The following is a 57,671-nucleotide window of genomic DNA, read 5'->3' as shown; positions in this document are numbered from 1 at the left end:
GAGACCACATCCCAGCCGTTCCATCCGGGCTTGGCGTCGAAACCGAGGACCTGGCCTCCACGCCTTCCGGTCACCAGGCGCTGGGCCTTGGGCGTGTATTCGCTGGGGACGCTGATGTGCACCTCGGAGATGGGCTCGAGCAGCACGGGATGGCAGACGGGAGCGGCCTCGGTCATGCCGATGCGGGCAGCGGTCTTGAAGGCCATGTCGGAGCTGTCCACGGTGTGGTAGCTGCCGTCCACCAGGGCCACGTGGATGTCCACGACGGGGAAGCCCAGGGGACCGCGCTTCATCCAGTCCACGACGCCGTGCTCGATGGCGCCGAAGAAGTTCTTGGGCACCACACCGCCGACGATGCGCTCCTCGAACTGGAAGCCCGTGCCGCGCGGCAGGGGCTTGACCTCGAACCACACGTCGCCGAACTGGCCGTGGCCGCCGGTCTGGTGCTTGTGGCGGCCATGGACCTTGGCGGCCTTCGTGAAGGTCTCGCGGTAGGGGACCATGGGCGGGTTGGCCTGCACGTCCAGGCCGAAGCGGCTCTTGAGGCGGTCCAGGGCGCACTTGAGGTGCACCTCGCCCTGGCCCCAGAGGATGCGCTCCTGGGTCTCGGCGTTCTGCTCCACCTGGAGGGAGGCGTCCTCCTCGCAGAGCTTCTGGAGGGCCAGCGACAGCTTCACGTCGTCGCCGCTCTTGGTGGTGTGCAGGCTGAGGGCCAGCATGGGCTGGAGGGGCTCCGGCCAATCCAGGGCCACCTTCGCGGCGGGCGTCAGGGCCTCCCGCGTGCGCACCTCGTCCATGCGGCCCAGCGACACCACCTCGCCGGCGGTAGCCTTCGTCTGCTTGAGCTGCTGGGACCCGAAGAGCCTGTTGATGCCGCTCACACGGTTGCCCGCCAGGATGGCGCCGTCGGCCACCTCGCCCCGCCACACGCGGGAGATGCTCAACTTGCCCACATGCTGGGCGTGGACGCTCTTGAACACCTGCACCAGGGTGTCCTTGCCTTCGGGGATGCCCAGGCGGGCAGCCGTGGCGTCCACCCGGGGAGCCTCGTCGCACAGGGCCTGGAAGAGGCGGCGCACACCCGCGTCCTTGTCGGCGGACCCGAAATAGACCGGCACCAGCAGGTCGTCACGGACGTCCTTGGCCAGGTCCTCGGAGACTTCCTCGAGGGAGGGCACCACATCGCCCAGCAGCTCTTCCATGAGGTGGTCGTCGAAGTCGGCGAGCTTCTCCAGCATGAGCTGGCGGGCCTCGTGCTCCTCGGGCAGCACGGATTCGGGCATCTGCTTGAGGTCGGCGTCCTTGCCCGCCTCGTACTTGTAGGCATGCTCGCTGATGAGGTCCACATAGCCGGTGACCTGATCGCCCTCCTTGATGGGGATCTCCACCAGCACCAGCGGGCGCTCGGAAATCTGCTGGAGGGCGTTGAGCACGTCCTTCAGCTTCCCGGCACTGCCCGCCGCCTCCAGCTTGTTGATGAACATCACGTGGGGGATCTTGTGATCGTCGAGGAACTTCAGGGCCGGGGCGGCCATGAGGGCGCGCGCCGGATCGGGGTCGCACACCACGACGGCGATGTCCGCCGCCATGAGGGCATGCACCGCCTCCTGGCGGAACTCGACCGAGCCTGGACAGTCGATGAGGGTCCAGGCCTCGCCCTGGTACTCACAGAAGGCCAGGCTGGCCTCGACGCTCATCTGGCGGGCCTTGGCTTCCAGGGAGGCGTCGCCGACAGTGGTCCCCTCCTTGACGGAGCCCTTGCGCAGCAGGGCGCCCGCCACGAAGAGAAGGCTCTCCATCAAGGAGGTCTTTCCGGAGAGGTAGGGGCCCACGATGGCCGCTACGCGTGGAGTTGACTGAGAATTTCCGCTCACAGTGCCTCCTGATTGTGGGTGTTGGATGTCGACCGCCCCAAGTGTTCCGATCTGCCGTACCGCTGGCAACACAAAAAACAACCGCCTCGGAAAAGGCGGCTTAGGTCACAAATCCGGCAGGCTTTATGCCAATTCGAAGGGTTTATTCACCGCAGAGAACGCGGAGAGCGCAGAGGTAGGAAGGACAGGATTGTCGTTTTTCTCTGCGTTCTCTGCGTTCTCTGCGGTTGGCCTGTCTTCAGTTCCGAAGGGGCTTGCCCGTTTTCAGGATGGCGTCCATGCGGGCCTGAGTCTTCTCGTAGCTGCAGAGGCGGGCGAAGGCCTGCCGTTCCAGCTCGAGGATCCGTTCCTCGGTGACCTCCTGGACGAGGCTCACGTCCCCGCCGCAGAGGATGTTGGCCAGCTCGCCCATGATGACGGCGTCGTGCTCGCTGGCCAGGCCCTGCAGCTGGAAGTCCTTGACCGCCAGCTTGAGGGCCTCGCTGCCGCCCAGGCCCGGCAGGCGCAGGGTGCGCTCCTTCACGGGCTGGAAGTCCGCGGCCATCTTCAGGACCTCCTGCTTGGCCTCGTTCAGCAGGAACGCCTTGTTCATCACGCGGCGGTCCGTGCGGCGCAGGTAGCCGTTGCGCTGGGCCTCGTCGAAGCTGGTGTTCACGTTCGCGGTGCCGATGGCCTGGAAGGCGGCCTTCACCTTGGGCATGGGGCCGAGCTGCCCCTTGGCGGCCAGAGCGTCCTCCATGCGGAGCAGCATCTGGAGGCAGCCGCCGCCCGCCGGGATCACGCCCACGCCCACTTCCACCAGGCCCATGTAGAGCTCGGCGTGGCCCACGGCCCGCTGGCAGGCCATGGTCATCTCGCAGCCGCCGCCCAGAGCCAGGTTGAAGGGCGCCGCCACCGTCGGGAACGGCGCGTAGGTGAGCATGCGGCCGGCGTACTGCAGGCGCCGGGCCACTTCCTCGATCTGGTCGAACTGCTTGTCCTTGGCGGCGTTCAGCACCATGACCAGGTTGGCCCCGGCGCTGAAGTGCTGGCCCTGGTTGCCCACCACCAGGCCCTTGAAGCGGCCGGGGATGTGCTTCTGGACCGTGTCCTCCATCAGCATGATGATGCCGTCGTCCAGGGCGTTCATCTTGCTGTGGAAGCTCAGGCAGGCCACATCGTCACCCAGGTCGAAGAGCTGGCAGCTCCCGTTCTCGGCGATAACCTTGCCGCGGCCCTCCTCGCGCTTGAGGATGATCACGCGCTTGTCCTCGAGGATCGCCTCGTAGGCCAGGGTCTTGGGATTCAGCTGGGCGACGGGGACGCCGTGCTCCCAGCGGTAGAAGCTGGTGAGGCCCTTGGCCAGCATCTGCTCCACAAGGGGCGGCACGGGCAGCTCCTCGAACGTCATGCGGGCCACGACCCGCTCGACGCCCAGGGTGTCCCAGGTCTCGAAGGGCCCCAGCTCGAAGGCGAAGCCGTTCTTGATGGCGCGATCCACGTTCAGCGGGCCGTCCGTCACCTCGCCCAGGCGGTTCACGGCGTAGGTCAGGTTGGGCGCGATGCAGCGCCAGGCCAGGCGGCCCGCCTCAGTGTCGCTGGTGAGCAGCGTCTTCACCTTCTCGGCGGGGTCGTCGATGCCCTTCAGCTCCTTGAGGAGGGGCCAGTCCTTCTTCACCTGCGGCACGTACTCGCGGGTGCCGGGATCGAGGGCCAGGAAGGTCTTCTTGCCCTTGGCGTCCTTGGGGCCCTTCTTGAAGAAGCCCTGCTTCGTCTTGTTGCCCAGGAGCTTGTTGTCCAGCATCCACTGGAGGAACTCGGGGAACTTGAAGACGTCGCGCACTTCGTCGTTGGGGCAGAGGTCATAGACGTTCTTGGCCGTGGCCGCGAGGATGTCCACGCCCGCGAGATCTGCGGTGCGGAAGGCGGCGCTCTTCGCCCGGGCGGCGGCGTCGCCCAGCACCGAATCCAGCACCTCGAAGGGGATCTTCTCCTTCAGGGCCAGCTGCAGGGTGGCCATGATGCTGTGGATGCCGATGCGGTTGCCGATGAAGGTGGGGCTGTCGTAGGCCGGCACCACTTCCTTGCCGAGGGCCTCCTCCAGCCACGTGCGGAAGGCCAGGGCCTCCGTCTCGTCCACCTCGGGGCCCTTCACGAACTCCAGCAGGCGCAGGTACCGCACGGGGTTGAAGAAGTGCGTGATGACGAAGTGCTTCCGGAAGGCGTCGCCGCGGCCCTCCACGAGGAGCTTGAGGGGGATGCCCGAGGTGTTCGAGCTGACCCACGCGCCGGGCTTGAGGTGGGCCTCCAGGCGGCCGTACAGCTCCCGCTTGATGGCCAGATCCTCCTTCACCACCTCCACCACCCAGTCGCAGTCCGCCAGGCGGTCCAGGTGATCCCGCAAGTTGCCGGGCCGGATCTTCTTGAGGAACGAGGCGTGCATGGCGAGGGCCGGCTTGGACTTCGCCAGGCCCGCCAGGGCGCCTTCCGCCAACTTGTCGGGAGCCGCGTCGTCGATGACGATGTCCAGCAGCTCCACCTGGCAGCCCGCGGATGCGACGTGGGCCGCGATGCCCGAGCCCATCACGCCGGACCCGAGGACTCCGATCTTCTTGATGTTCATGTCCAACCTCCTGGTGTCGATTCGCGTGGTTGGATCAGAGCTTCTCGATGATGGACGCGATGCCCTGCCCGCCGCCGATGCACATGGTGGCGATGCCGTACTTGCCACCGTCGGTCTCGAGGCGGTTCAGCAGGGTCGTGATGATGCGCGCGCCGCTGGCGCCGAGGGGATGGCCCACGGCGATGGCGCCGCCCCAGGCGTTCACCTTGGCCATGTCGTAACCGCCCTCGCGGATGACCGCCAGGCTCTGGGCCGCGAAGGCCTCGTTCAGCTCCATGGCGTCGATCTGATCGAGCTTCAGGCCGAAGCGGTCCAGTACCTTCTTCACGGCCGGGACGGGGCCGATGCCCATGCGGTCCGGCTCCACGCCGGCCACGGCGCCGCCGATGATGCGCGCGCGGGCCTTGAGACCCAGGGACTTGGCCAGGCCCTCTTCCATCACCAGCAGGAAGGCGGCTCCGTCCGTCACAGGCGAGCTGTTGCCGGCGGTGACGCACCCGTCGGCCAGGAAGGCGGCCTTCAGCTCGCCCAGCTTCTCCAGGCTGGTGTCGGCACGCACGCACTCGTCCTGCTGCAGCGTGACGGGCTTGCCGTCCAGGCCCTTGGTCTCGAAGCGGACGATCTCCCGCTCGAACTTCCCGGCCTTCCAGGCGGCGGCGGCCTTCTGGTGGCTCTGGTAGGCGAACTCGTCCTGGTCCTTCCGCGAGATCTTGTACTCCTTGGCCAGGTTCTCGGCGGTGATGCCCATGGAGCAGTAGGCCTCGGGGTAGTGCTCGGTGAGGTAGGGGTCCACGCTGGGATTGAAGCCCATCATGGGCACCTTGGACATGCTCTCCACGCCACCGGTGAGGAAGAGGTCGCCCTGGTTCGCCATGATGGCCCGGGCGGCCATGAGCATGGTCTCCTGGCTGCTACCGCAGAAGCGGTTGATGGTGGCCGCGCCGGCGGTGATGGGCAGCCCCGCGCGGAAGCTGACGAGGCGGGCCATGTTCATGCCCTGCTCGCCCTCCGGCATGGCACAGCCGACCAGCACGTCCTCCAGGCCGGACCAGTCCTTCAGCAGGGGCTTGATGGCCTCGATGACCACCGCGCCCAGCTGTTCCGGGCGGGTGGCGGCGTAGGCGCCCTTGACGCCCCGGCCGATGGGCGTGCGCTTGGCTTCGACGATGACTGCGGATCGCATGGGACCTCCGGATGATGGACTCTCTGAAGAGCTGGGTTTTGGTGAGCCTAGCAGCCATGTGCGCCAGAGAAAGCACCTACCGTAGGTCGGGAGTGGCCCTACCGTGGGTCGGATGATGAGTGGGTCGCCAATCTCATCCCTCTCCTTGACGGGGTTTGCTGGCGGACTGATCTTTTCCCGGCGCCAGCCCCCTCGCCATGGGGCTTGTTACGTGATGGCTCATGCAGGTTCACCCTCGGGGAGGATCCATGCCCCTGACGGAGTCGTACCTCAGCCCCCGCCGCATCCTGACCGTGGTCCTGGCCGGTGGCAGGGGCAGGCGCCTCCATGACCTCACGGACTGGCTCTCCAAGCCTGGCCTCGACTTCGGCGGCCGGTTCAAGATCATCGACTTCGCCCTCTCGAATTGCGTGAACTCGGGCTTCCGGAAGATCGCCATCCTCACGCAGTACAACTCCCACCGGCTGCTGGAGCACCTCCACTTCGCCTGGAGCTTCCTCCCCGGGTCCCTCCAGGAGTTCGTCCATGCCTGGCCGGCCCAACAGGACATGTCCAAGGAGTCCTGGTACAACGGCACTGCGGACGCCGTCTGCCGGAACCTGGACAACATCCGCCGCTACGACCCCCAGCACGTCCTCGTCCTGGCGGGCGACCATGTCTACCGGATGGACTACAAGTATTTCCTGGCGGACCACCTGGACCACGACGCCGACATGACCATCGCCTGCCTGGAGATGCCGCGCATCTCGGCCAAGGGCTTCGGCATCGCCCAGGTGGACGAGGATGACCGGATCCGCTCGTTCATCGAGAAGCCGGCGGAGCCGCCACCCATCCCGCACCATCCCTCTCAGTGCCTGGCGAGCATGGGGATCTACCTGTTCAAGGCCCCCTTCCTCTTCGATGAGCTGGAGCGCGATGCGAAGGAGGAGACCGGCCACGACTTCGGCCACGACCTGATTCCAAACCTCGTGAGCCGCGCGAAGGTGTTCGCCCACCGGTTCGAGCGCAGCTGCGTGCCCAATGAGGCCAGTCCGGAACCCTACTGGCGGGACGTGGGCACGGTGGATTCCTACTGGGAGGCCAACATGGACCTGGTCTCCGTCCGCCCCGCCTTGAACCTGTACGACGACGCCTGGCCCATCTTCACCCGACAAGAACAGCTTCCTCCGGCCAAGTTCGTCCTCAGCGGCGCCGCCCGGCAGGGATATGCCATCGGAAGCCTGGTATCCACCGGCTGCATCATCTCCGGCGCCCACGTCCGCAACTCCCTCATTTCCACCCAGGTCCGCCTCCACTCGAACAGCCGCGTCGATGAGTCCGTGATCCTGCCCCTGGCCGAGATTGGACATCGCGCGCACCTCCGACGGGTGGTCGTGGACCGCGGCTGCCGCATCCCCGCGGGCCTGACCGTCGGATTCGACCCCGAGGCGGATGGCCGCCGGTTCTACCGGACTCCCAACGGCGTCACCCTCATCTCCCAGGCGATGGTCGAGCGACTCGGAACCTGAGGCATGCGCATCCTCTTCGCGGGCACGGAGCTCTATCCCCACGTGGCGGTCGGCGGGCTGGCGGACGTGATGGCCGCCCTTCCCTTGGCCCTGAGGGACCTGGGCGCCGACCTGCGCCTGCTGCTCCCGGGCTTTCCTGCCCTCCTCCAGGCCGCCGCCCCTCTGTCGCCGATCCGCCAGTGGCCGGACCTCATGGGCGGCGGCGCGCGACTGCTCCTCGGCCGCACTCCCGCCGGCGTCCCCGTCTACCTGCTGGACCAGCCCACCTTCTTCGGAAGCGGACCGCCCTACGAGGACCGGGCGGATACGCCCCGGCGGTTCGCGGCGCTGTCCTGGGTGGCGGCCCTGCTCGGAAGGGAGGGCGACGACGGCTGGGGCCCGCACATCCTGCACGTCCACGACTGGCCGGTCGCCCTCGCCCCGGCCTACCTGGCCTTTGAACCCGGCCCCCGCCCCGCCGCCCTGCTCACGATCCACAACCTGGCCTACCAGGGGATCTTCCCCAAGACCCTCCTTTCGGACCTGCGGCTTCCCCCGGAACATTTCACGCCGGCCGACCTGGAGTACTACGACCAGATCTGCTTCCTGAAGGCCGGACTGGTCCACGCCGACCGCATCAGCACCGTGAGCCCCACCTACGCCCGGGAGATCCAGGATCCGTCGAAGGGCGGGCTCCACGGCCTCCTCGCCTCGCGGAGGCGGGACCTGGTGGGCATCCTGAACGGCGTGGACGCCGGCGTGTGGACGCCTTCCGGGAACCTCCACCTGGCCTTCCCCTACGACCTGGACCGCCTGGACCGCCGGGCGCTCAACAAGGCGGCCCTCCAGCGAGAACTGGGGCTTCGGGAGGATCCGGATGCGCTCCTCTTCGCCATCGTGAGCCGCTTCGCACCCCAGAAGGGCCTCGACCTCGTACTGGACATCCTGCCCCGCCTGGCGCGCCTCGGCGCCCAGCTCGCGGTCCTGGGCCAGGGGGGCGGGGCGCTGGAGTCCGCATTCCGCGCCGCGCCGCGCCGGTTTCCTGGGCGCGTGGCGGCGCGGATCGGCTACGACACCGGCCTCTCCCATCGCTGTTACGGCGGCGCCGACGTGATCCTCGTCCCCAGCCGGGAGGAACCCTGCGGCCTCACCCAGCTCTACGCCCAGGCCTACGGCGCCCTGCCCCTGGTGCGGCGCACGGGAGGCCTGACGGACACCGTCCTGGATCCGGACGACACGCGGCCCGGAGGTCCCCCCGCGACGGGCTTCGTATTCAACGAGGCCACGGTCGCGGACCTAGCTGGCGCCCTGGACCGCGCCTGCGCCCGGTACCGGAGCGATCCCGCCGCCTGGCGGACCATGCAGCGCGCGGCCATGAGCCAGGACAGGAGCTGGGACCGCCCGGCCCGGGCCTACCTCGATCTCTACCACGCGATGACGGCCCGGAGCGGCTGATCCCTCAGACCGGCGGCATCTGGCAGGAGGCGGCCACCGCGGCGGGCAGGTAGCAGTTCCGCACGTAGTCCATCACCATGCGGTCGGAGTTGAAGCGCCAGGCCAGCGTCCGGATGGAGCGCTTCACCCGCCGCACCCAGGCCCGGGGCACGCCGGCGGCATCGCGGTCGTAGTAGCAGGGGACCACCTCCTCCTCCAGCACCCGGAAGAGCGCCTCGGTGTCCCGCCGGTTCTGGATCTCCCCGTCGGCATGGGACTCCCCGCTTCCGATGGCGAAGCCGTTCTTCCCGTCGAACGCCTCCGCCCACCACCCGTCAAGCACCGAGATGTGCAGGGCGCCGTTCATGGCGGCCTTCATGCCGCTGGTGCCGCAGGCCTCCAGGGGACGCACGGGGTTGTTCAGCCAGGCATCCACGCCCTGGTAGAGGTTGCGGCCCACATGGATGTTGTAGTTCTCCACGAACACGATCCGGTTCCGGAAGCGCGGGTCTTCCAGCAGGTGGTTGACCTTCTGGATGAGGCTCTTCCCGCGCTGGTCCGCAGGGTGGGCGCGCCCGGCGAAGATGAGGTTCACCGGCCGGGTGGGGTGGTTCACCAGGGCGGCGAGGCGGTCCAAGTCCGTAAAGAGCAGGTCCGGGCGCTTGTAGGGGACGAACCGGCGCGCGAAGCCGATGGTGAGCGCATCGGGATCCAGCGGCGGCGGGTCGATGGGTGGGAGGCCCAGGCGCGCGCGCGTGGCGGCCACCCGCTCCCGGACGAACCGCAGCATCCGGGCCTTCAGCACCTGCTTGATCTCCCAGATCTCCGCCGAGTCCACGGATTCGATCCTCGTCCACAGGTCGTGGTGGACCATGCCCTCCAGCCAGTTGATGCCGATGCGCGATTCGAAGAGCTGCTCCATCTCCGTGGCCAGCCATGTGGAGACGTGCACGCCGTTCGTGATGTGCCCGATGGGGACCTGGGCCTCGGGCCGGCCGGGCCAGAGGGCGGTCCACATGGCCCGCGACACCACGCCATGGAGGGCCGACACGCCGTTGGCCCGGCTGGACTGCCGGAGGGCCAGCACCGTGGGCATGAAGGGCGACCCGTGGTCCCCGGGGTTCATGCGACCCAGGTTCGCCACCTCCTGGACCGGGAGCTTCAGCCCGTCCGCCAGGGGCCGCAGGTGCTCTTCCGCCAGCTCCACCGGGAAGCGGTCATGGCCCGCGTCCACCGAGGTGTGGGTGGTGAACACCGTGGCCGCGGCCGATTCCCTCAGCGCCGCCCAGGGTTCCAGGCCATCGGCCTGCACCCGGTGCCGGGCCCGCTCCAGGATGGCGAAGGCGGTGTGTCCTTCGTTGAGGTGGAACACGCTGGCGGTGATGCCCAGCTCACGCAGCGCCCGCGCGCCCCCCACGCCGAGCATCAGCTCCTGCTGGATGCGCATGCGCTGGTCGCCGCCATAAAGGCGGGCCGCGAGCGCCTGGTCCGCCTCGCTGTTCTGGGGGTCCCGGGTGTCCAGCAGGATGAGACGGACGCGGCCCACGCAGGCTTCCAGCACCTGGGCCCAGACGGTCCGTCCCGGCATCTCCACCCCCACTCGGGCGGGTTCGCCCCGGGCGGTGAGCGCGGGCCGCAGGGGCAGGTCCTTCAGGTCGAAGGGCTCCAGCACGTCCTGCTGCCAGAACGACGGATCCAGCACCTGGCTGGTGTAGCCCTGGTGGTACAGAAGGCCGACCCCCACCAAGGGGACGCCCAGGTCTGAGGCGCCTTTCAGGTGGTCCCCGGCCAGGATGCCGAGGCCGCCCGAGTAGATGGGGATGCATTCGTGGATGCCGAATTCCATGCAGAAGTAGGCCACCGGGCGCGTGCTCAGCGGGCCGGCATGAAAGAGGCCCCAGGTGGTCACGGGATGCAGGAACTCATCCAGCTGGCGCAGGGCGCGGTCGATCCGCGCCGGCACGTCCACCTCCATGGCCCGGTTTTCCATCTGCCGGGTGTCGATCTGGCGCAGCACGGAGATGGGGTTCCGGTGGGCGCGCTGGTACAGGTCCAGGTCCAGGTCCCGGAAGATGGACCGCACCTCGGGTCGCCAGGTCCACCAGAGGTTCTGGGTGAGTCGTTCGAGCTTCTGCCGCAGGATCTCCATGGCGCAGGCCTCGATTCTCTGGCGGGTATTCTACGCCTCATCTCCAGGCTCGGCCGCCAGGAAGACCGCGCCGAGGGGTGGGAGGGTCAAGATCAGCGAGTGGCCGTACCCGTGCCGCGGGATGGGTTCTGGACGCAGTCTCCCGGGATTCAGGAACCCCTGGCCACCGTAGACCTCGGCATCGGTGTTCAGGAGTTCCCGGCAACCCGCCTGGAAGGGGACGCCCACGCGGTAGTCCCGGTGGACCATCGCCGTGAAATTGAAAATCACGGCGGTGGCGTCGCGGGAATCGGCCCGCTTCCGCAGAAGGGAAAGAACACTGTTGGCGCGGTCGCCGCAATCGATCCAGGCGAAGCCCCAGGACTCGCAGTCGCCATCGTGGAGGGACGGCCGCGCCCGGTGCAGCCCGTTCAGGTCCCGGAGCAGGTCGTGGATGCCCTTGGGCTCCGGCTGGTCGAGCCGCTCCCACTCCAGCGCCGTCGAGTGGTTCCACTCCCGCGTCTGACCGAGCTCCGTCCCCATGAAGACCAGCTTCTTGCCCGGGTGGGCGAAGGCCCAGGCCAGCAGGAGCCGCAGGTTCGCCAGGCGCTCCCACTCGCTGCCCGGCATGCGGCCGAGCAGGCTCCGCTTGCCGTGGACCACTTCGTCGTGGGACAGCGGCAGCACATGGTTCTCCGTACCGTGGTAGAGCATGCTGAAGGTCAGCTCATCCTGGTGGTACCGACGGTGGAGCATGGTGCGGGCGAAATAGCCCAGCGTGTCGTGCATCCAGCCCATGTTCCACTTGAAGCCGAAGCCCAGGCCGCCAACGGACGTGGGCCGGGAGACCATGGGCCAGGCCGTCGATTCCTCGGCGATGGTGAAAGTGTCCGGATGCTCCGCGTAGACCGTCTCGTTGAAGCGGCGGAGGAAGGCCACCGCCTCCAGGTTCTCCCGACCTCCGTAGCGGTTGGGGATCCACTGGCCCGGCTTCCGGCTGTAGTCCAGGTAGAGCATGGAGGCCACCGCGTCCACGCGCAGGCCGTCGATGTGGAAGCGGTCCAGCCAATACAGGGCGTTGGAGATGAGGAAGGTCTGCACCTCCCGCCGCCCGTAGTTGTAGATCAGGGTGTCCCAGTCCATGTGGCGGCCCTGGCGGGGATCGGCATGCTCGTAGAGATGCGTCCCGTCGAAGAAGGCCAGACCATGCGCGTCCCCCGGGAAATGCGCGGGCACCCAGTCCAGCACCACCCCGAGGCCCGCCTGGTGGAATGCGTCCACGAAGGCCTTGAAGTCCTCCGGCGTGCCGTAGCGTCCGGTGGGCGCGAAGAGGCCCAGCGGCTGGTAGCCCCAGGAGCCGAAGAAGGGGTGCTCGCCGACCGGCAGCAGCTCCACGTGGGTGAAGCCCAGGTAGCGCACGTAGGGGATGAGCTGTTCCGCGATCTCGCGGTAGCTCAGGTAGCCGCCGTCCGGACGGCGGCGCCAGGAGCCCAGGTGCACCTCGTAGGCGCTGAACGGCGCCCGGTGGATGGGGACGCGGCCCCGGACCGCCATCCACTCGGCATCGCCCCAGGCGTAGTCGCCCAGGCCGTGCACCACGGAGGCGGTGCCGGGCGGAACCTCGCAACGGAACGCGTACGGGTCCGCCTTCAGGGGGAGCAGCTCACCCCGCGGGCCGTGCAGCTCGAACTTGTAGAGCTCGCCCGGCCCCACATCCGGAACGAAGCCCTCCCACACGCCGGCGTCGCTGGGCCGCAAGGGATGCCGGCGCCCGTCCCAGGCGTTGAAGGGCCCCACCACGCTCACCCGGCGGGCGTTGGGCGCCCACACCGCGAAGGCCGTCCCAGCCACGCCGTTCAGGATCACCGGATGGGCGCCCAGCTTCTCGTAGGCCCGGCGGTGCGTGCCCTCGGCGAGCAGGTGGTGGTCCAGCGGCCCCAGCCGCGACGGGAACGGGGTCCGGGGCATCAGCGTCCTCCGCTCCAGAGGCCTTCGGACAACTGGAGCCACACCCGAAGCGCCTCCGTGGCGCTCCAGGCCTGGGCGTCGCAGCCCCGCTGGGCATGGGGAGCGTCGCCGTCCAGCAGTTCCGGCAGGTGGCCCACGCAGCCCTCCGCGAGCGGCGTCTCCAGGCTTCCCAGGATGGCCCGGGCCGCGGCCACCGCCTCGGGCGCCTGGTCCCAGGCGGCGGCGAGGGCCTCGCAGAAGGTGGGCACCAGCCACACCCAGGCCGTGCCGTTGTGGTAGGCGGGCTTGCGCCGAGTGTCCTCGTCGCCTTCGTAGTGGCCCCAGTACGGGCGCAGCGGGTCGTTCAGCAGGTGGCCCGCGGCATCGCGGATCTCCAGCGCCGCGGCCACGGGAAGGGGGGCCAGGCTTCGCAGGGCGCCGGGCACCAGCAGGTGGCGCTGGGCCGCTTCCACGACCCGGCGGGCGCGGGCCCCCCGCAGGAGCCCCAGGCTCACGAGGAAGAGCTGGTTCGGGCGCAGATGGTCCTGGGGGACACCTTGGGCCGCGGGCACCCCCGCCGGCGCGGCCAGCAGGTCCGCGAACCAGCCGGAGGCGGGCAGCCAGAAGCGGTCCAGCGAGGCCTCGGCCTGGAGGGCCAGGGTGTCCCAGCGCCCGGAGGCCTCGCCGTCGAGCCGCGCCAGCTGGCGCAGCAGGCGGATCCAGAGGGCCTGCAGCTCCACCGGGTACCCTTCGCGCGGCGTGCCGGCAGGATGGGCCGTGTCCATCCAGGTGAAGTGGGCGGGACTCCAGACCAGGGCGGAGCCTGGATCCACTCGGATGCCATTAGGCGTACCCGCCAGGTAGCCCGCCGCCAGGTTGCGCAGCACCGCCCCCAGGGGCCGCCCCCCGGCGTCGGCCGCATAGACCTCGGGACCCAGGACGGCGGCGGCCTCCTCGAGGGCGAGGGCGAACCAGAGCGGCGCATCGGAGGTGTCGCGGTCTCCGTCCTCCGAGGCCGCCAGGCGGTTGGGCAGGGTGCCATCCCGCTCCAGGGCGCCGAAGGTCCGGAGGATCTCCAGGGTCTCGCGGGTCCAGCCCCCGGCCAGGAGGCCGCGCACGGCGATGAGGGTGTCTCGGCCCCAGTCGAGGAACCAGGGATAGCCCGCGATGACCGTGGTCCCGGTCCCACGGCGCGCCAGGAAGGCCGCGCAGGCAGTCTCCAGCTGCCGGCCGAAGCTGTCCGACTCGGGCCTTCCGGAGGGGTGCGGTTCCAGGGAGGTTCTCGCGAACCGCGCTTGCGGATCCGCGTCCACGGTGATCGACAGGCTGCCGCCCGGAGGAAGGGGCAGCTCGAACCAGCCGGGACTCCAGGCATCCCCCTGCGCCCGCATCCCCCGGCCGGCCTCCACGGGATGCGGGATGCCCCGGCACCACTCGGGCTCGGGGTGGTAGCTCCCCCCTTCGCTCCCGGCCCGCAGCCCGCGGTCCGCCGCCAGGCGGACCTGGAAGCCCGGACGGCCGCTCAGCGGGGAAGTGGCCGCGGCGAAGCGGCGGTCCAGGTCCGGGCTCCAGGTGGTCTCCTCGTGGAAGCTGCGGTCCTCCAGGTCCAGTCGCACCGTGAGGCCCACGCGGATTTCTCCGGAGACCTCCTTCCCCGCTCCGCGGCTGAACCTCAGCACCACCGCGTTCCGGCCCTCCGGCATCTCCGCGTCGAGGTGGACGGGCACCGTCCGGCCATCCCCGGCGTGGGCCCGGAAGCGCCAGCGGGCCGGCGGGCCGGGCTCGAAGCCCTCGAGGTTGTCCGCCCCGAGGGCCGAGAGGAACCCGTCGGCGATGACCCAGGCCCGAAGCCGCTTCACCAGCACATGGCGATCGCAGGGCAGGTCCGGATGCAGGTTGGCGCCCAGCAGGCAGTCGTACTTCGAGGCGATGGCCCCCAGGTCCGCGTGCACCCGGGCCATGCCGCCGCGGCCGTTGGTGAGCAGGGCCAGCCCCGATTCGCCGTGGCTGGAGAAGCACGGGAGCGCAGGGCAGAACCGGAGCTGTCCCCGGATCGGGGGCCCTTCCTCGCCGAAGCGGTCCAGGTGGAGGTCCGCCAGGCCGGCCGCATCGCCCGGCCGCGGGGGCAGCGCGGCGAAGTGCCGGCCCCCGGCCGGGATCGAGCGCAGGTTCAGGTCCAAGGCCCCGACCGCACGGAGCGTCGCGGAAAACGGCAGGGCATCCTCGATGAGAACCCGGTGCCCCGGCGGCACGGGCAAGACACGGGCGGCATCTTCGGGTCCCCAGAGGGCCACGGCGGGGTAGCGGTCCCCGCTCGCCGCCGCATCCAGAGCGCCGAGCAGGTCCGCGGAGGCCCGCGCGGGGTCCAGTCGCGGCAGGGCCGCCAGGAAGGCCGCGGGATCCCGGTCCACCCGCGTCGCCAGCAGGCGCCAGTCGCAGGGCCCGATGGCCTCCGCGGGGATGGCCTCGGCCAGCCGCTGGAAGCCCCAGGCGGCCTGGGCCCGGCGGGCGCGGTAGGCCTCGCCGGAGAGTCCCGCAGGGGCGGGCCGGTCCGCCAGGCAGTGGGCCGCGCCGGGGTGGAGGAGGAACCCCACGCGGCCCTCGGAACGCCGGATCTCCGGCGGCGCGCCCAGCAGGTCCAGGGCAGGCGCCCCCAGGCTGGTCCAGGCCGTCTCCGCCAGAACCAGCTCCCGGGGCTCGCGCACGTCCAGGTTCACAAGCACGAGGCAGCGGTCCAGCCCCTCGGCGGAGCGGCGGGCCAGCGCGAGCACCGGCGAATCCTCCGGGCTCAGGCGCGCCACCGCCGCGCCGTCGAAGAAGCAGGGATGCTCCGCCAGCAGGCGGTGGAGGGCCGCCAGCTCCGGCACGAGGTTCGGCTCGGCGCCCCAAGCCAGGCCCCGGGCCTCGTGAACGTCCAGCTTTTCCGCCGCCAGCCACTCCACCCCGGTGGTGAAGCCGTAGGCTCCACAGTGGCTCGCCAGGCCGCAGAGCCGGGTGCGCATCAGGGACCAGGTGGCTCCCCGCACGGCCAGGCGGTCGTTGTCGTGGGTCTCGCTGAAGTGCACCAGGGGGCCCAGCCGCGGCGCATGGCGGAGGCAATGGTCCAGGTAGGCGGCCACGGGGCGGGGCTCGTGGTTCTGGAACAACTCCGAGTAGGCCCACTGCAGGCCGCCTTCGCCCAGGAGGCGCTCGGTGGCCTCCCAGCTTCCGCCCAGGCCTTCGAGAAGGAACGCGCAGTCGGGGAATTCCCGCCGCACCCGGGCGCCGAGGTACTGCCAGACGGGCATGGGCACCAGGTACCCGGCATCGCAACGGAAGCCGTCCACTCCGCGGCGGCACCAGGTGAGCAGGGACTCGGCGACGGTCTCCCAGAAGGCGGGTGGGCCGCCCTCCAGCTCCGCCAGGTCGCCCCAGGTGACACCCCAGGCGCCAGGGCTGTGGAAGCTCCCGTCCGGTTCCCGGCGGAACCACTCCGGGTGGGTTTCCATCAGCCGGGAGCTCCAGCCCGTGTGGTTCACCACGATGTCCAGGAAGAGGCTTCCGCCCCGGAGATGCACGCCGTCCGCCAGTTCCCGGAACTGGTCCACGGCCGTGGTGCGCCGGTCGAAGACCACCAGGGCGGGGTCGATGGCCGTGAGGTCCAGCTGGGCGTAGGGGCTCCCGAAGCGCCCCATGCGGGCGAAGGTGGTGGGCACCGGCCCCACCGGCAGCAGGTGCAGGATGCGGCAGCCCAGCGTGTCGAAGATGTGGGGCAGGCAGGCCGTGAGGTCCCGCAGGGTGCCCGAGGGCGGAATCACCGTCACCCCCTGCCCGTCGAGCTCCGCCCAGGCGGCCTCCCGGGCGGGATCCCGCGTCTCCCGGAAGGCGCGGGCGGGCCCGAACATGCGGGGGAAGGCGCAGTAGACGAGGTTGGCCGAGCGCAGCCGGTCCGGCAGGACGCTCACGCCCAGGTCGTCCCCCGCCGGCCAGTGCTGGTAGCCGGCGGGATCCACCGCGTAGGCCTTGGCGCGGAAGGGGCCAGGCTCCGTGAGGACCAGATCCAGGGACCAGCCGCCCTCTTCAGTCTGGAGGGGCAGATCCCGCCAGGCGGCCCCGGCGAAGGTGAGGGCCTCGCCGGGGAGGGTGCCGGCCCGGGCCAGGATCTCCTCCCGGGCTCGATCGCCCCGGGTGAGGTTCGTGCGGAGGAAGGCCCGCCAGCCGGCGTGCCCCGGCGCGGGATGGGCCAGGTCCACGCGCAGACGATCGCCCACGTAGCGCACGACGTGGTCCCCAGGCGCGGGTGTCATGGCGGGTCGGAGCATCGCTCCCCCGGGCGGACGTCCCCCATGGTACGCCCGACTAGGCCCCTCTGCCGGATCCTCCGATTGCGGGTTCCCAGGCCTGGAGCGGGGCGGTCAGAATGGTCGCATCATGTCCAACGCCTCCGCCGCCCTCGAACCACTCCTCGCCGAATGCCGCAAGGTGATCGTGGGCCAGCCCCAGCTGCTGAACCGGCTGGTGGTGGCCCTGCTCTGCCGCGGCCACGTGCTGCTGGAGGGCCTGCCGGGCCTGGCGAAGACCCGCACCATCAAGACCCTCGCCTCGGCCAGCCACACCACCTTCCACCGCATCCAGTTCACGCCGGATCTGCTGCCCAGCGACGTGGTGGGCACCCTGGTGTTCGATCCCAAGCAGCTCACCTTCACGCCCAAGCGCGGCCCCATTTTCGCCAACCTGGTGCTGGCCGACGAGATCAACCGGGCCCCCTCCAAGGTGCAGGCCGCCCTGCTGGAGGCCATGGAGGAACGGCAGGTCACGTTGGGCGAGGAGAGCTTCCGCCTGCCGGATCCCTTCCTGGTGCTGGCCACCCAGAACCCCCTGGAGCAGGAGGGCACCTTCCCCCTGCCCGAGGCCCAGATGGACCGGTTCCTCTTCAAGCTCCGGGTGGACTACCCCAAGGCCGAGGAGGAAGTGGAGGTCCTGCGCCGCGCCCACCTGAACGGCGACGAGGTGAACCCCGTGGTGGACGCCGCCAGCCTTCTGGCCGCGGGCCGCGAGGCCCAGAAGGTGCGGCTGGACGACGCCATCCGCACCTACATCGTGAAGCTGGTGCAGGCCACTCGCCCCGGCCACGGCAAGGTGTGGAAGGGCAAGGAGCTGCTGCGCTGCGGCGCCAGCCCCCGGGCCTCGCTCTCGCTCCAGGCCTCCACCCGCGCCCTGGCCTACCTCCAGGGCCGCGACCACGTGCTGCCCCAGGACGTGGTGGACCTGGCCCCGGACGTGCTGCGCCACCGCCTGCTGCTCACCTTCGAGAGCGAGGCCGACGGCGCCACCACGGACCAGGTCATCGCCCAGCTGCTCCAAGCCGTGCCCCGCCCCTGAGCCGGACCGAGCCCACCCTCCGGCTCATCCCACAGGAGGTTCCATGCCCACCGCACCCCGGCCCAGAATCACCGGCATCACCCTGGACGTGCTCATGCCCGACGGCACGGCGCGGACCCTCGCCATCGATCCCAACTCATCCGATGCGCTCGTGTGGAGCGACCGGGCCGTGCAGGTGTTCCGCAAGTTCTACGATATAGGCGGCCCCGCGGAAGGCAAGCGCATGACCCGGGAGGATTTCCTCCAGCACTTTCCCCAGGCCGCGAGCCTCATCGGCGACCAGCCCGACATCCTGATAAGCCCCGGCGTGGTGGACCAGCTCTGGACCCTGCCCAAGCCCGATGGCACCACCCCGGCGTTCCTCTGCAAGAGCACCATGAACCCCATCAACGGGTGATGGGCCTGCTCCCGGCCTCCAGGGCCCTGCCTCGCGCTCGTGCCTGGGCTGCGGCGGCAGAGTCGCCTGTAGCTTCCCGGAATTGAGCCAGGGCCATCCAAAAGCCGGGATCCACGGGCTTGAGACGCATCAGGGCGCTGGCAATGGCATTCCCTGTCTCCCGTAGGGCCGGCGGCTGGGGTTGATGGCCTGAGCGCAGCATGAGGGCGATGTAGCGCAGCCGGATCGCGCCTGGCTCCACCGGGTCTTCGGATCTGCTGTCCTGTTGGACGGGCAGCCGCCCAGCCTCATCCAGATAGGCGCCGGCCTCCTGGCCCTGCGCCAAGGCCCGGGTCGCAGCCGAAGTGAGGACGTCGAGAAAAAAGGGCGTCAAGGTCTCAAGGGGCACTTCGACGCTCTGTGCTCGCTGGAACGCCGCTCGCGCCTGCTCGGCGACGCCTGAGAGGTCCCCCCCCTTCCTTGCCATGGCCCGGGCCTGGACCGCCCATGCGATAAGAATGCCCCGATGAAGGCCTGTGTGACGTGGCTGGAGCTTCAGACCAGCTTCATAGGCTCGAACGGCCTCCTCCACGTCGGCGGTAGGGTCCTGGCCGGATGCCAACTCGGCCTTCGCCATGGCTTGAGCCACCCCGCCCAGGTTCGCCTGGTAATACGCGTCTTCAGGATGGGCCCCCGCCTCAACCCGGGCCATCTGGAGGTATGGCAGCACAGCCGCGCGCTGGTACGTTCCACTCAGGCGGGCATGGTCGATCCAGGCCAGCAGGGCGGAATTGCGGATGTTCATGAGGACGATGTGCGCCGGATCCAGGCGGAGGCCCTGATCGGCGGCGGCCATGGCCTCCTCCAGCCGGGACGAGGGATCCGCCCCCCGGCTCATCAGGCGGTAGCCCTCGGTGCGGAGCACGGAGGCCTGGGCCGCGAAGGCCTCGACTTCGCCAGGATCCCGCCGCAGGGACTCTTCCGCATCCGTCCTGGCCCGGCTCAGCCAGGCTCCGGGATCCTTTTCCTGGAAGGTCAGGAACCGCGCCATCTCCCCACGGGCCCGAGCCCGCCAAGCCAAAGGTCCGGCGGCGGTGGGCTCGAGCCGGGCCCAGCGGTCGGCCACGGCCACCTGGGCCAGGACCGGGACCTCCGGATCCGCCCCGGTCTGCCAGCCCTGCGCCACTGCCTCCTGCCAGCGCCGCAGATCCAGCTCGAGAAGGCCCACGTCGCAGGGGGCCCGGAGTTCCGCCTCCGCGAGGGCCCTGCCTGCGGCCTCCAGGGCCGGCCTGGCCACCGAGGCTTCCTGGGCGAAGCGGGCCTGGACCAGCCAAGCCTCCGCCTCCAGGCGCAGGGCCTCGTAGAACCACGGGGCCTGCGCCTGGGCCTCCCGCGCCAGCCGGATGGCTTCCTGGGGCTGGCCCTCCATCAGCATGAGCAGCCCCGTCCGGAAGGCCTGGGGCTCGAGGCTGGCGCTGGCGCCGCGTCTCAGCCAGTCCGCCGCGGGATTCCGCAGGGAATCCTTCAGCTCATCGAGTCGGCGTCGCCGCAGCTCCGGATCCGGCAAGGCGGCGGCCTTGCCCAGCTCGATCTGGTAGATCGCGGCCAGGGCCCGGCCCTCGGCATGGGCGGCCTCCGGCGTCCGGAACCCCAGGGTCCAGGCCCGTTCCAACTGGGTCCGGGCCCCGGCGGGATCGCCCAGGGCCAGGCGGGCCCGCCCCAAGGCGTAGGCGCCCGGCGACGCGGCCAGCGATCCCGCAGCCTGGACCTCCTGGGACAGCGCCTCGACCCGGGCCCGGAGGTCCGCCTGGTCGCGGGTCAGATCCCTCGCCGGCTGGATGCGGAGGTAGCGGGCCAAGGCCTCGATCCGTTCCGCGGCCTGGGCGAAGCGCTGGGCGTAGGCGGCCTGGGCCTGGGCGCGCAGCCGCTCCCTCAGCGCGAATCCCCCGAAGACAGCGGCGGTGAGGAGGATCGCCGCCGAAGCCGCCACCAGGGCCTTGTGCTTCCTGATCCAGCGCCCGAGCTGCTCCATGGGCGTCGCCGCGCGGGCCTGGATGGGCTCGCCGTCCAGGATGCGCTGGAGGTCGTCCCCCAGGGCTCTGGCCGTGGGGTACCGGCGGCGCGGATCCTTCTGGAGGCAGGTGAGCACCACGGTGTCGAGGTCGGCCGGGATGGTGGGCACCAGCCGCCGAACCGGCACGGGATCGTCCCTCACGATGCGCGACATCCGCTCGAGCCCTTCTCCTTCGAAGGGCGGATTCCCGGTCAGCAGCTCGTAGAGGGTGGCGCCCAGAGAGTAGACGTCCGTCCGGCGGTCCAGCAGGGCCGTATGCCCGCGAGCCTGCTCGGGCGACATGTAGCTGACGGTGCCCATGACCCGCCCGGTCTCCGTGAGCCGCCCGTCCCCGAGGCCCCGGGCCAGCCCGAAGTCGAGCACGCTGGCCCGGGTGGATCCGTCCTCCAGCCGCTCCACCATCAGGTTGGCCGGGTTCAGGTCCCGGTGGATGAGCCCCATGCGATGGGCCGCGTGGACCCCTTCGCAGACCTCCTTCATCAGGCGGAGCAGCTCTTCCAGCGACAGGGTGTGGGCGGCCTGGAGGAAGGTTTCGCCGGAGATGAACTGCATGACGATGTAGGGCTGGCCGCGCCATTCGCCGATCTCATGCACCCGGCAGACGTTGGGATGATCGACCCGGGCCTGGAGCTGGGCCTCGTGGATGAACCGCCGGATGAGCTCCGGATCGTCCCGCCGCAGGAGCTTCAGGGCCACCACCCGGCGGAGACGCGAGTCCGTGGCGCGGAACACGCGGCCCATGCCCCCTTCGCCGAGCAGCTCAAGGGATTCGAACCGGCCCCAGCGCTCGAGGGTCCGGGCCCGGAAGATGCCGCTCTGCCGATGGGCCGCCAGAGGGAGGACGGATTCAAGGGCGGGATCCGACGGATCCGCCAGGAGGGCCACCTCCGGCGGCACCCCGTCCGGCGTCCCCGGCGCTTGGGCCGTGACCTCCAGGGACCAGTGGGTCGAGTCCGCCGCCTGCAGATCGGCCAGGTCCTGCTCCAGCATCCGCCGGTCCCCTTCGGCGAGGCGCCCGGCGGCGACCAGCTCGTCGAGCCCACGAGAGGCAGCGTCGGCGGGCTCGAGCAGGCCACGGGCCACGGCCAAGGCCAGCACCCGCTCCTCAGCGGTCGCCACGAATGCCTTCCCGCACGATTCCGCTCCCGTTGGACCGTTCATGGTGCCCCCTTTGAGGCTGCAGGTGAAGCACTTCCCGGGTTGACCCCCCCCATGCGGGGCGGTCAGACTGGCCCTGGCCCCGGCGCCGGAAAGGAGGTTCGATGGGACGACAATCCGACCTTTCCGAACCTCCGTCGTGGTGCGCCGCCCGCTGAGGCGGCCACCCCCGGCTCCCCCGAATCCGCACCCTGAATGGGATGGCGGCGCGCTCGTCCGCGCCCCTTCCGAGTCTCCGGACCGGCCATGATCCACCGATTGCTTGACAGCGTCTGGGGCCAGGCGATGAACCTTCTGACGGCGCCCATCCGGCGCCGGCGCTGGATCGACCTGCTCGTGTTGGCGGCCCTCGCGGGCACCTTGGCGGCGCTCTGGCTGGTGGGGAAGGAGTGGGCTTCCGTCCAGCGCCCCACAGTGGTGATCGACCTCAGCGCCTGGGCCCTGCCCAAGTATCTCCTGCTCTCCCTGATCCGCGCCGTGGCCGCGTACCTCGTGTCCCTCGCCTTCACGCTGGTGGTGGCCTACTGGGCGGCCAAGGATCCCCTGGCTGAGCGCATCCTCGTCCCCATCCTCGACATCCTGCAGAGCGTGCCCCTCCTGGCCTTCCTCCCGCCGGTGCTGCTGCTCATGCTCACGCTCTTCCCCCGCAGCAACATCGGGCTGGAGCTGTCGGCCGTGCTGCTCATCGTCACCTGCCAGGCCTGGAACATGGCCTTCAGCTTCTATCAGTCGCTGAAGACCATTCCGAAGGAGCTGGAGGAGACCTCGGGCCTGTACGGCTTCACCTGGCTCCAGAAGCTCCGCTGGGTGGAGATCCCCTTCGCCACGCCGGGCCTGGTGTGGAACTCCATGGTGAGCGTCGCCAACAGCTGGTTCTTCCTCATGTCCGCCGAGGCCTTCAGGGCCGGCGACAAGAACTTCCAGCTGCCGGGCGTGGGCTCGTACATGAACACCGCGGTGGAGCAGGGCAACGGCCGGGCCCAGATCTGGGCCATCCTGACCATGCTGGTGTTGGTGGTGCTGCTGGATCAGCTGGTCTGGCGCCCCGTGGTGGCCTGGTCCCAGCGCTTCCAGGTGGACGAAGGCGCCGAGGTGGACCCGGGCGACAACTGGCTGCTGCGGCTCTTCCGCCGCTCGCGCCTGCTCAAGTGGCTGGAGATGCGCCGCAACCAGCGCCTGCAGCAGCGAACCCCGCGGCCCGCCCTCATCCGCAAGGCCCAGCAGGAGATCGAGCGCCCGGGCCGCCTGCTCTCCTGGGTGGGCGCCTCCGCCATGCTGGGGGTGCTGGCCCTGATCGCCCTCGGCGGGGTCTCCGTGGTGCGCCTGCTGGCGGAGGTCGACGCCGAGAAATGGGTGCAGCTGCTGAAAGCCGGCGGCGCCTCTCTGTCCCGGGTGCTGCTTTCCACGTTCCTGGCCACCATCTGGACGCTGCCCGTGGGCCTGTGGATCGGCATGTCCCCGGTCTGGTCGCGGCGCCTCCAATCCGTGGTCCAGGTGGCGGCCTCCTTCCCCTCCTCCCTGATCTTCGCGTCCCTCATCATGGTGTTCAGCTCCCTGGGCATCGGCCTCGGCGTGAGCTGCGTGCTGCTGATGGTGCTGTCCACCCAGTGGTACCTGCTCTTCAACATCATCGCGGGGGCCCAGGCCATCCCCGCGGACCTGAGGGAGGCCTCCAAGGCCTACCGGATGTCCCTGTGGAAGCGCTGCTGGACCCTCTATTTCCCGGCGGTCTTCCCCTTCCTGGTCACGGGCTGGGTGACGGCGACCGGCGGTGCCTGGAACGCGAGCATCATCACCGAGATCGTCACCGCCAAGCAGCACACGCTCCGCACCTTCGGCCTGGGGGCGGAGGTGGTGCTGGCCACCGAGCGCGGCTCCATGCCCCACCTCGCCGCCAGCGCCCTGCTCATGGCGGCCATCGTCGTCCTCTTCAACCGCCTCGTCTGGGTGCCGCTCTACCGCCTGGCCGAGACCCGCTACGCGCTCAACCGCTGAGGTGGACATGCAGCTGCCCTACACCTCCCCCATCTGTGAACTCCGCGGCGTGCAGATGCGCTTCAAGGGCCACCGCGGCAAGGTCCAACGCGTCCTGGAGGACATCCGCCTCGATGTGCGCCCAGACGAGATCCTCTGCCTCATCGGCCCCAACGGCTCGGGCAAGTCCACCCTCCTGCGCCTCCTTGCGGGACTGATGCCGCCCACGCAGGGCGAAGTCCGGCATCACGGGGAAAAGCTCGACGGCCTGAACCCCGGCGTGGCCATGGTGTTCCAGAGCTTCGCCCTCTATCCGTGGATGACCGTGGAAGAGAACGTCCGGGTGGTGCTCCGCGCCCGCGACCTGCCCGAGGGCGAGGTGCGCGAGCGGGCCCACCAGGCCATCCGCAAGGTCGGCCTCGAAGGCTTCGAGGAGGCCTTCCCCCGCGAGCTCTCCCGCGGCACCAAGCAGCGCGTGGGCGTGGCCCGGGCGCTGGCCGTGGACCCCGAGATCCTGGTCATGGACGAGCCCTTCAGCCAGGTGGACGCCCTCACGGCCGAGGCGCTGCGCGCCGAGATCATGGACATCTGGGCGGACAAGGAGCGCAACCCCTCCGCCATCGTGATGGTCAGCCAGTCCATCCGCGAGGCCCTGCTGATGGCCGACCGCGTGGCCATCCTCTCCGGCAGCCCCGGCACCCTCCGCACCATCGTGGATGTGCCCATGGCCCGGCCGCGGGACAGCCGCTCGCCGGAGTTCATGAAGCTGGTGGACCACCTCCACGACATCTTCACCAGCGCGGAGCTGCCCGACGTCCAGGTCACCGCTCCCATCCCCAGCGCCGCGGTCCAGGAGGACCAGGTGGAACCCCTCCCCCAGGCCCAGAGCGGCGACATCCTGGGCCTGCTGGAGTTCCTGGAGACGCAGGGCGGCACCAGCGATCTTTTTCAGGTGGCCTCGCACACCCACGTCGCCTTCGAGAAGGTGCTCACCACGGTGAAGGCCGCCGAGATGCTGGATCTCGTGGACACGCCCAAGCGCGCCGTCCTCCTCACGCCGCTGGGCAAGCGGTTCGTGAACGCCAACATGGACGACCGCAAGGACCTCTGGCGGGCCCAGCTCCTCGAGCTGCGGCTCTTCCGCGTGGTGCAGGAGATGATGCACCTCGAGGATGGCGAGCTGTCCGAGGAGGTCCTCCTCCAGGAGCTGGCCACGCGCCTGCCCATGGAGGATCCGGAGAAGACCTTCGAGACGCTCGTCGCGTGGGGCCGCTTCGGCGAGCTCTTCGCCTACCGCGAGGAGCGCGGCGTCCTCACACCGGAATAGCATCCGGCCTGGCCCCACCTGACGACCGCCCCGATCGCACGCGACATCTAGTCGCGTGCTCCCGCTCCCGCTGCGCCTCCGCCTGACGGACAGCGCCAGGCGCTGTCCTCCCGCTCGGTTCCCTCGCGGAGTCGGAGCCTCTGGCTTGCGATCGCGGAGGGGGCCCCGTGGGGCCGCTTCGGCGAGCTCTTCGCCTACCGCGAGGAACGTGGCGTCCTCACGCCCGAGTAGGCTTCTTCTCCGGCAGGGGCGGCGCCAGGGCGCAGGCCGCGATGCCCGCCAGAACCAGGAGCGTGCCCACGCCTTGCAACGGCCGGACGGACTCCCCGAGCAACAGCCACCCCAGGATGACCGTGGCCACGGGCTGGGTCATGAGGCCCATGGCGCCCAGGTTCGTGGACACGTGGCCGATGCCCCAGGTGATGAGCCACCAGGCCACCACCTGCACGACCAGGCCCAGGCCGGCCAGGGCCCACCAGGCCCGGGTGGGATAGCCCGCGAAGGCCTCTCCCTGCGCGAGGCCCAGGACCCCGAACCCCGCCATGCAGCAGAGCACCACCCAGAACAGGGCCTCCGGGGCGCTGAGCTCCTGGCGCGCACGCCCCAGGGCCAGCGTGAAGGCGCCGTAGGCCAGGGAGGCGAGGGCCCCCAGCAGCTCGCCCAGGCCCGTGCCCCAGCGGGCGCCCTTGGCGAGGCCCAGGATGAGGGCTCCGCCCAGGGCCAGCGCCACGCCCAGCCAGAAGCGGCGCCGCAGCCTGGCCCCGAGCCAGACCACGGAGACCACCGCCACCCAGATGGGCGCCAGGGTCACCAGCAAGGTGGCGTTGGCGGCGCTCGTGTGATGGAGCGACGAGTGCCACATCCAGAGGTCGCCCACGAAGCAGAGGCCTGCCACGCCGGCCCAGAGACGGGACTTCCCGGCGTCGCGCCTCGCCGAGTTCCGGGCCCGCCAGGCGAGCCAGGCCACGGGCGGCAGGGCGATGGCCATGCGGTAGAAGCCCACCGCCAGCGGTCCCGCGGGCGCGGCCCAGCGCACGAGCATGGCCGCGAACCCCAGGAGCGAAGCTCCGAGGATCAGGGCCGCCAGGCCTCTCGGATCCGGCGTCCCCGCCTGTGTCCCATCCATCCTTCCAGCATCACCCGCGGACCGGTCTGTCGGCAAGGATCCCAGGCTCTCAGTTCGCCCAGCGGGAGACCTGCTCCCAGACGTCCTCGTCCCGGGTGGGTCCATTCAGCAGGATCGCGAACACGCGCACCTTCCCGTCGAAGGTCTGCAGGTACCCGCAGAGGCTGGTGACGCGGTCCAGGTGGCCCGTCTTCACCCGGATCCGCCGCGTGAGGTTGGGGTCCTTGATCTTCAGCTTCCAGGGCTCGCCGCCGATGATCTTCAGCGACGAGACGAACTCCGGCCCCACCTCGAAGTCGTGGTAGGCCCCGCGCAGGATGATGGCGAGGGTGCGGGCCGAGAGGCGGTTCTCCTTGCTGAGGCCCGAGCCATCCGTGATCCGGATCGCCTCCGGCCCCAGGTTGAAGGCGGACTGGTAGAAGGCCTGGATGCGTTGGACGCCCCGGGGCCAGGAGCCCGCGCCGAACCGGCGGGTCAGCATCTCGATCATGAAGTTGTTGGACCACTTGTTGATGTCCTGCACGAGGGCGCGCAGAGGCGGCGAGGTCCAGGTGGCCAGCTTGCGCGGCACGTCCGGCCCGGCGGCGCCGCCCTCCACCATGATGCCGGTCTCCCGCAGGATCCTGAGGATGATCTCCCGGGCCTGGCGGTCAGGATCCTCGAGGATGCGGCCCCGGTCGTCCCGGTTGAAATCCACGGCCAGGGCCCGCACCACGGGCAGGGTATCGACCGAGGTGTTCTCCCAGCCCTGGGGCTCGCGCTGGGCGTCGAAGGCGCTCTGGTCCAGGCGCACAGTCCCGAGAACCCGCCGGAGGCCCTCTTTCTTCAGAGACTGGGCCAGCATCCAGATCCGCTCGCTGGTGAAGAGCGGGTCGCCATCGCCCTTGAACACAAGGTCTCCCTGCACCACGCCATCCCTCAGGTCGCCCCAGACCTCGGTCTCGATGGTGGTGTCAGGCTTCAGCGTTTTCAGCAGGGCGTAGGTGGTGACCACCTTGGTGGTGCTGGCGGGTACGAGAGCCACGTTGTCATCATGGCGCTCCAGCGCCCGGCCCGTGTCCACATCCCAGATCCCCGCGGACACCGCGACCCCGCGGGCCTCCAGGCCCCTCACCCAGGCCCGGAGACCCTGGGCGCGGGACGGGACAGCGCACAGCAGCAGAAGGAGGAGAAGCCGAACCGCCACGCCGGGGACCTCAGGGCTTCGAGACGGTCGGCGTGGTTCCCCGCGGGTTGCGCCGGGTCCGCTCGTTTTCGGTGACGTTGCCTCCGAGCAGGTTCTCGTCGGCCCTGAACATCCAGTCCCGCACCAGGGTCTTGCCCTGGTAGGCGTGGATGCTGTCCTTCTCGCAGCGGCTGCGCACGCCCACGATGGGCAGCCCCTGCGTGTCGCCGGAGGCCCCAGGCTGCACCTGCGTGAGGTACTCCCACTCGCCGCTGCTGGTCATGGGGTCGCGGTATTTCTGGCGGAGGATGCGGGGGCGGACCTTCATCACCTCGTCCAGGTCCGTAGGGTAGCGGTTGTTCTTCGCGAAATAGACCCGCAGGGCCGCGGCGATGGCCTCGCCCCGGAAGATCAGCTCGGCCTCGTTCTCCCGCTGGACCTCCGCGCTGATCAGGGGACCGGCTTTCATGAGCATCACGCCCATCACGACGGCCATGGCCAGGGCGAGGGCCATGGTGAACCCGCGCTGGGTACGGAATGAGGAGGCGGTCCGCATGAATGCTCCAGGCCTAAAATATCAGGCCCGTTCCCCCTTACGTGCCATGAGCTCGGTAAAAGCTTCCACGACTGCGGGATCGAACTGGGAACCCGCTTCGTTCCGCAGCTCCGCCAGCGCCTGGCGGAAGCCCTGCGGTCGGCGGTAACCCTTCCCGCTGGTCATGACCTCGTAGGCCTCGATGAGGCCGATGATCCGGCTGCCCATGGGAATGGCGGTCTCCCGCAGGCCGTCCGGATAGCCCCGGCCATCCCAGTGCTCGTGGTGATGGCGGATCATGCGGACCACGTCGAAGGGGAACCGCAGGTCCTTGAGGAAGACCGCCGCCAGCTCCGGATGGCTGCGGACCTTCTTCATCTCCTCGTCGCTCAGCTTCGGCTTGGCGAGCATCTGGGGATCCAGCAGCAGCAGGCCGACATCATGGAGCATGGCGGCGATGCTCACGGCTTCCACTTCCTCCGTGGGCAGGTCGAGCAGGAGCGCCAGGTCCCGTGCCAGGCGCGCAGTGGCCAGGCTGTGGGGCCGGAGGTTGGGCACTCGGATCTCGCTGGACTGCAGGATGCGATGGCTCACGGACAGGAAGGCCTGGTGGTAGCGCTCGTGGAGCCGCGCCTCCTGCAGGTGGAGGGCCAGCACCCGGCTCAGCTGACGGATGGCCTCGATCTCGGCAAGGGAGAAGGACTGGTCCTCCAGGCGGAACACCATCACAAGGTCGTGTCCCTGGGGCGTCTCGTTGAGCAGGAGGGGCATGTAGGTGGCGAAGGCCCCCGTCAGCGGCGGCACTTCCGGCATCTCGGTCCGGGTGATGAGGCGCAGGTCCGGCTCCCTCACCTTGGGGAGGTGGAAGGTGGCGTGGGCCAGGATCTGCTGCTGCAGATCCGGCGACAGGGGCAGCGTGCTGAAGGCCAGGATGGGCCGGATCTCCTCGGGGTCCTCGATCCAGAGGGCCACGGCGGTGGCCGGCAGGATCTGGCTGATGAGGCCGGCGATCTCCCAGAAGAAGGCCCGCTGCTCGGGGCGCACCATGCCCTTCTGTCGATCCGGATTGGCGGGGGCGGGGGCCACCCAGCCGCTGAGGGAGCGGTCCGGCTCCCAGGGAAGCGAGCCGTAGCCTTCCCTGCCACCGGGGAATCCGTAGAGGCGCTCCCTGCTCGAGGGGCCGGCGGAGTGGACTCCCGGCCCCGGGGCGCGCGGGTGCTCGGTGGGTCGGGCCGGCGCCAGGAGCGGTTCCGGCGCGGGCGCGAGTTCCTCGAGGAGATCGGCCGCGGTGGGCAGGCCTTCCGGCACCACGCCCGGGCCGATGGAGGGCGCGGGGCTGACCGTGCGGGCCCCGCCGAAGAAGTGGAATTCCTTCAGGGCCCCCACCAGGTCCCCACAGATGGCCAGGGTGGGCGGCTCGTCCCGCTCCACCTCGAAGGTCCCTCCCTTGATGCGGTCCCGCTGGATCAGGAGGCCCACCCAGTCGCCCTGGAGGTACACCGGCGTGATGAGGTAGCGGGGCCACTCCCCGCCCTGGCCGAAGGCGGACAGCTCCGGCGATTCCGACGTGTCGTTCACCACGTAGGTCCGGCGCGCCCGCTGGGTCCTCACCAGGAGCGGGTGGCCCTCCGGGATGGATACGGGCGGGCGGGTGCCCCGGGGCCATCCGTAGAAGCTCACCACCTCGAAGGCGCCCTGCCCGGGCACGCGGAGGTAGAGGGCGCCCTTGGTGCTGCCCACCTCCTCCATGCAGCGATAGAGCACCTGGGAGCAGCGATTCGCCAGTGCTTCACCAAGGATGAGAGGGGACACCGGCATGGGACGCATCCAGACCCAAAGATGGCCCATCATGGCAGACCCCCGCCCTGAACATCTAGATGCACGGCTAATTGTTGAAACGTTTTTTTACGGCTCCGGAGCCATCTGGAGCGAAGCCACCGCCAGGTCCCGGGCGGCCCAGCGGGTCAGCCCCGCCAGCTGCCGGCCATGGCCGCACTCGGCGAGGGGCGCGCCCAGCGCCTGCAGCCGGGCCACCACCGCCAGCCAGTCCACGGGCAGGCCCACGGAGGCGATGCCCTCGTCCCAGGCCGCCGCGCCCCTGCCCAGGATCCGCCCATCGAAGTGGGAGATCAGGGGGAACGCGGGCTCCGCCGGCACCACCGTCGCGAGCCTCCGGGTGATGGCAGGCAGCAGGGCCGCCATGTGGGGACCGTGCAGGGGATGGCGCACGGGCAGCAGCCCCGCCTTCAGGGCGGAGGGGCCCAGCGCCGCCACCAGCGCCTCCAGCGCGGGCACGGGCCCCGAGACCGTGAACTGGGCCTGGCCGTTGCGGTTCGATAGCACCAGCTCCGGCTGGTCCGTCAGGGCGCGCCGCACCTCCAGCTCCGTCACGCCGATGAGGAAGGCCATGCCCATGGCCCCCGGGCCGAAGGCGGCCTCGCTGAGATCCTCCACCGCGGAGATGAGGTCGAGGGCCGCTTCGAGCGGCACCACGCCCGCCGCCACGAGGGCGGAGTAGAACCCCATGCTGTGGCCCGTGGCGGCGACGGGAAGGGGCATGCCCGCCGCGCGCCAGGCCCGGTAGACGCCCACGGAATGGGCCAGCACGGCGCAAGGCGCCAACCGCTGGGACCGCAGCAGGTCCAGGGGCCCCTCCGCCATGGCCTGCCGCAGAGGCCTGCCCGTGCGGGACTCGGCGGCCGCCAGGGTCCCCATCCAGGCCTGGTGGACCTCCCATCCCTGGGACATGCCCACGGCCTCGGTGCCCTGGCCGGGAAACAGGAGGATGGAGGCGGGCGCGGGCATGGCTTCGAGGATAGGGTGTCGGATCCCCCGTCATCCAGTAGGCTTGGGGCCATGTCCCCCCTTCCCTCCCCGGCCCCGCTGCCCTGGCAGCAGGTCCCCTGGCACGAGCGCCGCTCCTATTGGGAGCTGGACGAAGGCCGGAGGAAGGAGCTGCGCGAAGCCCTGGAGGCCGAGGCTGCGGACCTGGCCCGCCACGCCGGCCCGGCCCTCGACGACTACGCAGCCCGGCCCGGCACCTTGAAGGGCCAGCTGGTGAATGGCGACCTGCTCGCCACCCTGCTGCCCACCCTCCGCCAGAACCCCACCCAGGGCTACGAGGCCCTGGAAGATCCCGCCGGCCGGGCCGCTGTGCACCTGAACGCGCTCGGCAAGCGCCTCCGGGACCGGGCCCTGGCCCAGGCTCAGGGCGGGCCGGTGATCATCTTCATGGGCGGCCAGGCCACAGGGAAGACCACCAACGCCCTGGCGCTCGGCTCCGCCTTCGGCGCCGTGTTCGACGCGCCGCACACGGATCCCGATGGCGTGGCCTTCCTCCTGGACCGCATCCGGAGCGCGGGCAGCCACGAGGTCCACCTCGCCTACACCGACCGCGACCCCGGCGGCGCCCTCAAAGCCATGCTGGCCCGCTCCGAGCGCGAAGGGCGCTATGTGCCCCTGGACCGCATGGCCCGTGCCCACGCCTGGGCCCCCTTCACCTTCCTGGGGTTCGCGCCCCGGGCGGGCCGCTCCCTGCGCCTCTACCACGTGCGCGTGGAAGATGAAGGTCCGGACCACATGACCACGGGGCACGAAGCCATCGCCGCCGTGCGGGCCCGCCCCAAGCCCGTCGATTCCGTGGTTGCCTACCAGCTCCAGACCGCTTACCTTTCCCTACTGAGGATCCAAACCCATGACCCCCGAACCTGGTACCCGCGGGACGTACTCGCAGGACTCAACCGAACCCTCGACCCCTGGCGCCGAAGCGAAGCCGACCATCTCCTTCGCCGATTTATCGAAGCTGTGGCGGAGCGAGGTGCCCAAGCTGATCCAGGCCCACGAGGAGGACCGGCTGGAAGTGAGGCGGAGCCTGGGGCTGGCGTAGGCTGAATTCGCTGCACGAATCCAGTCGGGAAGGAATATTTCTTGAATTCGCAAAGCGAATTCCCTGCCGAATGTGCGCAGCAGATTCAGCGCTCGTGGTACCCCATCACCACCAACAGACACGGCCCGCCTGCGATGACGCTCATGCCCAGGGATTCTGCCGCGCGGACGGCCGCGTCGCTCTCGGCGCCGGGCTGCATCCAGATGTGCGTCACGCCCGCCGCGGCGGCCTCGCGCACCACCTGTTCCGTGGCCGCGGGCGGCGTGATGACGGAGATGGCCGGCACCTTCACCGGCAGCGCCGCCAGTGAGGGGTAGGCCTTCAGCCCCTCCACCTCAGGGGCCTTGGGGTTGATGGGGTAGACCTCATGCCCGTGCTGCTGGTAGCAGCGCAGCACCTTGTTGCCGTACTTCGAGCGGTCCGTGCTGGCGCCCACCACCGCGAAGGGCCCGGAAGCGAGGAACGACTGGATGCGATCTTGGACGGCCATGGGCACCTCCTGGAAAAAAAGACTCTAACCCCGAATGACGCGAATGGACGCGAAGATGGCAAGGCGAGCCAATCCTTATTCGCGCTCATTCGCGCCATTCGCGGTTCCGCTCTTTATGCCAGCGTCTGGATGGCGCGCACCTTCATCTCGCCGCGCAGGGTCTCGACGGCTTCGCAGGCGGCCAGCGCCGCGCTGAGGTTGGTGAGGCAGGGGATCTTCAGGCGCAGGGCCTCGCGGCGGATGGCGCTCTCGTCGAAGAAGGCGTCGCGGCCCAGGGGCGTGTTGATCACCCACTGCACCTCGCCGTTCTTCAGCAGGTCCACGGCGTTGGGCCGGCCCTCGTTCACCTTGAAGATCTTCCGCACCTTGAGGCCCACGGATTCGAGCGTGCGGGCCGTGCCCTCCGTGGCGCAGAGGCCGAAGCCCAGGGCCACCAGCTTGTGGGCCAGTTCCGGCAGGCGCGCCTTGTCCCGGTCGTTGACCGTGAGGAACACCGTGCCCGACAGGGGCAGCGGGATGCCCGCCGCCAGCAGGGCCTTGGCATAGGCCTCGCCGAATCCCTCGCCGATGCCCATGACCTCGCCGGTGCTCTTCATCTCGGGGCCGAGGACCGGATCCACGCCCGGGAACTTGGCGAAGGGGAAGACCACGCCCTTGACCGACACGGCGCGGGGCACGCCATCGGTGATGCCCTGCTGCTTCAGGCTCTGGCCCAGGCCGATGCGGGCGGCGACGCCGGCCCAGTCGACGCCCGTGGCCTTGCTCACGAAGGGCACGGTGCGGCTGGCGCGGGGGTTGGCCTCCAGGCAGTAGGCGACGCCGTCCTTCACGGCGAACTGCAGGTTCATGAGGCCCTTCACGCCCAGGTCCAGGGCGAGCTTGCGCGCGTAGCCCTTCACGGTCTCCAGGATGTCCTCGGGCACACCCAGGGCGGGGATCACGGCATAGCTGTCGCCGCTGTGGATGCCGGCCTCCTCGATGTGGGCCAGCAGGCCCGCGATGGCCACGTCCTCGCCGTCGCAGACCACGTCGATGTCCAGCTCCTGCGCGCCGTCCAGGAAGCGGTCCAGCAGCACGGGCTGGTCGTTGCTCACCGCCACGGCCTCCCGCATGTACTTCTCCAGGCCCTTGTCGTCGAAGACCACGGCCATGGCCCGGCCGCCCAGCACGAAGCTGGGGCGCACCATCACCGGATAGTTGAGCCGCTGGGCGATGTCCTTGGCCTGCTCGAAGCTGGTGGCCATGCCCCAGGCGGGCGCGGGGATGTCCAGGCGCTTGAGGGCGCGCCCGAAGCGCTCGCGGTCCTCGGCGTCGAGGATGGTGTCGAGGGGCGTGCCCAGGAGCTTCACGCCGGCGGCGTCCAGGGGCGAGGCCAGCTTCAGGGGCGTCTGCCCGCCGAACTGGGCGAAGACGCCCAGGAGCTTGCCGCCCGCAGCCTCGCGATCCACCACAGCCTTCACGTGCTCGAAGGTGAGGGGCTCGAAGTAGAGCCGGTCGCTGGTGTCGAAGTCGGTGCTGACGGTCTCGGGGTTGCAGTTGACGAGGATGGCCTCGACGCCGCTGGCGCGGATGGCCTCCACGGCCTGGACGCAGCAGCAGTCGAACTCCACGCCCTGGCCGATGCGGTTGGGGCCGCTGCCCAGCACGATGGCCTTGGGACGATCCGTCGGTTCCGCCTCGCTGTGGTCTTCCCAGGTGCCGTAGAGGTAGGGCGTCTCGGCCTTGAACTCGCCCGAGCAGGTGTCCACCCGCTTGTAGGCGGGGCGCAGGCCCAGGGTCTCCCGCCGCACGGCGACTTCGGCTTCCGTTCCCGAGCAGAACACGGCGATCTGGTCATCGGCGAACCCGGCGCGCTTGGCCTTCTCCAGCAGTTCCACGGGCAGCCGGTCGACGGGGAAGCTGCGCAGGCGGCCCTCCAGCACCACGATCTCCTCGATCTCGCGCAGGAACCAGGGCGTGATCTTCGTGAGGCGGTGCAGCTCCTCGACGCTGTGGCCGGCCTTCAGCGCGTGGTAGACCCAGAAGATGCGCTGGGGCCCGGGGATGAGCAGGTGCTCCTTGAGGCGGCCCAGGTCCAGCTTGCCCTCCAGGGCTCCGGAAATGCCCTTGTGGCCCTCCTCCAGGGAGCGGATGGCCTTCTGCAGGGCCTCCTGGAAGCTGCGGCCCAGGCTCATGACCTCGCCCACGCTCTTCATCTGCGTGCCCAGAACCTTCTCGGCCTGGGGGAACTTCTCGAAGGTGAAGCGGGGGATCTTCACCACCACGTAGTCCAGCACCGGCTCGAAGGCGGCCTTGGTCATGCGGGTGATGGCGTTGGGCAGTTCCCAAAGTCGATATCCGAGCGCCAGCTTGGTGGCCACCCAGGCGATGGGGAAGCCCGTGGCCTTGGAGGCCAGCGCGGAGCTGCGGCTCACGCGCGGGTTCATCTCGATGACGATGATGCGGCTGGTCTCGGGATCCAGCGCGAACTGGATGTTCGATCCTCCCGTCTCCACGCCCACGGCGCGGATGACGGCGAGGGCCGCGTCGCGCATGCGCTGGTACTCGGGATCCGTGAGCGTGAGGGCCGGGGCCACCGTGATGCTGTCGCCCGTGTGGACGCCCATGGGATCGAGATTCTCGATGGAGCAGATGACCTCGACGTTGTCGTCCAGGTCGCGCACCACCTCCAGCTCGAACTCCTTCCAGCCCAGGATGCTCTCCTCGATGAGCACCTGCTTGGTGGGGCTCAGGTCCAGGCCCCGGGCCACGATGGTCTCGAACTCGTCCACGTTGTAGGCGATGCCGCCGCCGCTGCCGCCCAGGGTGAAGCTGGGGCGGATGATGGCGGGGAAGCCCGTGAGCTTGAGCAGGTCGCGGGCCTCGGCCATGTTGTGCGCGAAGCCGCCCCGGCAGGTCTCCAGGCCCAGGTCGTCCATGAGGGCCTTGAAGAGTTGGCGGTCCTCGCCGCGGTTGATGGCCTCGGGCTGGGCACCGATGAGCATGACGCCCGTGCGCTCCAGCAGGCCGCTCTCGAAGGCCTCCATGGCAAGATTGAGGGCCGTCTGGCCACCCACCGTGGGCAGGATGGCATCGGGCTTCTCGGCCTCGATCACCTTCTCCAGCACGCTCAGGGTGAGCGGCTCGATGTAGGTGGCGTCCGCCCGGCCAGGGTCCGTCATGATCGAGGCCGGATTGGAGTTGAGCAGGATGGTGCGGATGCCCTCCTCCCGCAGCGCCTTCAGCGCCTGGGTCCCCGAGTAGTCGAACTCGCAGGCCTGGCCGATCTGGATGGGCCCCGAGCCCAGCACCAGCACACTTTTCAGATCCGTTCGCTTCGGCATCGCCAATCCTCTTTGTTTAACCGCAGAGAACGCAGAGATCGCAGAGGAAAAGCAAAGAGATTTTGTCTTTCTCTGCGCCCTTTGCGGCCTCTGCGGTGAATCATCTTTGATTGCTTTCCAACAGGTGGACAAAACGCTGGAAGGCCGGGTGCGCATCGTGGGGGCCCGGTGAGGCCTCGGGATGGTGCTGGAGGCTGAAGATCGGGAGTTTCGTGTGCCGCAGGCCCTCGACGGTGCCGTCGCTCAGGTGCTTGTGCGTGACTTCGATTTCCCTGGGGAGACTCGCCTCGTCCACGGCGAAGCCGTGGTTCTGGGCCGTGATCTCGATGCGGCCCGTGGTCAGGTCGTGCACGGGCTGGTTGGCGCCGCGGTGGCCGAACTTGAGCTTGAAGGTGCGGCCGCCGAAGGCCTGGCCCAGCAGCTGGTGGCCCAGGCAGATGCCGAAGATGGGCAGCTTCCCGATGCAGGCCTCCACTTCCTTCTGCATGCCGGGCAGCGCGGCGGGGTCGCCGGGGCCGTTGCTGAGGAAGAGGCCGTGGAAGCGCTTGTCCGCCAGCTCCGTGGCCGGGGCGTCCCAGGGGAACACTTCGAGGTGGAGTCCCACGGCCACCAGCTGGTTCAGGATGCTCAGCTTGATGCCGCCGTCCAGCACCGCCACTCGGAAGCCGCCGCCGGGGTTCAGGTCGTAGCGCTCCTGGCAGCTCACCTCCGCGCAGAGCGCCTGGCCGGTCATGTCCGGCAGGGCCTTGGCCTTGGCCACGCCCGCCTCGAGGCTGCCGTCCAGCTCGGTCCAGATGAGGGAGGGCTGGGAGCCCTGGTCCCGCAGATGCTGGGTGAGGGCACGGGTGTCGAGGTCGGTCATCACGGGGATGTGGTGGCGCTTCAGCCAGCCCGCCAGGTCGCCCTCGGAGCGCGTGTGATCCGGCGAGAAGGTCAGGCGCCGGCAGAGCAGACCCGTGGCCCAGGGCCGCGTGCCCTCGTTCAGATCGGCGTGGATGCCGTAGATGCCCTGCTCGGGGAAGGTCATGCAGACCATCTGCCCGGCGAAGCTGGGATCCGTGAGGATCTCCTGGTAGCCCGCCATGGCCGTGGTGAACACGGCCTCACCGCCCCCGCCGAAGCCCAACGGCGCCCGCCCCCGGAAGATGGTCCCGTCCTTCAGGATCAGGTGCGCTCGCATGTGCGTCCCCCGCTCGGCGGCTCTGCAAAAACCCCGCGGGGGCCGGGCCGCCGCGGGGTCGTGAGAATGACATCGGTCCGAAGGACCAAAGTGAGTGTAACGACCTGGGATACCGAGGATCAGCCTTTTTGTTCAAGGGGTTTTCGGCCATACTGCTCCTTTGTTCCCGATGTACAGCGCGCTGTTCGGCCACACTGAAGGCATGTGGTCAGGTGACGACATCTACTTCATGAAGCTCGCCCTCGAGGAGGCCGAAAAGGCCGACCGCCTGGACGAGGTGCCCGTGGGAGCCGTGGTGGTGTCCGAGGGCGCCCTGCTGGGCCGGGGGCACAACCACCCCGTGAAGCTGAACGATCCCACGGCCCACGCTGAGATCCTGGCCCTCCGCAGCGCCGGGGCCTGGGCGAAGAACTACCGGCTCACGGGCGCCACGCTCTACGTGACGCTGGAGCCCTGCCTCATGTGCTTCGGCGCCCTCGTCCACGCCCGCGTGGGCCGCGTGGTGTTCGGCGCCTCGGATCCCAAGGTGGGCGTCAGCCGCTGGCTGGGCGCCCTGGAAGACGCGAACCTGAACCACCGCATCGCCTTCGAGGGCGGCCTCCTGGAGCCCGAGTGCCGGGAGCAGCTCCAGGCCTTCTTCCGTCGGCGGCGGGGTTAGCGCGGGATCGCTGCCACTTGGAAGGGGCCGGGCCTCGCCTCCAGCGGATCCTCCTCGCCCGGAGGGAGGAAGGCGGCGGTCAGCGCCCGGAGGAGGCTGGGTCGCGCCACGCCCTCCCCTTCGGACCAGAGGAAGGCCACCAGGGGTGAGGACGGAGGTAAAGGCGGGGACTGCACTGAGGCCGGTTCCGCGGCGGCGACCCGCTTCGACCGAGGCAGCACTTCCAGACGGGCGGGTCCCCGGCTCCGTCCCGTCTTGCTGAAGGCCTGGACCTCGCGGAACCCGGGTCTGGCGGTGGGTGAGACGAAGACCCGGGCGATGGCCCAGCCGGGCTCCGGGAAGCGGAGGGGCGCCACCAGGGCGACGTCCTTCCCGAAGGAGAGGGCCATGCCCGGAGCCAGGCGGCGGCCCCGGATGCGGAGCTCGGTCTCCTCGCCGGGGCGCGCGGCGGAGGGGATCACGTCGTCGACCTGGGGGGCCTCCTCGCCGCCCAGCCTCACGAAGTACCGAATCTGCGGCGACTCGAAGGGCATGACCGGCGAGAGGATCCGCAGGGTGACGCGGTGTTCGCCGTAGTCCGTGGTGGGAAGCGGGATGGCGCTGCGGGAATCGAGGGTGACCGCGCCCGCGAAGGCCAGGGGGGCCATGAAGGTGCTCAGGGGAATCCCGTCCACCACCCACTGGGCCTGGAGCTGCCCCGTGCCCTCGAACTTCAGGTCCGCATAGGCGGTCAGGGGGCTGAAGCCCTGCTCCACCGTGGTGTCCACGCGGCCATCCTCCCAGCGGAGGCGCAGCATGGAGATGCTGAAGGGCGCGGCGGGACCGAGCCGGTCTGCGACGCGGAGGGGCAGCTGGGCGGTCTGGATGACCTGGCCCACCACCACCGGGAAGACCGCCTGCACGAGGAAGGTTCCGGACCGGGCGTACACATGGGACACCGTGGTCCCGCCGCTGAGGGTGCTGCCATCCCCGAAGTCCCAGGCCACCGGTCCCACCGGCTGGGCCGACAGGAGGAAGGTGGTGGGGATCCCCGTGAGGGGAAGGCCCGGGGTGGCCGAGATGGTCCCCTGGGCCCGGAGGGCCAGGGAGCCGAGGAGCGCGAGCGTGATGAGGAGGGTTCGCATGGGCAGCTCCTCAGTACGAGACGTTCAGGAGGATCGACACCTGGGTGTCGTTGGCCATGGGGGCCGTGGTGGTGCCGGTGGCCGGAACGCCGGTGGCCGCGGTGCTCCGGGCCAGGGCCGCCAGGTCCGGCGCGTGGGTGTAGCGGCCCTTGAGGCCCAGGCTGGCCCGGCCGCGGCCCTTGAGGAAGGTATCCAGGAAGAGGCGCAGGGTGCCCTCCGCCACGGAGTTCTCCACCACATCGCCGGTGACCAGGATGGTGCGGGAGACGCCTCCGTTCAGGAGGAAGCCCAGGAGCCCGGGGATGAGGGCGACATCGGCGTTGAGGAAGGCGTTCTCCATGGTGGTCTTCTGGTCGCCGGGATCGCTGAGGGTGCGGGACCAGCTCAGGTTCGGGGAGACCCGCACTCGCGCGCCCAGGCCCAGGCTTCCGCCCAGGGAGAACGTGGTGCTGGTGCCCCGGGTATCGCTGGCGCCCTCGGAGCGCAGTCGGTCGAACTGGGCGTTGAAGGCCAGGCTCGACGCGGGTGGCAGCATCAGGTCGAAGCCCGTGGTGAAGCCGGAGCGGTTGCTGTTGCTGAAGGGGATGAGGGGATTGGAGACCAGTTCCGCCTCCTGGCGGGCGTGTCGTACGCCCACGCGCCAGAACAGGGCCTGCGTCAGGCCCACCCGCGCGTCCAGGCTCTGGGACTGGTTCCAGGCCTGGTCCAGGCCCGGCTGTCCGGTGGGATTGGTGCGCTCGTCCACGGCGGTGGCGCTCAGGCTCCAGGTCGAGCGGTTGAAGCCCACGCTGCCGTTCAGCGTGCGGCGATCCCCCACGAAGAAGGCCACGCCCACGGTGCCGAAGTCCCGCCCCACGTCTCGGTAGCCCAGCTGGGCGCTGAAGGGACCGTCCATCCACATGCCCCCCAGGCGCCAGGCCTGGTCGGTGAGGTGGGTTCCCTGGTTCACCAGGTCCTTCGTGAAGAGGCTGCGGGCGTACTCTCCCGACAGGGCCAATCGGCTGTCAAAGAACCGGCCGTCGAGGAGGAAGGAACCTGTGGACCCATCCCGCACCATGGGCGCGTACAGCGACAGCATGTTCACGGCCGTCGCCGGGTCATCCTTTCCCGACAGGAAGACGACCTTGGCCCGAAGGTTCCCGGCGAGCCAGCCGTAGCCGAGGGATCCGCCATAGACCTCGCTGCCCTTCTCGGGCCAGGCCAGGCCGTCCGTGCCGGAATGAGCCTGGGTGTTCAGAGCGAAGAGATGGGCTCCCAGCAGCTGCCCCGTGTAGGCGTAGTCGAGCCCCCGGCGCCCCGCTCCGGCCAGCGTGAACTCGGATTCCTGGACCACCATGTCACCCAGCTGGAGCTTGTGGTTCCCCGTGGCGTAGGCCGCCTGGAGGTCGCCGAGGCTCCAGCGCGTCTGGGTGCCGAGGGGCTGATTCGTGTAGACGACCCGGGCGTTCAGCAGCACCTGGTGGCCGTCCTCCTCCTTTTGGTAGGCGAACCGGATCTGGCCCGAGGCGAGGTTCCGCTGCTCGCCGGGCACCGGCTCCTGGTGGTGGGCCACGCGCTCGAAGGCGCCGTCGAAGTAGATGGGGCCGTGGGCCGGAGGCTGCCCCCCGAGAGCTCCGCCGGGAGGCGGAACGGCGGCGGCTCCAGTCTGAGTCAGGGCCGGTGTCTGACCCTGGGCCGGGGCCCTCCCGCCGGCCGGGGCGGAGGGCGTGCCGGGCATCTGCAGGCTGGCGAAGGAGGCCGGAGCCTCCTGGGGCAGGTACTTGATGCCGGAAGGCGTGCGCAGGGCCGCGTAGTACTCCAGCTTCGCCCCGGCGGGGATGGCCGCCTCCAGCTGGCCCGCGTACGAGGTCCCGTCCGGGCCAGCGTCCAGGTTGAAGCTGGAGAACTCCTCTTCGCCCGCCACGCGGTAGAAGACCACTACCCATTCGGTCCCCACAGGCGCCGTGGCGGTGCCCTGGACGGGCCCGCCCGGCGTCGCGGGCAGCTTCAGCTCGAAGGCCTCTCCGGCCGCCAGCGCCACAGAGGCGGCGGCGGCCAGGACGAGGGTCCGCAGAGACCGTTCGATCACACATGCCTCCCTGGCAAGAGGGGAACTCGAGGGTCTACTGCTCCCGCACCGCGGGGCCGTGGGGTCCGCCCTGGTGGCCGCGGATGACCGGATCGTTGTCGAGCATGGCCTCGACCTTCCGCAGCAGCGCGGGATCCTTGGCGAAGCGGGTGCGGGCCTCGTTCAGCATGGCCTGCTTCTCGGCCTCCGCCGCCGGTCCGGACTTGCCGGCGAAGCGGCGGGAGATCTCGGCATCCACCCGTGGTTTCGCCGCGGGATCCACCTTGGGCGCCGTGGCCTGGATGCGCTTGAACTCCTGCCAGGGACCCTTGAGCTTGGCGCCCATCTGGGTGCCGGCGGTGCGGGCGGTGAGCCGAGAAGCCGCGGTCCGGTTGAAGGGTGCCAGGGCCATGGTCCGGTGCTGGCTCAGGTTCAGCGCCTGGATCCCGGGGGCGGGCGCAGCCCCGGCCACATGGGTGACGAAGGCGCGGACATCCAGCCGCTGGCGGGGGACCAGGCTGTTGAGGGCGTCGCAGGAGGCCTTGGTCCTCGAGTGCTGGACCTTCTGCATGGCGTCGGCGATCTTCTTCGCCACCGAGGCCCGGTCGAGGGCGTCCTGGATGGGCCGCTGGGCCTGATCGAGGGTGCCCTTGGCCTGCTGCATCACGGCGTCATGCACCTGGGTCATGGTGGTGATGGCCTGGCTCGTGATCTGGGTGATGGCGTCATCCACGATCTTGCTGGGATCGAAGAGGTGCTCCGGATGGTTGACCAGGTCCGTGAGCATGTTGCCAAGCGTTTGGAGCGGGGCCAGCAGGGCGGTCTGGGCGATGTTTGCGGCCGAGGAGGCCGCGGAGGCCGCCTGCTGCTCGGCTTGGGTGGCGAACTGGCGGACCTGGTTGATGGGCTGCGTCACGTCGGGGCGGAGGGCGTCGATGGCGTCCTTGGCCCTCCGAAGGGCGTCCGTCACTTCCTGGGGGTCGGCCGGAATCTGATCCATCCGGACTCCCGTGCCCGCGCCGACCGCGCCCACCGCCGCCGGTTTCGCGAGGGCGGCGGTCGCACCCGCGCGGACACCCGGGGGTTGCACGCCGGCCGTGGCCATCCGCGTTCCGGCGGTACCGGCGGCCGCGGTGACCCCGGGCGCCACGTGGGGAACCATCACTTGCGGACGGCTGGCCTCGTTCAGGACGGACTGGGCCAGCTGGGCGGCGGCGTTAAAGTCCCCTTCTGCCTGACCCGCCAGGTTGCGCAGGTCGTTGGCAGCGCCGTTCAGTTCCGACTTGGCCAGGTTCACCACGTCGGCCGCCTGCTGCCCCAGGGTCGACGCCAGGCGCCCGACGTTCTGGATGAGGGTGTTGATGCTGTTGATCAGGCTTTCCACCGCGCAGGTGAGCCCACCGGAGGCCACGGCGCCCACGCAGCTCCAGAAGTCGTCGCAGCAGGCCTGGAGCGGGGTGGCGAGTGGGAACACGCTCACCAGCGCCACGGTGGCGATGGAATAGGTTCGCAATCTCACGAAATCCTCCCTCGGCAGGGTCCGGAAGGGGTTCGAATGAATCGGCGAAGCCGATCCAGAACCCTCCGGACGGGTGATAAACCTTGCACGTTGATGTCAGGCAATGCCTGCCGATGGTCGTGCGATGGCGTCCACGAGTCAAGGGTCTGGATGGTATTTTTCGGCCAGGCAAATCATAGATAACCAAAGAGTTACCTTTTATCACCCCTCGTTATCTGTTGATACCCGTGCCCCTGGCTTCGAGCATGCGCACGGCGAAGGTGGCCAGCCAGTGTTCCCCCTCGTAGCTGCCAGAGGCCAGGTGCGGCAGCGAGGCCCGGGCGTGACGGTTGGCGGTCCGGATCAGGGCGGTCCTCCTGGGGTCCCTGGGCCCGAAGGTCCGGGCCAGGTCGTACAGAGCCCGCGCCCGGCTCAGGTTCAGGCCGTCCAGGTGGACGATCTTGGGATCCGTCCGGTCTGAGACCACCGCAGGCGCCAGCAATCCGGGCAGACCCGGCAGGAACGCGTCCAGCCAGGGGCCGAAGCGATTCCGGGGCAGCACGCGCGCCATCAGCGCCGCTTCCTCCAGGCAGGGCGACAGGAAATCCTCCCCGCCCGGCTCCCAGGCCAGGGGGCCGCGGCGGTCCCTGCCGAACCAGGCCTGCGCCCGCTCGAGGATGGCCGCCTCCAGCCGCGGGTCCGGCGCGGCCTTCGCATAATCCAGCGCCAGGTCCAGGCCGAAGGCGGAGTTGGGGTGGACACCGGTGCGGATGGGGTAGGTCTGCTTGGGCAGGAAGTCCCGGTAGGCGACGGCGATCCGATCCGCCAGGGGCTGCAGGGCCGCGGACCAGCGGCGGGCATCGGGGGTGTGCCAGGTCTTCAGCTCCGCCGCCAGCTTGAGCAGCCACGCCCAACCGTAGGTGCGCTCGAAACTCCGCCGGTTGGGCTGGTCCAGGTAGGCCACCTCGACCGCGATGCGCTCCGGCGCCAGGTTCTCGTCCAGCACTGCGCGGATCTCCGCCGCCTTCGCCATGTCCGGGTGGGTGCGCAGCAGGCGGACCAGCATCCAGTGCCCGTGAACCGACGAGTGCCAGTCGAAGCACCCGTAGAAGGCCGGATGCAGGGCCTTCGGCGACTGCACCTCCCCCGCCCCGTTCATCACGTGATCCAGCTTGTTCGGGTACTCTTGCCGCGCGCACTTGAGCGCCAATGCCGCGAAGCGATCCGCCGCCGCGTCCGTCAGCGAAAGGTCCGCCTCCTGCGCGGACAGCGAGGCCGCCACAGCCAGTCCCAGCATCCACGCCCCAGCCCCCATGCCAGCCTCCCGGATGCTGGATTCTATCGGATGGCGGCGGACCGAGGGCGCTCGCGATCCTCAGCGCCGGGGCGCCTTCGCCACGCAGAAGCGGCAGACAGCGCCCCCCTTGGCGATGCAGGTCTCCAGGTGGACGCGCATCCCGGAGGCCTGCTCAATGAGGCTCACGTCGAATTGGCAGAGCTCCGGATGCACCTTGGCCACGGAGTGGTAGACGCAGTTGACCGCCTCGATGGCAGCCTCTCCTGCGCGCTCCCCCGGTTTCAGGACGGCCCGGTAGCCCAGCTCGTTCATGAGCGCCGTGACCTTCCTCAGCCGCTGGGCCGGGGGATCGGCGGGGTTCACCTGGCTCTCCAGCGAGGCCGCCACGGCCGCGGCGAGGTTCTTCATGAATGCCCGGGACCCGCCCGGGCCCAGGTCCTGGGCGAGCTGGGCCAGGATGGCGTTCGCCAGCCAGGAGTACTTCTTGGGGAAGACATCGATCCCCTCGTCCGAGATCAGGTACCGCCGCCGGGGCCGGCCCACGGCCCCCCTGGCGTCCTCATAGGTGAGGCAGCCGAGATCCAGCAGCCTGAGGACATGCTGCTGCACTGCCGTCCGCGTGAGGCCGAGGTGCGCCCCCAGCTCGTCCAGCGAGGCCCCCTCGTGGTGGCCCAGCAGGAACTCCAGGATCTTCCGCTGGTTGTCGTGCAGGTGCTTCATGGCTGACTCCGCGGGCGCGTCTGCTGGCGAGAGTTTAAACAATTTAAACATTCTTGTTTGTTTTTATCTGATCCCTAGATTCAGGTGGTGAACCACTGGAGCCCCGTCCGGGCAAGGAGTCCGCCATGAAACTGCCCCTGAGATACGCCCTGGCCCTCCCGGTCGCGGCCCTGCTCGCCGCCGCTGGCTGCTATGCCAGCCATCGCGCAGGGGCCGTCCCGGGTGAGCCGCCCCTGGACCCGGCCCTGGTCGCCCAGGGCAAGGACATCTTCCGGAACGACACCTTCGGGGATGAGGCCCTCTGGACGGACACCCTGGGCATGCACCAGGTCATCGCCTCCGCCGTGGACCCGGCCACCGCCCTGTCCGTGGGCCTGAAGGTGGACGCCGAGGCGCTGCCCCCGGCGGTGGTGCAGGGGATCCAGAGCGGGGCCATCAGCCTGACGGACCCGGCCACCACCGTGGCCCTGCTGAAGCTCAACGCCGTCGTGGGGGTGAAGGGCACCGTGGAGAGCGTCAACGGGAAGGACACCCTCACACGGGTCGGCATCACCTGCGCGCTGTGCCACTCCACCGTGGACGATTCCTTCTCGCCGGGCATCGGCAGGCGCCTGGACGGCTGGGCCAACCGCGACTTGAACCCGGGCGCCATCATCGCCCTCTCCCCCGCGGTGCCCGCAGGCGCCAAGGCCGTCTACGCCTCCTGGGGCAAGGGGAGGTACGACCCCCGCTTCAACCTGGACGGCCAGAACGGGCCCCAGGTGATCCCGCCGGCCTACGGGCTGCTGGGCGTGCACAGCGTCACCGCCACCGGGGACGGCAGCGATCTCGCCTACTGGAACCGCTACGTGGCCGTGACCCAGATGGGTGGCCAGGGCAGCTTCACCGAACCCCGCACCGGCGTGAACGTCACGAACGGGACGACGGACCTGGTGTCCGCCAAGCTGCCGGCCCTCCAGGCCTACCAGCTGAGCCTCGCCGCGCCGCGGCCACCCGCTGGAAGCTTTGATGCGGCGGCCGCCGTCCGGGGAAGGGCCGTCTTCGAGGGCCCGGGGAAGTGCGCCGCCTGCCACGCGGGCCCGACGCTGACCGACGCCAACCTCCGGCTTCACCCGCCCAGCGAGGTGGTCAGCGAGCCCGAGCCGGCGGGCATTCCCAGCTACGCCTCGCGAAGCGCCACCAAGATGTACCGGACCGCGCCGCTGGCCGGGCTGTGGCAGCACGCGCCCTATTTCCACAACGGCACCGCCCCCACGCTCGACGCCGTCGTCGAGACCTACGACACGCGGAAGGGCCTCGGATTGACGAGTGCCCAGAAGGCAGACCTCGTCGAATACCTGAAGAGCCTGTGAGTCTCCCCTCTTGAAGAAAGGAACCAGACCATGAACGACAAGCTGAACACAAGCTGGTGGGCCCTGCGCATCGGCCTCGGCGCCGCGCCCTTCCTGGCCGGACTGGACAAGTACTTCAACCTCCTCGCCAAGTGGGAGCTGTACCTGAATCCCCTGGCGCTGCGCGTGATCCCCGTCTCCCCGGCCGCCTTCATGCGCGCCATTGGGCTGGTGGAGATGGCCGTCGGCCTCGCCATCCTCACCCGCTGGACCCGCCTGGGCGCCTACGTCGCCGGCATCTGGCTCGTGGGCATCGCCCTGAACCTGCTCACCATGGGCGCCTACCTCGACGTGGCCGTCCGCGACCTCCTGCTCGCCCTCGCGGCCTACACGCTGGCCCAGCTCACGGAGGTGCGTGAAGCGACCGCGGGCCACAGGATCCCTGGGTACAACCCCGATCTCGCCTGACCCTTCCGCATCGGGATCACAAACCCCGACGCCACGCACGTGCAGCCGCTCCAGGCATCCCCAGACTGGAATCTCAGCCCCAGTTTGCTAAACTGGGCGATCCGGAGAGATGGCCGAGCGGTTGAAGGCGCCTGACTCGAAATCAGGTTTGGGGGTGACCTCAACGGGGGTTCGAATCCCTCTCTCTCCGCCAGAAACATACCCAAACCCCTGAGAAATCAGGGGTTTATTTATTGACCTAAATTCACCCCATACATGGCCCCATACATTTAGGTGCCGTTGGTGGAGTGGATTAGCCCGACCCTTCACCCCCTCCTGGAGGGGGGTCCCTGGGTGGTACGCTGGGGTCCCCTTCCATGCCCGCCGCAGCGGAGGTGGGGGCATGTTCACGCGCAGGCAGAGGAAGCCGCCAAAGGGCGGGCATCGATCTGAACTGGTCCGACTGATGGACGAGGCCAAGGCCGGCCTCGAGGCTCACGGGACCGTCCGGATGGAGGCGAGACGCTGGGTGGAAGCGGCGAACCTTTACCTCACCTTGCAGCGATGCTGCCGTGCGGTAGGGCCGGAGGAGACGCCGCCGTGGCTGGTGGAACACCTCGTCGCCGAATTCGGCTGGGTTCCCCGCTGGGAGGACGAGGCCCTGGTGCTGGAACTTCCAGGGTGGAAGGCGCCGGCCCCGTGGATCGTGGCAGTTCAGCCGAGCCTCTTCGACTAGGAGACAGGCAGGATTAGTTCGGGGCCAGCCATGCCTGGATGATGCGGTAACTCATTCCCTCGCCGCTCTTCTGGTCGAAGAAGTCGGAGAGGGTTTGCCACTTGATCAAATCTGGGGGGGAGGATGGTGGCTGGAATCCGCCCAGAGGTTAGCGTTCTTTGAAGGGTCCTCGACCCCGCCAAGGAACATATTTAGCTCGGCTACTTAGGCTGTGGCGGCGTGTTCAACAATCGGTAGTAGTACTCGCCGGTTGATTCCAACTTCTCTACAAGGAACCCGGCGTGTTTCCCATTCTCGTCGTAGCTAGCAACCCGGTAAGCGTTAATCACTCCAGTTGAGGTATCCAATACCCAGAGGAAGTTTGTGTATGCGCTGTTGGATGTTCCAGCTGGAGGTTGAATCGCTACATACCGTCCGATTGGAGGTGGGGGTATTGGTGCCGGGAAGGCGGGCAATGGCTGTGGGGTTGGTTGCTTCTTTGCTTGGGGCCATGCGGGTGAAGCGGCAAACGCCATGGCTAGAATTGCAGGGATGATTCTCATTCCACCTCCTCAAGCGCCCGTATGGGTCGGACCCGCTGGTTACAATGTGCCTGTTTAGAACAGATGGAAGACCTGGCCAATTTAGACCTGACGTTCGGCCGCTGGCATGTGCATCATCCTCAAGGATAAACTGGTCCTAACTTCCCTTTTATCGCTAAAAACCCATCATGCTTGTTGTGCCACTGTCTATATTCCGGATTTATCCATTCAATATATTTCAATATTTTATCGTGAATATCAGTAACTGCAGCGGCACGAAATACGGGTTCGTGATGGAAAACGCGATTCCTAAAATTCCTGACTGCCTCGAGATCTTGAAGGACCTCACGCCTCTGTATTGGGGTCACGGCAAATGGAAAGACCACGTTGAGCAGACCCTTATGCCAAAGGGCGTGTTCCAAGTGCCCCGAAAACATTGATGTCCAGAAGGAAAAGGTTAATTCTGCAATTAAACGATTGGGTTCAATCGATTTCGACTGTCTTAATAGGTCATCCTTTGCAGATGAGACCTTGCCTAGTTGCCAAGAGGTCAGCCCAATTTTGGGGTGGTCAAACCAATTCTCTCCCCAAACAGGAGCTATCGAACTGTGGAGGGCATTCCTTAGCGCTACCTCGAGATTCTGAATTGGGACAAACATACGCTCAGATATAATCTGATTCTTACGGTATAGCTTAAAAGCTAGATCTGCGTCATTTGAGCATGCGGCATAGTATCTCTCGAAGCGAGGGAATGAGAGGGTGGTGATTAATTGTCTCTTGCCTTTCATTCCCACCGTCCTATGCTTGATTTGCACGCTTGGAAGGTCCTAGGCCGCAAGGTATGTCCTCCAAGTTATCCGAGTAGTCCTTCGAGAGGCCACCGAAAGGTGGCCTCTCCTGCTTACTGCAGTCATTGAGTCGGCACTCAAACGCGCTGCAGTATCAATTCCGGCCCATCGTTCTGGACATTACCCACCGCCGGACTCACAGGATAGGCGGCCATCAGTTCCGTGGGATATGGCACCAGAAGGGGTTTGACCTCCCGTGTTTGCGCGGCGGGGTCCAACCACAGGGACCAAGCCTCGCGGGGAAGGATGACGGGCATCCGGGGTTTCTTATTGTGGATCTCAGCCAACAACTCGTTCGGCTCCGTGGTGATGATGCAGGCACTGATCATCACTTCACCGTTAGGGCCCGTCCAGTCCTCCATCAGTCCAGCGAATGCGAAGAATCCGCCCTCTTTGGGGTAGATGTAGAAGGGCTGCTTACCCGCTTCTTCCTCCTTCCACTCATAGAAGCCGGAAGCGGGGATGATCACCCGCTTTCTCTTGAAGGCATTGCGGAAGGTTGGAAGCTCTGTCAGGGTCTCGGCCCGAGCGTTGAAGGGTTTTCTAGATTCCTTCGGATCTTCCACCCATGCCGGGATTAGGCCCCAATACGCCACGTCAGCCACCCGTTGGTCCCGTTCTGGCCGGACGATGACAATGTATTGGCCGGGGGCGATGTTGTAACCCCGCTTGATGGTGAACCCTGGGGGCACCATGCCGAAGGCTTCAGCTAGGCTCTTGGCGCTGAAGGTGAAGGTGTAGCGGCCGCACATACCGCAAGGGTAAGCCAACTTGGGTCAGCGTCTAGCAACGTAGACATCTACTTTCACTTCAGGGTGCTCCCCCCTAGCAACAGACTCCAGCCAACCACGGGTCACCGCGATGATCTCAGCGTAGAAGGACTCCCCCACCCAAATGTGCCTTGTGGCGTTCAGGGCCCCCTTCTCGTCAAGGAAGGGGGTTGGGCCACTCTCGAATTGCTGGATCCCGAACCCCTCAAGCCGGACCAATCCAGCCTTGACCCTCAACACCCAGAATTTCTTGTTGGGTGATGGGGTTCCCAGTCGCTTGCCAGGCCTACCTGAGCTCATGCTGTCCCCGCCTCCTCTTAATGCCGGAACAATTTTGCAATTTCTTGGTTCCTTCTCTCCCTAGCCATTTCCTCTCGGAATTCCTGCAATTCGGTCGAGGTTTGGTGGACGGTCAATTCGATGTCCTGAAGATCAGAGGTGGTAACTAGATTGGACTCGATTCGGTGAAGCTTGACCATCGCCCAGATGCACCAAATCGAGAGCAGGACTGATCCCCAATTCGCCTTGAGGAAGATGAGGGCCTTCTTCATCATGCGGCCTCCTTGTGTTTAGGGCTTTGGCGGTGTCCAACGAATTCCAGCGTAAATCCCTGGATCAAGCGGCTAGCAACCGTTAGAGATGTTCGGCCGACATGCGGGCAAGGCGGGAACCGTCGCCGGGTTGGAGGTAGCCTATTCCAGGTTGGCCGGATGGATCGGGCGTTGCCGATCCAGTTCCGCCTGCGCTTCCATCTCCGCCCCGATCTGTTCCCAAGTCTTGTTCTTGAGCAAGGCGGGAACCCGAGAAGTCTTCGAACTCTCGTTTGGGGGCGGTTCAGCGGATACCAGCCGCGATTCTCTCTCGGCCCGTACTCGCTCATCAATTGCTACACCTTCAAGACGGGCGTCCTCATCCAAAGAGATGGTCGGCCAATACATAGGTTCCTGATCCATATAACCCCTTCCAGGCTAGATAGTGGGGCCACCCGTGGCACCCACCCGCGCCACCTCGATGTCAATCACTTCCCTGAAGATTGACTCTTCCACTCTCTCCATCGCCCTCATGAATTCCCAGTGATCCTGGGCTGCAGCAGCCTCTATGAGTTGTCGATGTCGGATATCACCGTCTCTAGCCGAAAGGAGCCGCCATGGGTGCGACACGGCCCAATCAGGATGAGCCTGGAGAAATCGGGCTTCAGTCGGTCCCGGATCGGGTATCGGCTCAAAGGGGCCCCATATCCAATCCGGGATCGTCCGCACATTCGCAGAGCTTCCGGTGTCCCCGCTATTGGTTCCGGCGATCCGCCTCATCTGCTCCCGGATCTTGGCAAGGCGCTCCACCAGGGTGAGGCCCAGCGGGTTTGAGTTGTCTTGCGACTTGCCTTCCGGGTCAGGCATACGCGCTCCAGGCTCATTGTAGGGGGGTCGATTGGACACGCCATGACAAAACAGAATTGGAGGGGGCCAGTTCAAGGGCTCCCCCCAACCTTCAGCCGAGACATTTAGGGCTTTTGATTCCCTTGCTCATCGACCAGGCCCTTTGCCCTCGCTTCAATCCAGAGCTTACTTAGTTCTAGTGGGGATGGCGCTGGGCGACCGAGGGCCTTCATCTTTGCGTTCATAATGTCTATGAAAGCTAGGGGAACTGGTTTAGACCTCACGGCCTCGAAGAGTGGCGCTCGATCATTCCAATCTCCAGGCACGAAGTTCTTTTGGAAGGCATTCTCTGGCTTCGTCACAACACTAACCAACAGCTTCCGAAGGATCTCCTCCTTACGTTCAGGGCCGAGAACCTTACCCGTCGCCTGCTGCTCGTACCTGATAGCGTCCAGAGCCTGGTCCCGCAAGGAACCCAGCTTCGCCAGGTCTTCTTGCGCCAATGCCCCCTTGGTCTTCAGTCCGTACTCACCTGCAATGTCACGGAATGGAATGTCGTTCAGGGTGTTTGCTTTAAGGGTTTCAAGATCCCCCGCAGCCTTACGCTTCATCTCCATGAGTTTCATGGTGTAGTCCGCGCCGAGCGTTCCCGTCATCGAGGCGATCTGAAAATCCGAGAGACTGATCAAGGACGCTGGATTATCCAAAATATCCATGAAGGTTGCGAACTTAGCAACCCGGGTAGCCGGATCGCTCTCATTCCGCTTGGAGTAGCTTTCCCACTGAACCCGAAGCTCATTCCGCTCGGTCCCATTCAGGGCTGACCACTCGGGCGTTCGCATGATGTCGGGCATGGACCGGGACCGCTGATTCGGGAGTGTCGGGAACCGCATGTCCCACAGCTTCCCAGTCACCTCCTGGATGGCCGCAGTCTGGGCCGTCCTCTTCACAGAGAAGCGGTGCTCCAGTTCCGACTGAAGGGCCTTCTGGCCATCCACATTGCCTTTGAACGCTTCGCGGGCCATGGCGTCCTGCTGATCAAGGGTGAGGCCCCGGGCCTCGATCTCGTCTGCCTTGGTCTGAACGTCATTCGCCAGGGCGGCCTGCTGGATCTTCCCTTCCATGACGATGACAACTCTTCGGTCCAGGCTGTCCCTATGGGCATCGAAAAAGACCTGGGCGCCTTGAGTGTTGTTCCGCTGGAGGAGCCCCTCCAAGACGATGGAGTAGGCCGAACTCTTGGCCTCGAGTTGCCGAGCCTGGCGCATATCTGGGCCTTCTCCGAGCCAGTCTGAGAGCTGCTGGGCTGCATGGACCTTCCGAGCCACGCTCTGATTAATGGTGTCGAACTGGATCCGGCCATCTTGGGAGAGCCCATTTTGGGTGATGTTCTGATCCTCGACCGCCGAAACCCCGGTATAGGTGTCCTTGGCAACAACAGCCGATTCCCGGGTCTCGTGCTGTTGCACATGACCACCAAACTCCAGTCGGAATCGGGCGGCCCCAGTTCTATAGACTTCCAGGGCGTGTCCTGAAAGCCCCATGCCGGTCTCCGTCACAGCAGCGTCGAACCGTCCAAGAGCCGTTTCGTGCAGGGACTTTCCAGGAGCACCCCCATAGGCTTCAGGATCGAAGGCCTTTTCTCCGTTCAGGGTTTGCACCCATTGGGTGTATTCCTGCTGCTTCTCACGGAGCTTGGTGAGGGCCCCCTCACCCTTGATGGTTCCCGCCTCCTGGATGATCTGCCCAAACCCTTCCGCCGCGTGCTGAAGCCCTTGCCCCACAACGCCAGGATTTGGAGCCATACCGGGGTTGAGCCGCGCAGCTTCAAGCGGGGCGTTTCCTACCTGTGGGGAATCGTATCGCTGGATCGCCATCACTCGACCCCACGTTCAAGTTTTGACGAGAGGACGATCATGTCTCGCAAGGTGTCTAGTTCCGCCATGACAGCAGAAAAGGGGACGACGCGAGATCCATCCCCTGGCAGACCGTAGCTCTCGGCGGCAAGGTCCAGTTGTGCCTCACTGATTGGGCCGCCCGGGTAGAAAGCCAGGTTGACTAGAAGATCAAAAATCGCACGCGTGACCGTGATTGTTTTGATTCGGATAGGGAAGGTGTTCGTATCACCCATGAGGGCTCCGGTGGCTGGATATCCCAGCAATATGAGGAATAGATGGCCCTGGAAGCGGATACTCCCGGGGCCAGACGGTTCAAAGACGGACGGTAAACGACTGGGTTTCAGATGGCTGATTCAACAGCCGCCTAGCTTCGCGAAGATTTGCGCGGTAATAGGCTTGAAGGTGGTGAGGAAGCTTTGGGTCAGCTAAGGCAGCTTCGGCGCGAGCCTCCAAAGCCAGTGCGAATTCATGGGTAAGAGATTCGCCATCCATGGTTCGCCCTACTTCTTCGAGCCGTAATGGTGGCGAAGGTGAAGCCCCACAAGTTCATTTACCGCACTCTGGGTGAGGCCCAGCTTTCGGAACTCTGCCGAGAACGCGTCCTGGGCACTCAGATCGTGGACTAGGCCGAGGTGCTCAAACTCCGGCGGAATCTCATACCTGTATTCACCCGGGGCCCCCTCCATGGAGGGATACATCGCCTTGGCGGTATCGCTAGGTTCAGTGGGAGGTTCGGCGGGGGTTGGGTTCGGATCGGACTGCGGGGCAGCGGGAGCTGGTGTGGCGCTCATGGATGGATAGAAATCGTTCATGGTTTCTCCGTATGGGCCGGGATACCGGCAAGGGAGGGTTATTTGGCGGAGGTGGCCCGGATTTGGTCGGCCTTTTCAAGCACGACCGCTTCAAGGTCTTGTTCACTCATGGCCCTTAATCGTGCCTTCCGGAGGATTTCAGCCAGTGACCCATCTGAGGGAGGGGGCTGGCGCTTGGCTCCTGCTACAAGTTCTTCGAGCGTCACTCTCTGCTCTGGGGCAATCGTGGTGGCCCGGCCTTGGTTCATCAGAGAAACCCCAAGGGCTGTGCCTTTGTTTGCTACCTCGATGTAGGCCCCGGGAAGCCGTAGATCCTCAAGTGTCGGGGTTTCGCCTAACCGTTCAGCCGCCTTCACAGCCTTTCCAGCCATGATCTCGGCAGTCCGACCGTTTAGGGTGGCAGTCGTCACTAGGCTCTGGCCCAGGTCCTTGAGTTGATCGGCCAAAGTCCTTACGGAAATCATTTCGGAAATGGGCAGCGCCTCAACTTCGCGCTCAACGTCAGCTAGCCTGGTTGCTACTTCTCGAACCATTGTGGCTTTTTCCGAAAATAGCTCAGAGAAGCGAGATCGGCTAACCCGGAACTCCCCGCACAAGCTGGCTGGGGTTTCCCCCAGTGCCAGCCTGCGGAGAATCTCGGCCCGGTCCCTGTCAGACAGCTTGGAGGGCCGCCCCCGGCCCCGTTTGGGGGCTTCGGGTCTGCTCACTTGCCCCCCTTGGCACGAGTCCGTGTCTTGCCCAGCACAGCCTGCCGGCGGGATTCACGCCAAGCATTAAAGCATTGGAGGCATTCGGGGCAGCTGTGATCTAAGCCATCTTTATCGTATGCCACCCAACCCTCAGGGAGCATGGTCCCAACCTTTTCCCGGCGGCAGATGCTGCAGGTGTATGTGAACTGCGAGGCCCGGATACTCACAGTTCCACCCCATACTTCGCGAGCAGGTCGGTCCTGTATTCGGCGTGGCGTTCTTTCTGTTGCGGGATATTGCGAGCCAACCATTCCTCCCAACTGGGGGAGCTAGCACCAGCCGGAGTGCCGATAGACACGGAGGCGAAGCACCGATTCAATAGTTCGATCATCTCCATCGGGATGGATTCACGTTCGACCTCAACAATTCGCAGACAGAATTCGCGCAAAGCGCTATCGACGTCGCGGTCACTGGGGTCTTTGGGTGCAACTAGGTTCCGGCGGACCTGGACCATCGCCTTTGCATCTTCGAAGGCAGCACGAGCCTCCCTTAGTTCCCGGAGAACGGGCGCTTCATCCCCACCAGCGGTAACGGTGTCTTGAAGCCTTATCATGGCGTCCTTCACGGCATGATCGGCGTGTACAAGAGCCTGCTCGGCGGCCGCCCCAAGCGCATTGAAGGAATTGAACTTTTCAAGGTTCGTTTCGAACTCGGCCTTGGCCTCGTGGTATTTGGCCCGCAGCTTATCCAGCGAAGGAGGAGGGGGAGGTGGCGGGGGAACCACTTCCGGCCTTGCGCCCCGCCTCATGTGCTCAATGAAGGTAGTGGCCCCGTCTCCAGGGACAATTACTGAGGCTGGCTCGGCTTTCAGGCGGTCAAGAAAGGTTTCAGGTTTTGACATCTGCTCTCCATGGGGCCGGGTCTAACCGGCAAAGGAGGTTGTGGGGAGGTGGTCAGGCAGTGCCGCCACCGGGGATGGGATGGCCGAAATCAATCCGGTCATACCCGAGAAGAAGTTCAGGAGGGATGCCAGCCGCTTCCATGGCCTCGGCTTCTACCGCCATGAGGTCTAGGTCCATCGGGCCGTTTAGATGGGTTGTCGGCGCAGGAATGGCCAACGGAACCACGTTAGGGGCGAAGATCTCGCGCATGGCTCCCCAGGCTCCGGTTGGATCGGGCTTCCGGAACTGGAGAGGTAATGAAGCCCCGCGCTTGAGTCCTGCGGAAGGCAGTTTCTTGGGGGTCATGAAGCCCTCTGCGAGAGATGAAACGGTTTTAGGCCTTCGATCCAGGTAAAGGGGTTTGGCTCGATCAAGCGGCGCACCATGGCCGCCCCATAAAGCCCAACCAGGTCCGCCTGGCGAACGTTCGAGGTCCAGATGATCGGGAGTTCGGCCCGATACCGACTGTTGACGATGAAATCGAGGTGGGACGCGCCATAGTCCTGCGAATAGTCGCCCTTGATCCGCTCTCGTCCGAGGTCATCCAGGACCAGAAGATCCGCCCCGGCGAGGTATTCAACACGATCCTCGGCACCGCGGAGCGCATGGGATCGGAGCCAATGAACCTCATCGGGCCAACTTGACCAGCGCACCCTAGGAAAGGGTTTTCCATCCTCCGCTTGCCGCCGGATGGACGGCACAATTACCCGCTCCGAGTACTGAACCAGGGCATGGACGATGGCGGCAGCAATAGCTTGGGTTTTGCCGACACCAGTATTTCCACCTACCCCGAACCCAACATTCAAATGTCCATCAAGAAGCTGATTGGGAATGGCCTCCAAAATGGGGCGGGGGATCTTGGTGAGGTCGGCAGTGGCTTCCCTCCGCTGCATCCCGTTTCCATCGGCCCGAAGCCGTTCGAGAATCCAGTCTTCTCGGATCTTCCGGAATTCAGCCACCGCCTCAGCACGCCGGATCACCTCTCCACACTTCCAGCACGCGCCCTGGTGAATGGCGTCCTGATGCTCGGGGATCTGGCAGACCTCAGGCATGGATCACCCGCTCTGGGAAATCCCACCCGCTGTCTACCTCGGCCCTGTGTGCAGGTCCTTGCCCAGCCTTTCCTGCTATCGGTTTCTCGGCGAATTCCTGTGCCTTGCCTGGTCGCAAGAGGTAGTCAATTGAGATGTAGCCACCTTTCCCCTTCCAGTAGGGATCGCTTGCAATCTGGGCCACGGCCTTCTGGAACGTCTCCACGAAATCAGGATCAGCCTTTAGGCGTTTCTGGATCTCCCTTGATCTGTCTGTGGAATCTGCCAGCTTCAGGCATTCACCAAAGCCAAGGGGGGCCAATGCCTTGTTCCAGGCGGCCTGGCACTGGTCACAGGCATCTCGGAGAATCGGATCCTTGGAAGGTTTGGGCGCTGGAGAGGGTACTGGTTCCAACCTAAGTACAGGCTTTTCCTGGTCAGGGAATCCTTGAACCTTAAACCTTAAACCAGGACCCTCTGTGGACCCTGGAGCCTCACCCGAGGCACCCTCAAGCTCCCCTCCAGGCACCCTAGAGGGGTCCTCCTGGGTGCCTTTCCCTTTTCCCCTCTTGGCACCATTGATGGCGGCCTGGGCCAGGGATGCTTCCGCTTCCTCGCGCATCTTCAGACCGAAGGCATGGCCGGTAAGCATTGGCGAAGGCTGACCCTCCTTGAGTGGGACTCCGTTGGTTCCCCGGTAGAAGCCAGTCACGAATTGGGCCTTCTCCTCATCGGTGTCCAGCCCTGCGTAGGCGTGGTTAAAACCATCTGAGTTGAACCTCATCGACCACACCCGGGGCATCAGTCCTCCCCCATGGTTGGGAGACCCTCTTGAAGTCTCCCGGCAGCTTTGCGCCTATCGGCCATTTCAGGAGGCCTGGCGAAGGGGAAGCCCCTGAAGCCATCGCTCCGCCTCGTCCCGGGGCACCAGCGTAGCCCTGCCGCACTTGCGGGGGAAAAGCCGCAATGCCTTGATCTCAGCAAAGGCCCTGGTCCTGCTGATACCGGCCCACGCGGCGAACTCGGGAACAGTAAATGCACCCTTGAGGGTGTCGGGTTTGGTGGCTTCCATCTTGGATCTCCTTGGGCTGTTGGGATGGTCAATCCAATCCCATGTCATCCAAGGTGGTCCCAGAGAAGCCGTTTTCTAACCCCGGTTACCTAAGCAAATTTGCCAAGGTAAGGGGATAATGCCTTTCAAAATATAGGGATTTGGCGCTCGGTAGTTGGAGCAAGTTCCGCATAATCGTCGGCCAATCCAGGAGACCTGTCCCCGCTTGCTGCCCAATGAATCAACTCAAAACACTCTGAAAGCGGACCACGCTTTGATGAGCTGATAGGCAGGGATAGAACCTGGAGTATTGAGCGGAGTTCCACAATCAGACTGCGTTTTGCTTCCGTACCATCAACATCGCAGGGGCCGGACCTCTTCCCCCCACGATCCTTCGGTGTCCCGGAGACCACCTCGCTAGCGGAACCTTCGATTAACTCGAGCGCCCGAATGGAGGCGGGGTGAAGGAATAGAGTGGCGACCTTACTCACATTGGTTTGGGACGAAACCATGAACCCTTTCAATTCAGGCGGGTCGGGTGCACGTCGGAATAATTCAGCGCTTAGTTTCGCCCGAACGGGAACAGATAGTTTTTCTAGTGCTGTCTTGAATTGTTCTACGGCTTTCCCAAGCTCCCCTAGTTCCTTGCGGATTTCGGCGTTCCGGGGGCCATTGCCCCACTCCCGGAGGTTGTGTCGGTGCCTAGAAGATAGCGCTTCTGCGAACAACCTAGAGTCTTCTTTATCGAATCCGTATTTCTGAAACCAAGCAGCCAGTTCTACCAGTGCAGTTTGGTTCAACCCGTTCATTTGATTCATGTAAATTCCGGACCACGCCCACATCTGCTCCCATACGTAACCAGATGGAATGTCTCTGCGCTTTACTTTTGGTTTTACCACTCAGCACCCCACCGATGCCCCACAAAGGAGGCGCGGCAACTGGTGTGGGACCAGCGTTCGGGAGCTACCCTAGCCGCGCCTGTTTGAATCTTAAGAGGCCGTTGCCAGCTTGCCCAGTTCCGCCACCAAGCGTGGGATCTCTTCCTGTGCCTTGGCTTGAATCTCTGGGTCATCACTAGCCAGGTTTTTCTTGATGACAGATACAGATGTGTCAGCCAGGAGAGTCATAGTCCCGACTATTTTCTCGGGGGTGGGATGTTCAAAGGCATTCTTAACCCTGGCCTCCTCTGCCCGCTTGGCCCTAATTTCTTTTTTCCGTTTGGTCACTTCCTTGGGAGCCAGGGGCT

The 57,671-nt window shown here is 67.2% G+C and carries 45 protein-coding genes, 1 tRNA gene and 1 pseudogene (2 of these 47 cut by a window edge); 12 read left to right on the top strand and 35 right to left on the bottom strand.

The annotated features are described in order from the left end of the window. The 3 genes from ML539_RS02975 to ML539_RS02965 all read right to left on the bottom strand — a co-directional run. Positions 1–1,874, bottom strand: partial view of an elongation factor G gene (locus tag ML539_RS02975; RefSeq protein ID WP_347710729.1) — the 5' portion only. It extends 166 nt beyond the left edge of the window; 1,874 of the gene's 2,040 nt are visible here — the first part of the coding sequence; it begins with the start codon at positions 1,872–1,874; its stop codon lies off the left edge, out of view. Between the two features lie 238 nt (positions 1,875–2,112). Further along, positions 2,113–4,476, bottom strand: a complete 2,364-nt coding sequence (locus tag ML539_RS02970; protein WP_243320495.1) for a 3-hydroxyacyl-CoA dehydrogenase/enoyl-CoA hydratase family protein — start codon at positions 4,474–4,476, stop codon at positions 2,113–2,115. 34 nt (positions 4,477–4,510) lie between these two features. Continuing rightward, positions 4,511–5,659: a thiolase family protein gene (locus tag ML539_RS02965; RefSeq protein WP_243320493.1), complete on the bottom strand. Its 1,149-nt coding sequence runs from the start codon at positions 5,657–5,659 to the stop codon at positions 4,511–4,513. A gap of 248 nt (positions 5,660–5,907) precedes the next feature. On the opposite strand from ML539_RS02965, the gene glgC reads away from it, so the two are divergent. Both glgC and glgA read left to right on the top strand, forming a co-directional pair. Then, positions 5,908–7,167 carry a glucose-1-phosphate adenylyltransferase gene (gene glgC, locus ML539_RS02960; RefSeq protein WP_243320491.1) on the top strand — a complete coding sequence of 420 codons (1,260 nt, stop codon included), beginning with the start codon at positions 5,908–5,910 and terminating at the stop codon, positions 7,165–7,167. Between the two features lie 3 nt (positions 7,168–7,170). Continuing rightward, positions 7,171–8,601: a glycogen synthase GlgA gene (gene glgA, locus ML539_RS02955; protein ID WP_243320489.1), complete on the top strand. Its 1,431-nt coding sequence runs from the start codon at positions 7,171–7,173 to the stop codon at positions 8,599–8,601. 4 nt (positions 8,602–8,605) lie between these two features. Here the strand turns inward: glgA and glgP are convergent, their stop codons facing one another. The 3 genes and pseudogenes from glgP to ML539_RS02940 form a co-directional block, all read right to left on the bottom strand. Then, positions 8,606–10,729, bottom strand: a complete 2,124-nt coding sequence (gene glgP, locus ML539_RS02950; RefSeq protein WP_243320487.1) for an alpha-glucan family phosphorylase — start codon at positions 10,727–10,729, stop codon at positions 8,606–8,608. A gap of 30 nt (positions 10,730–10,759) precedes the next feature. Then, positions 10,760–12,649: pseudogene (gene glgB / locus ML539_RS02945) on the bottom strand (1,4-alpha-glucan branching protein GlgB); the annotation flags it as partial. A 26-nt stretch (positions 12,650–12,675) separates the two neighbouring features. Next, entirely contained in the window at positions 12,676–16,956 is a 4,281-nt protein-coding gene (locus ML539_RS02940) for an amylo-alpha-1,6-glucosidase (RefSeq protein ID WP_243320483.1), read from the bottom strand. Positions 16,957–17,065: 109 nt separating this feature from the next. Between ML539_RS02940 and ML539_RS02935 the strand changes: the two genes are divergently transcribed. Together ML539_RS02935 and ML539_RS02930 are read left to right on the top strand one after the other, a co-directional pair. Further along, positions 17,066–18,016 carry a MoxR family ATPase gene (locus ML539_RS02935; RefSeq protein ID WP_243294066.1) on the top strand — a complete coding sequence of 317 codons (951 nt, stop codon included), beginning with the start codon at positions 17,066–17,068 and terminating at the stop codon, positions 18,014–18,016. A gap of 43 nt (positions 18,017–18,059) precedes the next feature. Further along, positions 18,060–18,413 (top strand): hypothetical protein, encoded by a 354-nt coding sequence (locus ML539_RS02930; protein ID WP_243320482.1) that lies wholly within the window; start codon positions 18,060–18,062, stop codon positions 18,411–18,413. Here the strand turns inward: ML539_RS02930 and ML539_RS02925 are convergent. Beyond that, the gene (locus tag ML539_RS02925; protein ID WP_243320479.1) at positions 18,403–21,585 is read right to left on the bottom strand and encodes a serine/threonine-protein kinase; all 3,183 of its coding nucleotides are present in this window, start codon (positions 21,583–21,585) and stop codon (positions 18,403–18,405) included. The two genes, ML539_RS02930 and ML539_RS02925, sit on opposite strands and share 11 nt — an antisense overlap. A gap of 285 nt (positions 21,586–21,870) precedes the next feature. Between ML539_RS02925 and ML539_RS02920 the strand changes: the two genes are divergently transcribed. Further along, positions 21,871–23,619, top strand: a complete 1,749-nt coding sequence (locus ML539_RS02920; protein WP_243320477.1) for an ABC transporter permease subunit — start codon at positions 21,871–21,873, stop codon at positions 23,617–23,619. Positions 23,620–23,626: 7 nt separating this feature from the next. After that, a complete protein-coding gene (locus tag ML539_RS02915) occupies positions 23,627–24,925 on the top strand; it encodes a nitrate/sulfonate/bicarbonate ABC transporter ATP-binding protein (RefSeq protein WP_243294070.1) in 1,299 nt (432 codons plus the stop codon). A 217-nt stretch (positions 24,926–25,142) separates the two neighbouring features. Here the strand turns inward: ML539_RS02915 and ML539_RS02910 are convergent, their stop codons facing one another. The 5 genes from ML539_RS02910 to ML539_RS02890 all read right to left on the bottom strand — a co-directional run bounded on the left by ML539_RS02910 (position 25,143) and on the right by ML539_RS02890 (position 30,556). Next, entirely contained in the window at positions 25,143–26,051 is a 909-nt protein-coding gene (locus tag ML539_RS02910) for a DMT family transporter (RefSeq protein ID WP_243320475.1), read from the bottom strand. Between the two features lie 49 nt (positions 26,052–26,100). Next, complete coding sequence (locus tag ML539_RS02905) at positions 26,101–27,237, bottom strand: D-alanyl-D-alanine carboxypeptidase (protein ID WP_243320474.1); 1,137 nt, start codon at positions 27,235–27,237, stop codon at positions 26,101–26,103. 10 nt (positions 27,238–27,247) lie between these two features. Then, the gene (locus ML539_RS02900; protein WP_243320472.1) at positions 27,248–27,772 is read right to left on the bottom strand and encodes a type II secretion system protein; all 525 of its coding nucleotides are present in this window, start codon (positions 27,770–27,772) and stop codon (positions 27,248–27,250) included. Between the two features lie 21 nt (positions 27,773–27,793). Beyond that, the gene (locus ML539_RS02895; protein ID WP_243320469.1) at positions 27,794–29,569 is read right to left on the bottom strand and encodes an HD domain-containing phosphohydrolase; all 1,776 of its coding nucleotides are present in this window, start codon (positions 29,567–29,569) and stop codon (positions 27,794–27,796) included. Positions 29,570–29,656: 87 nt separating this feature from the next. Then, on the bottom strand, positions 29,657–30,556 hold the full coding sequence (locus ML539_RS02890) for an ACP S-malonyltransferase (protein ID WP_243320467.1): 900 nt from the start codon (positions 30,554–30,556) through the stop codon (positions 29,657–29,659). A 51-nt stretch (positions 30,557–30,607) separates the two neighbouring features. Between ML539_RS02890 and ML539_RS02885 the strand changes: the two genes are divergently transcribed. Further along, on the top strand, positions 30,608–31,642 hold the full coding sequence (locus tag ML539_RS02885; protein ID WP_243320464.1) for a hypothetical protein: 1,035 nt from the start codon (positions 30,608–30,610) through the stop codon (positions 31,640–31,642). A gap of 80 nt (positions 31,643–31,722) precedes the next feature. Here the strand turns inward: ML539_RS02885 and ML539_RS02880 are convergent, their stop codons facing one another. The 3 genes from ML539_RS02880 to carA form a co-directional block, all read right to left on the bottom strand. Further along, positions 31,723–32,127 carry a CoA-binding protein gene (locus ML539_RS02880; RefSeq protein ID WP_243320461.1) on the bottom strand — a complete coding sequence of 135 codons (405 nt, stop codon included), beginning with the start codon at positions 32,125–32,127 and terminating at the stop codon, positions 31,723–31,725. A gap of 113 nt (positions 32,128–32,240) precedes the next feature. Further along, positions 32,241–35,450 carry a carbamoyl-phosphate synthase large subunit gene (gene carB, locus ML539_RS02875; protein ID WP_243320459.1) on the bottom strand — a complete coding sequence of 1,070 codons (3,210 nt, stop codon included), beginning with the start codon at positions 35,448–35,450 and terminating at the stop codon, positions 32,241–32,243. Between the two features lie 100 nt (positions 35,451–35,550). Further along, complete coding sequence (gene carA, locus ML539_RS02870) at positions 35,551–36,630, bottom strand: glutamine-hydrolyzing carbamoyl-phosphate synthase small subunit (protein WP_243320456.1); 1,080 nt, start codon at positions 36,628–36,630, stop codon at positions 35,551–35,553. Between the two features lie 202 nt (positions 36,631–36,832). On the opposite strand from carA, the gene tadA reads away from it, so the two are divergent. Next, complete coding sequence (gene tadA / locus ML539_RS02865; protein ID WP_243320454.1) at positions 36,833–37,288, top strand: tRNA adenosine(34) deaminase TadA; 456 nt, start codon at positions 36,833–36,835, stop codon at positions 37,286–37,288. Here tadA and ML539_RS02860 read toward each other — a convergent pair. The 5 genes from ML539_RS02860 to ML539_RS02840 all read right to left on the bottom strand — a co-directional run bounded on the left by ML539_RS02860 (position 37,285) and on the right by ML539_RS02840 (position 43,974). Beyond that, on the bottom strand, positions 37,285–38,412 hold the full coding sequence (locus tag ML539_RS02860; protein WP_243320452.1) for a PKD domain-containing protein: 1,128 nt from the start codon (positions 38,410–38,412) through the stop codon (positions 37,285–37,287). The two genes, tadA and ML539_RS02860, sit on opposite strands and share 4 nt — an antisense overlap. A 10-nt stretch (positions 38,413–38,422) precedes the next feature. Next, the gene (locus ML539_RS02855; RefSeq protein ID WP_243320450.1) at positions 38,423–40,480 is read right to left on the bottom strand and encodes a hypothetical protein; all 2,058 of its coding nucleotides are present in this window, start codon (positions 40,478–40,480) and stop codon (positions 38,423–38,425) included. Positions 40,481–40,514: 34 nt separating this feature from the next. Then, positions 40,515–41,978 (bottom strand): hypothetical protein, encoded by a 1,464-nt coding sequence (locus ML539_RS02850; RefSeq protein ID WP_243320449.1) that lies wholly within the window; start codon positions 41,976–41,978, stop codon positions 40,515–40,517. Between the two features lie 211 nt (positions 41,979–42,189). Next, on the bottom strand, positions 42,190–43,254 hold the full coding sequence (locus ML539_RS02845; protein ID WP_243320447.1) for a DUF2891 domain-containing protein: 1,065 nt from the start codon (positions 43,252–43,254) through the stop codon (positions 42,190–42,192). Between the two features lie 78 nt (positions 43,255–43,332). Beyond that, positions 43,333–43,974, bottom strand: coding sequence for an HTH domain-containing protein (locus tag ML539_RS02840; RefSeq protein ID WP_243320445.1), 642 nt, complete (start codon positions 43,972–43,974; stop codon positions 43,333–43,335). 125 nt (positions 43,975–44,099) lie between these two features. On the opposite strand from ML539_RS02840, the gene ML539_RS02835 reads away from it, so the two are divergent. From ML539_RS02835 to ML539_RS02820, 4 genes are all read left to right on the top strand, one after another. Beyond that, positions 44,100–45,326, top strand: coding sequence for a hypothetical protein (locus ML539_RS02835; RefSeq protein WP_243320443.1), 1,227 nt, complete (start codon positions 44,100–44,102; stop codon positions 45,324–45,326). A gap of 30 nt (positions 45,327–45,356) precedes the next feature. Beyond that, a complete protein-coding gene (locus ML539_RS02830) occupies positions 45,357–45,773 on the top strand; it encodes a hypothetical protein (protein WP_243320442.1) in 417 nt (138 codons plus the stop codon). A 103-nt stretch (positions 45,774–45,876) separates the two neighbouring features. Beyond that, positions 45,877–45,966: transfer RNA gene (locus ML539_RS02825), tRNA-Ser, on the top strand. A gap of 189 nt (positions 45,967–46,155) precedes the next feature. Then, positions 46,156–46,488 carry a hypothetical protein gene (locus tag ML539_RS02820; RefSeq protein ID WP_243320439.1) on the top strand — a complete coding sequence of 111 codons (333 nt, stop codon included), beginning with the start codon at positions 46,156–46,158 and terminating at the stop codon, positions 46,486–46,488. Between the two features lie 661 nt (positions 46,489–47,149). Here ML539_RS02820 and ML539_RS02815 read toward each other — a convergent pair. The 15 genes from ML539_RS02815 to ML539_RS02745 all read right to left on the bottom strand — a co-directional run. Continuing rightward, positions 47,150–47,797 carry a hypothetical protein gene (locus ML539_RS02815; RefSeq protein ID WP_243320437.1) on the bottom strand — a complete coding sequence of 216 codons (648 nt, stop codon included), beginning with the start codon at positions 47,795–47,797 and terminating at the stop codon, positions 47,150–47,152. Between the two features lie 137 nt (positions 47,798–47,934). Continuing rightward, positions 47,935–48,609, bottom strand: coding sequence for an SOS response-associated peptidase (locus tag ML539_RS02810; RefSeq protein WP_243320435.1), 675 nt, complete (start codon positions 48,607–48,609; stop codon positions 47,935–47,937). A 335-nt stretch (positions 48,610–48,944) separates the two neighbouring features. Next, on the bottom strand, positions 48,945–49,181 hold the full coding sequence (locus ML539_RS02805) for a hypothetical protein (RefSeq protein WP_243320433.1): 237 nt from the start codon (positions 49,179–49,181) through the stop codon (positions 48,945–48,947). 138 nt (positions 49,182–49,319) lie between these two features. Then, a complete protein-coding gene (locus tag ML539_RS02800) occupies positions 49,320–49,580 on the bottom strand; it encodes a hypothetical protein (protein ID WP_243320430.1) in 261 nt (86 codons plus the stop codon). Between the two features lie 15 nt (positions 49,581–49,595). Continuing rightward, positions 49,596–50,024: a hypothetical protein gene (locus ML539_RS02795; RefSeq protein ID WP_243320429.1), complete on the bottom strand. Its 429-nt coding sequence runs from the start codon at positions 50,022–50,024 to the stop codon at positions 49,596–49,598. A gap of 104 nt (positions 50,025–50,128) precedes the next feature. Further along, positions 50,129–51,880 carry a hypothetical protein gene (locus tag ML539_RS02790; protein WP_243320427.1) on the bottom strand — a complete coding sequence of 584 codons (1,752 nt, stop codon included), beginning with the start codon at positions 51,878–51,880 and terminating at the stop codon, positions 50,129–50,131. Next, on the bottom strand, positions 51,880–52,134 hold the full coding sequence (locus tag ML539_RS02785; RefSeq protein WP_243320425.1) for a hypothetical protein: 255 nt from the start codon (positions 52,132–52,134) through the stop codon (positions 51,880–51,882). Before ML539_RS02785 ends, ML539_RS02790 begins: the two co-directional genes overlap by 1 nt. 267 nt (positions 52,135–52,401) lie before the next feature. Continuing rightward, positions 52,402–52,713: a hypothetical protein gene (locus tag ML539_RS02780; RefSeq protein ID WP_243320424.1), complete on the bottom strand. Its 312-nt coding sequence runs from the start codon at positions 52,711–52,713 to the stop codon at positions 52,402–52,404. Between the two features lie 38 nt (positions 52,714–52,751). Next, positions 52,752–53,420 (bottom strand): hypothetical protein, encoded by a 669-nt coding sequence (locus tag ML539_RS02775; RefSeq protein ID WP_243320422.1) that lies wholly within the window; start codon positions 53,418–53,420, stop codon positions 52,752–52,754. 205 nt (positions 53,421–53,625) lie between these two features. After that, positions 53,626–54,303 (bottom strand): hypothetical protein, encoded by a 678-nt coding sequence (locus ML539_RS02770; protein WP_243320420.1) that lies wholly within the window; start codon positions 54,301–54,303, stop codon positions 53,626–53,628. A gap of 52 nt (positions 54,304–54,355) precedes the next feature. Continuing rightward, positions 54,356–54,553, bottom strand: coding sequence for a hypothetical protein (locus ML539_RS02765; protein ID WP_243320418.1), 198 nt, complete (start codon positions 54,551–54,553; stop codon positions 54,356–54,358). A 92-nt stretch (positions 54,554–54,645) separates the two neighbouring features. Further along, positions 54,646–55,395: a hypothetical protein gene (locus ML539_RS02760; RefSeq protein ID WP_243320417.1), complete on the bottom strand. Its 750-nt coding sequence runs from the start codon at positions 55,393–55,395 to the stop codon at positions 54,646–54,648. Then, positions 55,388–56,176, bottom strand: coding sequence for a hypothetical protein (locus tag ML539_RS02755; protein WP_243320414.1), 789 nt, complete (start codon positions 56,174–56,176; stop codon positions 55,388–55,390). The genes ML539_RS02760 and ML539_RS02755 overlap by 8 nt, the downstream gene beginning before the upstream one ends. A 66-nt stretch (positions 56,177–56,242) precedes the next feature. Continuing rightward, a complete protein-coding gene (locus ML539_RS02750; protein ID WP_243320412.1) occupies positions 56,243–56,446 on the bottom strand; it encodes a helix-turn-helix domain-containing protein in 204 nt (67 codons plus the stop codon). 968 nt (positions 56,447–57,414) lie between these two features. Then, positions 57,415–57,671, bottom strand: partial view of a hypothetical protein gene (locus tag ML539_RS02745; protein ID WP_243320410.1) — the 3' portion only. Its footprint extends 364 nt past the window's final position; 257 of the gene's 621 nt are visible here — the last part of the coding sequence; the start codon falls outside the window, past its right edge; it ends in the stop codon at positions 57,415–57,417.

The organism is Geothrix sp. SG200 (assembly GCF_022808935.1).
Taxonomy (GTDB): Bacteria; Acidobacteriota; Holophagae; order Holophagales; family Holophagaceae; genus Geothrix; species Geothrix alkalitolerans.
This window is presented reverse-complemented; position numbering and strand designations above follow the sequence as displayed.

Bases quoted from the DNA above. Each gene is read 5' to 3' on its own strand.
- tadA (WP_243320454.1), top strand. From the start codon at position 36,833: ATGTGGTCAGGTGACGACATCTACTTCATGAAGCTCGCCCTCGAGGAG.
- ML539_RS02860 (WP_243320452.1), bottom strand. From the start codon at position 38,412: ATGCGAACCCTCCTCATCACGCTCGCGCTCCTCGGCTCCCTGGCCCTC.
- ML539_RS02930 (WP_243320482.1), top strand. From the start codon at position 18,060: ATGCCCACCGCACCCCGGCCCAGAATCACCGGCATCACCCTGGACGTG.
- ML539_RS02835 (WP_243320443.1), top strand. From the start codon at position 44,100: ATGAAACTGCCCCTGAGATACGCCCTGGCCCTCCCGGTCGCGGCCCTG.
- ML539_RS02890 (WP_243320467.1), bottom strand. From the start codon at position 30,556: ATGCCCGCGCCCGCCTCCATCCTCCTGTTTCCCGGCCAGGGCACCGAG.
- ML539_RS02885 (WP_243320464.1), top strand. From the start codon at position 30,608: ATGTCCCCCCTTCCCTCCCCGGCCCCGCTGCCCTGGCAGCAGGTCCCC.
- carA (WP_243320456.1), bottom strand. From the start codon at position 36,630: ATGCGAGCGCACCTGATCCTGAAGGACGGGACCATCTTCCGGGGGCGG.
- ML539_RS02810 (WP_243320435.1), bottom strand. From the start codon at position 48,609: ATGTGCGGCCGCTACACCTTCACCTTCAGCGCCAAGAGCCTAGCTGAA.
- ML539_RS02935 (WP_243294066.1), top strand. From the start codon at position 17,066: ATGTCCAACGCCTCCGCCGCCCTCGAACCACTCCTCGCCGAATGCCGC.
- ML539_RS02830 (WP_243320442.1), top strand. From the start codon at position 45,357: ATGAACGACAAGCTGAACACAAGCTGGTGGGCCCTGCGCATCGGCCTC.
- ML539_RS02795 (WP_243320429.1), bottom strand. From the start codon at position 50,024: ATGCCTGACCCGGAAGGCAAGTCGCAAGACAACTCAAACCCGCTGGGC.
- ML539_RS02910 (WP_243320475.1), bottom strand. From the start codon at position 26,051: ATGGATGGGACACAGGCGGGGACGCCGGATCCGAGAGGCCTGGCGGCC.
- ML539_RS02915 (WP_243294070.1), top strand. From the start codon at position 23,627: ATGCAGCTGCCCTACACCTCCCCCATCTGTGAACTCCGCGGCGTGCAG.
- ML539_RS02965 (WP_243320493.1), bottom strand. From the start codon at position 5,659: ATGCGATCCGCAGTCATCGTCGAAGCCAAGCGCACGCCCATCGGCCGG.
- ML539_RS02895 (WP_243320469.1), bottom strand. From the start codon at position 29,569: ATGCCGGTGTCCCCTCTCATCCTTGGTGAAGCACTGGCGAATCGCTGC.
- ML539_RS02805 (WP_243320433.1), bottom strand. From the start codon at position 49,181: ATGATGAAGAAGGCCCTCATCTTCCTCAAGGCGAATTGGGGATCAGTC.
- ML539_RS02800 (WP_243320430.1), bottom strand. From the start codon at position 49,580: ATGGATCAGGAACCTATGTATTGGCCGACCATCTCTTTGGATGAGGAC.
- ML539_RS02780 (WP_243320424.1), bottom strand. From the start codon at position 52,713: ATGAACGATTTCTATCCATCCATGAGCGCCACACCAGCTCCCGCTGCC.
- ML539_RS02755 (WP_243320414.1), bottom strand. From the start codon at position 56,176: ATGCCCCGGGTGTGGTCGATGAGGTTCAACTCAGATGGTTTTAACCAC.
- ML539_RS02765 (WP_243320418.1), bottom strand. From the start codon at position 54,553: ATGCGCGAGATCTTCGCCCCTAACGTGGTTCCGTTGGCCATTCCTGCG.
- ML539_RS02790 (WP_243320427.1), bottom strand. From the start codon at position 51,880: ATGGCGATCCAGCGATACGATTCCCCACAGGTAGGAAACGCCCCGCTT.
- glgA (WP_243320489.1), top strand. From the start codon at position 7,171: ATGCGCATCCTCTTCGCGGGCACGGAGCTCTATCCCCACGTGGCGGTC.
- ML539_RS02845 (WP_243320447.1), bottom strand. From the start codon at position 43,254: ATGCTGGGACTGGCTGTGGCGGCCTCGCTGTCCGCGCAGGAGGCGGAC.
- ML539_RS02750 (WP_243320412.1), bottom strand. From the start codon at position 56,446: ATGGAAGCCACCAAACCCGACACCCTCAAGGGTGCATTTACTGTTCCC.
- ML539_RS02785 (WP_243320425.1), bottom strand. From the start codon at position 52,134: ATGGGTGATACGAACACCTTCCCTATCCGAATCAAAACAATCACGGTC.
- ML539_RS02880 (WP_243320461.1), bottom strand. From the start codon at position 32,127: ATGGCCGTCCAAGATCGCATCCAGTCGTTCCTCGCTTCCGGGCCCTTC.
- ML539_RS02920 (WP_243320477.1), top strand. From the start codon at position 21,871: ATGATCCACCGATTGCTTGACAGCGTCTGGGGCCAGGCGATGAACCTT.
- ML539_RS02940 (WP_243320483.1), bottom strand. From the start codon at position 16,956: ATGCTCCGACCCGCCATGACACCCGCGCCTGGGGACCACGTCGTGCGC.
- ML539_RS02815 (WP_243320437.1), bottom strand. From the start codon at position 47,797: ATGAAAGGCAAGAGACAATTAATCACCACCCTCTCATTCCCTCGCTTC.
- carB (WP_243320459.1), bottom strand. From the start codon at position 35,450: ATGCCGAAGCGAACGGATCTGAAAAGTGTGCTGGTGCTGGGCTCGGGG.
- ML539_RS02760 (WP_243320417.1), bottom strand. From the start codon at position 55,395: ATGCCTGAGGTCTGCCAGATCCCCGAGCATCAGGACGCCATTCACCAG.
- glgP (WP_243320487.1), bottom strand. From the start codon at position 10,729: ATGGAGATCCTGCGGCAGAAGCTCGAACGACTCACCCAGAACCTCTGG.
- ML539_RS02840 (WP_243320445.1), bottom strand. From the start codon at position 43,974: ATGAAGCACCTGCACGACAACCAGCGGAAGATCCTGGAGTTCCTGCTG.
- ML539_RS02820 (WP_243320439.1), top strand. From the start codon at position 46,156: ATGTTCACGCGCAGGCAGAGGAAGCCGCCAAAGGGCGGGCATCGATCT.
- glgC (WP_243320491.1), top strand. From the start codon at position 5,908: ATGCCCCTGACGGAGTCGTACCTCAGCCCCCGCCGCATCCTGACCGTG.
- ML539_RS02970 (WP_243320495.1), bottom strand. From the start codon at position 4,476: ATGAACATCAAGAAGATCGGAGTCCTCGGGTCCGGCGTGATGGGCTCG.
- ML539_RS02770 (WP_243320420.1), bottom strand. From the start codon at position 54,303: ATGTCAAAACCTGAAACCTTTCTTGACCGCCTGAAAGCCGAGCCAGCC.
- ML539_RS02900 (WP_243320472.1), bottom strand. From the start codon at position 27,772: ATGCGGACCGCCTCCTCATTCCGTACCCAGCGCGGGTTCACCATGGCC.